General features: G+C 40.9%; 52 protein-coding genes and 1 pseudogene (1 of these 53 only partly in view). 11 read left to right on the plus strand and 42 right to left on the minus strand.

Annotation, left to right across the window (positions count from 1 at the left end):
* The 20 genes from rpsD to A3GE_RS0108990 form a co-directional block, all read right to left on the minus strand.
* Positions 1–135, minus strand: partial view of a 30S ribosomal protein S4 gene (gene rpsD, locus A3GE_RS0108895; protein WP_018356917.1) — the beginning only. 486 nt of this gene lie to the left of the window's left edge; only the first 135 of its 621 coding nucleotides appear in the window; the start codon lies at positions 133–135; the stop codon falls past the left edge of the window.
* A gap of 29 nt (positions 136–164) precedes the next feature.
* Positions 165–554: a 30S ribosomal protein S11 gene (gene rpsK, locus A3GE_RS0108900; protein ID WP_005543603.1), complete on the minus strand. Its 390-nt coding sequence runs from the start codon at positions 552–554 to the stop codon at positions 165–167.
* Positions 555–566: 12 nt separating this feature from the next.
* Positions 567–923: a 30S ribosomal protein S13 gene (gene rpsM / locus A3GE_RS0108905; protein WP_018356918.1), complete on the minus strand. Its 357-nt coding sequence runs from the start codon at positions 921–923 to the stop codon at positions 567–569.
* Between the two features lie 140 nt (positions 924–1063).
* Complete coding sequence (gene rpmJ, locus A3GE_RS0108910) at positions 1064–1177, minus strand: 50S ribosomal protein L36 (RefSeq protein WP_005625868.1); 114 nt, start codon at positions 1175–1177, stop codon at positions 1064–1066.
* 30 nt (positions 1178–1207) lie between these two features.
* Entirely contained in the window at positions 1208–2533 is a 1326-nt protein-coding gene (gene secY, locus A3GE_RS0108915) for a preprotein translocase subunit SecY (RefSeq protein ID WP_018356919.1), read from the minus strand.
* Positions 2534–2540: 7 nt separating this feature from the next.
* A complete protein-coding gene (gene rplO / locus A3GE_RS0108920) occupies positions 2541–2975 on the minus strand; it encodes a 50S ribosomal protein L15 (protein WP_018356920.1) in 435 nt (144 codons plus the stop codon).
* A gap of 3 nt (positions 2976–2978) precedes the next feature.
* Positions 2979–3158: a 50S ribosomal protein L30 gene (gene rpmD / locus A3GE_RS0108925; RefSeq protein WP_026215457.1), complete on the minus strand. Its 180-nt coding sequence runs from the start codon at positions 3156–3158 to the stop codon at positions 2979–2981.
* Positions 3159–3164: 6 nt separating this feature from the next.
* Complete coding sequence (gene rpsE, locus A3GE_RS0108930) at positions 3165–3665, minus strand: 30S ribosomal protein S5 (protein WP_018356922.1); 501 nt, start codon at positions 3663–3665, stop codon at positions 3165–3167.
* A 14-nt stretch (positions 3666–3679) separates the two neighbouring features.
* Positions 3680–4033: a 50S ribosomal protein L18 gene (gene rplR / locus A3GE_RS0108935; RefSeq protein WP_018356923.1), complete on the minus strand. Its 354-nt coding sequence runs from the start codon at positions 4031–4033 to the stop codon at positions 3680–3682.
* A 13-nt stretch (positions 4034–4046) separates the two neighbouring features.
* Positions 4047–4580: a 50S ribosomal protein L6 gene (gene rplF, locus A3GE_RS0108940; RefSeq protein ID WP_018356924.1), complete on the minus strand. Its 534-nt coding sequence runs from the start codon at positions 4578–4580 to the stop codon at positions 4047–4049.
* 15 nt (positions 4581–4595) lie between these two features.
* Positions 4596–4988: a 30S ribosomal protein S8 gene (gene rpsH / locus A3GE_RS0108945; RefSeq protein WP_018356925.1), complete on the minus strand. Its 393-nt coding sequence runs from the start codon at positions 4986–4988 to the stop codon at positions 4596–4598.
* A gap of 36 nt (positions 4989–5024) precedes the next feature.
* A complete protein-coding gene (gene rpsN, locus A3GE_RS0108950; protein WP_005701877.1) occupies positions 5025–5330 on the minus strand; it encodes a 30S ribosomal protein S14 in 306 nt (101 codons plus the stop codon).
* A gap of 11 nt (positions 5331–5341) precedes the next feature.
* Positions 5342–5881, minus strand: coding sequence for a 50S ribosomal protein L5 (rplE, locus tag A3GE_RS0108955; RefSeq protein ID WP_018356926.1), 540 nt, complete (start codon positions 5879–5881; stop codon positions 5342–5344).
* 17 nt (positions 5882–5898) lie between these two features.
* The gene (gene rplX, locus A3GE_RS0108960) at positions 5899–6210 is read right to left on the minus strand and encodes a 50S ribosomal protein L24 (RefSeq protein WP_018356927.1); all 312 of its coding nucleotides are present in this window, start codon (positions 6208–6210) and stop codon (positions 5899–5901) included.
* A gap of 13 nt (positions 6211–6223) precedes the next feature.
* Complete coding sequence (gene rplN / locus A3GE_RS0108965) at positions 6224–6595, minus strand: 50S ribosomal protein L14 (RefSeq protein ID WP_005548786.1); 372 nt, start codon at positions 6593–6595, stop codon at positions 6224–6226.
* A gap of 162 nt (positions 6596–6757) precedes the next feature.
* Positions 6758–7045, minus strand: coding sequence for a DsrH/TusB family sulfur relay protein (locus A3GE_RS0108970; RefSeq protein ID WP_018356928.1), 288 nt, complete (start codon positions 7043–7045; stop codon positions 6758–6760).
* A gap of 9 nt (positions 7046–7054) precedes the next feature.
* Positions 7055–7414 (minus strand): sulfurtransferase complex subunit TusC, encoded by a 360-nt coding sequence (tusC, locus tag A3GE_RS0108975; RefSeq protein ID WP_018356929.1) that lies wholly within the window; start codon positions 7412–7414, stop codon positions 7055–7057.
* Positions 7411–7791, minus strand: a complete 381-nt coding sequence (gene tusD / locus A3GE_RS0108980; protein ID WP_018356930.1) for a sulfurtransferase complex subunit TusD — start codon at positions 7789–7791, stop codon at positions 7411–7413. The genes tusC and tusD overlap by 4 nt, the downstream gene beginning before the upstream one ends.
* Positions 7791–8453 (minus strand): helix-turn-helix transcriptional regulator, encoded by a 663-nt coding sequence (locus A3GE_RS0108985; RefSeq protein WP_026215458.1) that lies wholly within the window; start codon positions 8451–8453, stop codon positions 7791–7793. The genes tusD and A3GE_RS0108985 overlap by 1 nt, the downstream gene beginning before the upstream one ends.
* 96 nt (positions 8454–8549) lie before the next feature.
* Positions 8550–9272 carry an FKBP-type peptidyl-prolyl cis-trans isomerase gene (locus A3GE_RS0108990; RefSeq protein WP_018356932.1) on the minus strand — a complete coding sequence of 241 codons (723 nt, stop codon included), beginning with the start codon at positions 9270–9272 and terminating at the stop codon, positions 8550–8552.
* 91 nt (positions 9273–9363) lie between these two features.
* On the opposite strand from A3GE_RS0108990, the gene A3GE_RS0108995 reads away from it, so the two are divergent.
* On the plus strand, positions 9364–9585 hold the full coding sequence (locus A3GE_RS0108995) for a SlyX family protein (RefSeq protein ID WP_018356933.1): 222 nt from the start codon (positions 9364–9366) through the stop codon (positions 9583–9585).
* 149 nt (positions 9586–9734) lie between these two features.
* On the opposite strand, the gene A3GE_RS0109000 is transcribed toward A3GE_RS0108995, so the two are convergent.
* Both A3GE_RS0109000 and A3GE_RS0109005 read right to left on the minus strand, forming a co-directional pair.
* Positions 9735–11144, minus strand: a complete 1410-nt coding sequence (locus A3GE_RS0109000) for a multicopper oxidase domain-containing protein (protein ID WP_018356934.1) — start codon at positions 11142–11144, stop codon at positions 9735–9737.
* Entirely contained in the window at positions 11137–11883 is a 747-nt protein-coding gene (locus tag A3GE_RS0109005; RefSeq protein WP_018356935.1) for a 1-acylglycerol-3-phosphate O-acyltransferase, read from the minus strand. The genes A3GE_RS0109000 and A3GE_RS0109005 overlap by 8 nt, the downstream gene beginning before the upstream one ends.
* 86 nt (positions 11884–11969) lie before the next feature.
* Here A3GE_RS0109005 and lpxH point away from each other — a divergent pair, with 86 nt between their 5' ends.
* The 3 genes and pseudogenes from lpxH (at position 11970) to A3GE_RS11885 (ending at position 13918) form a co-directional block, all read left to right on the plus strand.
* A complete protein-coding gene (gene lpxH / locus A3GE_RS0109010; RefSeq protein ID WP_018356936.1) occupies positions 11970–12680 on the plus strand; it encodes a UDP-2,3-diacylglucosamine diphosphatase in 711 nt (236 codons plus the stop codon).
* A gap of 140 nt (positions 12681–12820) precedes the next feature.
* Positions 12821–13372, plus strand: a complete 552-nt coding sequence (locus A3GE_RS0109015) for a carboxymuconolactone decarboxylase family protein (RefSeq protein ID WP_018356937.1) — start codon at positions 12821–12823, stop codon at positions 13370–13372.
* 106 nt (positions 13373–13478) lie between these two features.
* Positions 13479–13918, plus strand: a pseudogene (locus A3GE_RS11885) (formate/nitrite transporter family protein).
* Between the two features lie 126 nt (positions 13919–14044).
* Here the strand turns inward: A3GE_RS11885 and A3GE_RS0109030 are convergent.
* Positions 14045–14584 carry a DUF924 family protein gene (locus A3GE_RS0109030; RefSeq protein WP_018356938.1) on the minus strand — a complete coding sequence of 180 codons (540 nt, stop codon included), beginning with the start codon at positions 14582–14584 and terminating at the stop codon, positions 14045–14047.
* Positions 14585–14741: 157 nt separating this feature from the next.
* Here A3GE_RS0109030 and purL point away from each other — a divergent pair, with 157 nt between their 5' ends.
* Positions 14742–18632, plus strand: coding sequence for a phosphoribosylformylglycinamidine synthase (gene purL, locus A3GE_RS0109035; RefSeq protein ID WP_018356939.1), 3891 nt, complete (start codon positions 14742–14744; stop codon positions 18630–18632).
* 102 nt (positions 18633–18734) lie between these two features.
* On the opposite strand, the gene mutS is transcribed toward purL, so the two are convergent.
* The 6 genes from mutS to rimO all read right to left on the minus strand — a co-directional run bounded on the left by mutS (position 18735) and on the right by rimO (position 28446).
* Positions 18735–21320 (minus strand): DNA mismatch repair protein MutS, encoded by a 2586-nt coding sequence (gene mutS / locus A3GE_RS0109040; protein WP_018356940.1) that lies wholly within the window; start codon positions 21318–21320, stop codon positions 18735–18737.
* A gap of 205 nt (positions 21321–21525) precedes the next feature.
* Complete coding sequence (locus A3GE_RS0109045) at positions 21526–22572, minus strand: extracellular solute-binding protein (protein ID WP_018356941.1); 1047 nt, start codon at positions 22570–22572, stop codon at positions 21526–21528.
* Positions 22573–22786: 214 nt separating this feature from the next.
* Positions 22787–23731, minus strand: a complete 945-nt coding sequence (locus A3GE_RS0109050; protein ID WP_018356942.1) for an alpha/beta fold hydrolase — start codon at positions 23729–23731, stop codon at positions 22787–22789.
* Positions 23732–23781: 50 nt separating this feature from the next.
* Positions 23782–24897, minus strand: a complete 1116-nt coding sequence (asd, locus tag A3GE_RS0109055; RefSeq protein ID WP_018356943.1) for an aspartate-semialdehyde dehydrogenase — start codon at positions 24895–24897, stop codon at positions 23782–23784.
* A gap of 163 nt (positions 24898–25060) precedes the next feature.
* The gene (locus tag A3GE_RS0109060; protein ID WP_018356944.1) at positions 25061–27085 is read right to left on the minus strand and encodes a UDP-glucose:protein N-beta-glucosyltransferase; all 2025 of its coding nucleotides are present in this window, start codon (positions 27083–27085) and stop codon (positions 25061–25063) included.
* Between the two features lie 23 nt (positions 27086–27108).
* On the minus strand, positions 27109–28446 hold the full coding sequence (gene rimO / locus A3GE_RS0109065) for a 30S ribosomal protein S12 methylthiotransferase RimO (protein ID WP_018356945.1): 1338 nt from the start codon (positions 28444–28446) through the stop codon (positions 27109–27111).
* A 162-nt stretch (positions 28447–28608) separates the two neighbouring features.
* On the opposite strand from rimO, the gene A3GE_RS0109070 reads away from it, so the two are divergent.
* The 3 genes from A3GE_RS0109070 (at position 28609) to A3GE_RS0109080 (ending at position 34744) form a co-directional block, all read left to right on the plus strand.
* The gene (locus A3GE_RS0109070; protein WP_018356946.1) at positions 28609–29328 is read left to right on the plus strand and encodes an MgtC/SapB family protein; all 720 of its coding nucleotides are present in this window, start codon (positions 28609–28611) and stop codon (positions 29326–29328) included.
* A gap of 219 nt (positions 29329–29547) precedes the next feature.
* Positions 29548–31902 (plus strand): TonB-dependent receptor plug domain-containing protein, encoded by a 2355-nt coding sequence (locus A3GE_RS0109075; protein ID WP_018356947.1) that lies wholly within the window; start codon positions 29548–29550, stop codon positions 31900–31902.
* Positions 31903–31969: 67 nt separating this feature from the next.
* Positions 31970–34744 (plus strand): M16 family metallopeptidase, encoded by a 2775-nt coding sequence (locus tag A3GE_RS0109080; RefSeq protein WP_018356948.1) that lies wholly within the window; start codon positions 31970–31972, stop codon positions 34742–34744.
* Positions 34745–34833: 89 nt separating this feature from the next.
* Here A3GE_RS0109080 and proS read toward each other — a convergent pair whose 3' ends face one another.
* Complete coding sequence (proS, locus tag A3GE_RS0109085) at positions 34834–36546, minus strand: proline--tRNA ligase (RefSeq protein WP_018356949.1); 1713 nt, start codon at positions 36544–36546, stop codon at positions 34834–34836.
* Between the two features lie 176 nt (positions 36547–36722).
* Positions 36723–37775, minus strand: a complete 1053-nt coding sequence (locus A3GE_RS0109090; protein ID WP_018356950.1) for an extracellular solute-binding protein — start codon at positions 37773–37775, stop codon at positions 36723–36725.
* 140 nt (positions 37776–37915) lie between these two features.
* Between A3GE_RS0109090 and A3GE_RS0109095 the strand changes: the two genes are divergently transcribed.
* Complete coding sequence (locus A3GE_RS0109095; protein WP_018356951.1) at positions 37916–39211, plus strand: NAD(P)/FAD-dependent oxidoreductase; 1296 nt, start codon at positions 37916–37918, stop codon at positions 39209–39211.
* A gap of 80 nt (positions 39212–39291) precedes the next feature.
* On the opposite strand, the gene asnC is transcribed toward A3GE_RS0109095, so the two are convergent.
* Complete coding sequence (gene asnC / locus A3GE_RS0109100; RefSeq protein WP_018356952.1) at positions 39292–39744, minus strand: transcriptional regulator AsnC; 453 nt, start codon at positions 39742–39744, stop codon at positions 39292–39294.
* Between the two features lie 153 nt (positions 39745–39897).
* On the opposite strand from asnC, the gene asnA reads away from it, so the two are divergent.
* Positions 39898–40890, plus strand: coding sequence for an aspartate--ammonia ligase (asnA, locus tag A3GE_RS0109105; protein ID WP_018356953.1), 993 nt, complete (start codon positions 39898–39900; stop codon positions 40888–40890).
* Positions 40891–40935: 45 nt separating this feature from the next.
* On the opposite strand, the gene serA is transcribed toward asnA, so the two are convergent.
* The 7 genes from serA to rpe all read right to left on the minus strand — a co-directional run bounded on the left by serA (position 40936) and on the right by rpe (position 49931).
* Positions 40936–42168, minus strand: coding sequence for a phosphoglycerate dehydrogenase (serA, locus tag A3GE_RS0109110; RefSeq protein WP_018356954.1), 1233 nt, complete (start codon positions 42166–42168; stop codon positions 40936–40938).
* 30 nt (positions 42169–42198) lie between these two features.
* On the minus strand, positions 42199–42858 hold the full coding sequence (gene rpiA / locus A3GE_RS0109115; RefSeq protein ID WP_018356955.1) for a ribose-5-phosphate isomerase RpiA: 660 nt from the start codon (positions 42856–42858) through the stop codon (positions 42199–42201).
* 105 nt (positions 42859–42963) lie between these two features.
* Entirely contained in the window at positions 42964–44115 is a 1152-nt protein-coding gene (hemW, locus tag A3GE_RS0109120; protein WP_026215460.1) for a radical SAM family heme chaperone HemW, read from the minus strand.
* Positions 44116–44240: 125 nt separating this feature from the next.
* Positions 44241–45803, minus strand: a complete 1563-nt coding sequence (locus A3GE_RS0109125; RefSeq protein WP_018356957.1) for an AbgT family transporter — start codon at positions 45801–45803, stop codon at positions 44241–44243.
* A 190-nt stretch (positions 45804–45993) separates the two neighbouring features.
* Positions 45994–48408 (minus strand): endopeptidase La, encoded by a 2415-nt coding sequence (gene lon, locus A3GE_RS0109130; protein ID WP_018356958.1) that lies wholly within the window; start codon positions 48406–48408, stop codon positions 45994–45996.
* A 125-nt stretch (positions 48409–48533) separates the two neighbouring features.
* Positions 48534–49208, minus strand: a complete 675-nt coding sequence (locus A3GE_RS0109135; protein ID WP_018356959.1) for a phosphoglycolate phosphatase — start codon at positions 49206–49208, stop codon at positions 48534–48536.
* A gap of 48 nt (positions 49209–49256) precedes the next feature.
* Positions 49257–49931: a ribulose-phosphate 3-epimerase gene (gene rpe, locus A3GE_RS0109140; RefSeq protein WP_018356960.1), complete on the minus strand. Its 675-nt coding sequence runs from the start codon at positions 49929–49931 to the stop codon at positions 49257–49259.
* Positions 49932–50411: 480 nt separating this feature from the next.
* Here rpe and A3GE_RS11630 point away from each other — a divergent pair, with 480 nt between their 5' ends.
* Positions 50412–55040, plus strand: coding sequence for an exo-alpha-sialidase (locus A3GE_RS11630; protein WP_018356961.1), 4629 nt, complete (start codon positions 50412–50414; stop codon positions 55038–55040).
* Between the two features lie 76 nt (positions 55041–55116).
* On the opposite strand, the gene A3GE_RS0109150 is transcribed toward A3GE_RS11630, so the two are convergent.
* The 3 genes from A3GE_RS0109150 to gnd form a co-directional block, all read right to left on the minus strand.
* A complete protein-coding gene (locus A3GE_RS0109150; RefSeq protein WP_018356962.1) occupies positions 55117–55320 on the minus strand; it encodes a glycine zipper 2TM domain-containing protein in 204 nt (67 codons plus the stop codon).
* 117 nt (positions 55321–55437) lie between these two features.
* Positions 55438–55746 carry a DUF4298 domain-containing protein gene (locus tag A3GE_RS0109155; RefSeq protein ID WP_018356963.1) on the minus strand — a complete coding sequence of 103 codons (309 nt, stop codon included), beginning with the start codon at positions 55744–55746 and terminating at the stop codon, positions 55438–55440.
* A gap of 77 nt (positions 55747–55823) precedes the next feature.
* Positions 55824–57278, minus strand: coding sequence for a decarboxylating NADP(+)-dependent phosphogluconate dehydrogenase (gene gnd, locus A3GE_RS0109160; protein ID WP_018356964.1), 1455 nt, complete (start codon positions 57276–57278; stop codon positions 55824–55826).
* Between the last annotated feature and the right edge of the window lie 393 nt (positions 57279–57671).

Below are 57671 nucleotides of genomic sequence, written 5' to 3' on the forward strand. Positions count from 1 at the left end.
TTTACGAGCACCATGTTGACCTGGTGCTGTATCAATTTTACATTTTGAATCAATCGCGCGCACACCTGATTTAAGAAATAAATCAGTACCTTCACGACGGCTGAGCTTGAGTTTAGGGCCCAAATATCTTGCCATTTTCTTTCTCCAACTATCCTATTACGTCACTAAACACGACGTTTTTTCGGTGGACGACAACCGTTATGAGGAATCGGGGTTACATCTGTAATATTCGTGATACGAAAACCCGCCGCATTTAATGCACGGATTGTTGATTCACGACCTGGTCCCGGACCTTTAACCATAACTTCCAAGTTCTTTAATCCGAATTCTTTAACGATTTCAGCACAACGTTCAGCAGCAACTTGTGCAGCAAACGGAGTAGATTTACGAGAACCACGGAAACCTGAACCACCGGCAGTTGCCCAAGCTAAGGCATTACCTTGGCGGTCAGTAATAGTAACGATTGTGTTATTGAAAGATGCGTGAATATGAGCTACGCCATCTACAACTTGTTTTTTTACACGCTTACGTGCACGAACTGGTGTTTTAGCCATTATTTACCCCGACTATTTTTTGATCGGTTTACGAGGACCCTTGCGGGTGCGCGCATTAGTTTTAGTACGTTGACCACGTACTGGTAGACTACGACGATGGCGTAAACCACGGTAACAACCTAAGTCTAGAAGACGTTTGATGTTTAGTGTTACTTCACGACGCAAGTCACCTTCAACGGTAAATTTACCAACTTCGTCACGCAGTTTGTCAATCTGCTCTTCAGACAATTCTCTGATCTTAACATCTTCGGCAATCCCCGTAGCAGCACAAATAGCTTTTGAACGAGTTTTACCAATACCATAAATTGCAGTTAAGGCAATTACAGTGTGTTTATGATCAGGAATGTTAATGCCTGCAATACGGGCCACTATGCACTCCTATATTCTAAATTAATTGGTATTCTGATCTTGAAAAGCCCGTTTTCAGGATACTCAAACAGAATACCAAGGATGTAAATGAGTCGGGCAGTATAACTGCTCAACTGGTTCTTTGCAAGAAAAAATATCAATTAACCTTGACGTTGCTTATGTTTAGGGTCACTACACAATACGCGCACAACCCCTTCACGTTTAACAATTTTACAGTTACGACACATTTTCTTTACGGAAGCACGAACTTTCATTGCTTATCCTTTTTTACGTTAATTGGACAATTATTGCCCTAACCCCTTAAGGTTTGCTTTTTTCAATGCAGATTCATATTGAGATGACATTAAGTGACTCTGAACCTGTACAATGAAATCCATAATTACAACGACAACGATTAATAGTGATGTTCCACCGAAGTAGAATTTAACATCCCAAGCCGATGTCATTATATAAGGGACCAAACACACAAATGTTACATAAAGACCACCAATTAAAGTTAAACGGGTCATTACTTTATCAATGTAACGTGATGTTTGCTCACCTGGTCTAATTCCTGGGATAAATGCACCAGATTTTTTTAAGTTATCTGCCGTATCACGCGGGTTATATTGCATCCCGGTGTAGAAGAAACTGAAGAAAATAATTGCAATAGCATAAACAAGCAAATATAGAGGTTGACCAGGATTCAACAACATTGACAAATTATTTAACCATTCAAATTTATCATTCTGACCAAACCATTGGGTTAATGTAGCTGGGAATAAAATAATGCTAGATGCAAAGATTGCAGGCATTACATTTGCCATATTAACTTTAAATGGTAGATGTGTTGAATGTCCACCTAAGATCTGACGACCCTGCTGACGTTTAGCATACTCAATACGAATTCGACGTTGTCCTCTTTCTACAAAAACAACAAAATAAGTTACCGCAAAAACAATTGCAGCTATCAGTAAAAGAACTAATGGATGCATTTGTCCTTGGCGAGCCTGCTCTATTGTTTCTAGAATAGCTGAAGGTAAACCTGCTACGATCCCCCCGAAAACAAGAATCGAAATACCATTACCAATTCCTCTCTCTGTAATTTGTTCACCTAACCACATTAAAAATATGGTACCGGTTACTAAACTTACTACTGAGGTAAAATAAAAACTGAATCCAACATTTGGAACCAGCCCAGGTAACATATTTGGTAACCCCGTAGAAATTGCAACAGCTTGAATAGTAGCAAAGACTACCGTGGCATAACGAGTATACTTGGTAATTTTTCTTTGACCTGCTGCTCCTTCTTTCTTCAACTCAGCTAAAGCAGGAGAAACCGTCGCTAGCAATTGAATCACGATAGATGCCGAGATATATGGCATAATACCTAGCGCAAGAATTGAAGCTCGGCTTAACGCACCACCAGAGAACATATTAAACATATCAATGATGGTACCTTTTTGTTGTTCAACTAATTGAGCGAGTACGGCTGCATCAATACCAGGAACAGGAATAAATGAACCAATACGATAAACGATAAGTGCACCTAAAACAAAAAGCAATCTACTTCTTAGCTCACTTTTACCACTATTGGTACTTCTAGCTTGATAACCTGGTTGTTTAGCCATTTGCTAATTATTCCTCAATTGAACCGCCAGCAGCTTCAATCGCTGCTTTTGCACCTTTAGTCACACGTAAACCACGGATAACAACTGCAGATTTCAATTCACCAGCTAAAATAACCTTAGCAAACTGAATATCTTTAGTTAGAATATTTGCAGCTTTTAATGCATCTAAAGTTACCACACCGCCTTCTACTTTATCTAAGTCATTCAAACGAACTTCTGCAGTAACTGCAGACTTCATTGAAGTGAAACCAAATTTTGGCAAACGACGGTACAATGGCATTTGACCACCTTCAAAACCGCGACGAACCCCGCCACCGGTACGAGATTTCTGCCCCTTATGACCACGTCCACCGGTCTTACCTAGACCAGAACCAATACCACGACCAAGGCGCTTAGAACTATGTTTTGCCCCCTCAGCCGGAGATAGAGTATTTAAATGCATCTCTTACTCCTCTACTTTAACCATGTATGAAACTTGGTTAATCATTCCACGTACTGCTGGTGTATCAATTAACTCAACTGTGTGGTTCATATGGCGAAGACCAAGACCACGCAAGGTAGCCTTATGCTTTGGTAAACGAGCAATCGAACTACGAACTTGTGTTACTTTAATAGTTTTAGCCATCATCAATTACCCCAAAATTTCATCAACAGTCTTACCGCGTTTCGCAGCAACCATTTCAGGTGATTTCATGCTTGCTAATGCATCAATAGTTGCACGAACAACATTAATTGGGTTGGTAGAACCGTATGCTTTAGAAAGGACATTACGTATACCAGTAACTTCTAGCACTGCGCGCATCGCACCACCAGCAATGATACCTGTACCTTCACTAGCTGGTTGCATAAATACACGAGAACCAGTATGAACACCTTTAACCGGGTGTTGCAACGTACCTTCATTTAAAGCCACATTAATCATATTGCGACGAGCTTTCTCCATCGCTTTTTGGATCGCTGCCGGAACTTCGCGCGCTTTACCATAACCAAAACCTACACGGCCATTTCCATCACCTACCACAGTTAATGCGGTAAAGCTCATAATACGACCACCTTTTACAGTTTTTGATACACGGTTTACTGCGATTAGCTTCTCTTGCAGTTCACCAGCTTGTTTTTCGATGTTTGACATCTCAATTTACCTCATTAGAACTGTAGACCAGCTTCACGAGCAGCGTCCGCTAAAGTTTGGACACGTCCATGATATTTAAAGCCGGAACGATCAAAAGCAACAGCTTTTACGCCTTTTGCTAATGCACGCTCTGCAACAGTTTTACCCACTACTGCAGCTGCGTCTTTGTTACCAGTGTATTTTACTTGCTCACGAATTGCTTTTTCAACAGTTGAAGCAGCGGCAAGCACCTCTGAACCGTTCGGTGCAATAACTTGTGCATAAATATGACGTGGAGTACGGTGAATAACTAAACGAGTTACACCTTGCTCTCTCATCATATAGCGTGCACGAGCTGCACGACGGATACGAGCTGATTTCTTATCCATAGTGTTACCTTAATTATTTCTTCTTAGCCTCTTTGATACGTACCACTTCATCAGAGTAACGTACCCCTTTACCTTTATAAGGCTCAGGACGACGATAAGCACGAATATCTGCTGCAACTTGACCGATTAACTGTTTATCAGCACCTTTCAATACAATCTCTGTTTGGGAAGGGCATTCAGCAGTAATACCTGCCGGCAAAGTGTGCTCTACTGGGTGGGAATAGCCCAAACTCAATGCAACGACATTACCTTTAAGTTGTGCTCTGTAACCAACACCAACCAATACTAATTTTTTAGTGAAGCCTTCATTAACACCGATAACCATTGCATTAACCAAGGCACGAGCCGTACCAGATTGAGCATTCGCTTCAACAAAACCTTCACGTGGAATGAAAGTTAGTTGACCATTATCCTGTTTAACTTCAACTGAATTATGAATTGAGCGAGATAACTCGCCATTTTTACCTTTTACTGTTAATAACTGACCGTTAAGTTTAACCTCAACACCGGCAGGAATATTAACAGGTGCTTTTGCAACACGAGACATTTTCCTACCTCTCTATTAAGCTACATAACAGATGATCTCACCGCCTAAGCCAGCTTGACGAGCGGCGCGGTCAGTCATAACACCTTTAGATGTAGAAACAACAGCAACACCTAATCCACCCATAACTTTTGGTAATTCGTCTTTACGTTTATAAATACGAAGACCAGGGCGGCTTACACGTTGGATACTCTCTACAACCGGTTTTCCTTGGAAATATTTTAAAGTAATTTCCAACTCAGGCTTTACACCTTCTAAAACTTTAACGCTTTCGATATAACCCTCAGCAGCTAATACATTGGCAATTGCCACTTTTAGCTTGGATGAAGGCATACTGATCGCAACTTTGTTCGCAGCTTGACCATTACGAATTCGGGTCAGCATATCTGCGATTGGATCTTGCATACTCATTGTACTTTTTCTCCGATTCCAAAATAAAGTGGTATATTACCAACTTGCTTTTTTAAGGCCTGGAATTTCACCGCGCATAGCAGCTTCACGGACCTTAATACGGCTTAAACCAAACTTACGAAGAACGCCGTGTGGACGTCCTGTTTGGCGGCAACGGTTACGTTGACGAGATGGGCTAGAATCACGTGGTAAAGTTTGTAACTTTAATACCGCATTCCAACGATCTTCGTCAGAGGCATTTACATCTGAAATGATTTTCTTTAATTCCACACGTTTAGCATAGAATTTTTCAGCCAATTTAACGCGTTTAACATCGCGTGCTTTCATTGATTGTTTAGCCATAATAACCTGCCTTATTTACGGAATGGGAAATTAAAGGCAGCAAGTAGTGCTTGACCTTCTTCATCATTCTTAGCAGTAGTTGTGATAGTGATATCTAAACCACGCACACGATCTACTTTATCGTAATCGATTTCAGGGAAGATGATTTGCTCACGCACACCCATACTGTAATTACCACGACCATCAAATGATTTCGCACTCAAACCGCGAAAGTCACGAATACGTGGAACAGCAATTGTAATTAAACGTTCAAAGAACTCCCACATACGCTCACCGCGTAGTGTTACTTTACAACCGATTGGATATCCCTGACGGATTTTAAAGCCTGCAACAGATTTACGAGCTTTAGTTACCAAAGGTTTTTGACCGCTGATTGCTGTTAAATCCGCTACTGCGTTGTCTAGCAATTTTTTGTCGGTCAATGCTTCACCCACACCCATATTCAGGGTAATCTTTTCGATTCGTGGGACTTGCATGACAGATTTGTAGCCGAATTTATTTTTTAATTCGTTTACTACTTGATCTCTGTAGTAATCATGCAGTTTCGCCATCGCATTACTCCAGTTTGTTAGATAATTTCATTGTTAGATTTAAAGAAACGTACTTTTTTACCTTCTTCAAATCTAAAACCTACACGATCAGCTTTATTTGTTTTAGGGTTAAAAATAGCAACGTTTGAAACATCAATCGCCGCTTCTTTTTTCACTAAACCGCCAGCCTTGCCTAATGCAGGAACCGGTTTTTCATGTTTAGTGACAATATTGACACCTTCAACAAACACTTTACCGTTCGGTAACACTTTAGTTACCTTACCACGCTTGCCTTTATCTTTACCGGCAAGCACAATTACTTCATCGTTTTGACGAATTTTTGCAGCCATTTGTCACTTCTCCTTACAGTACTTCTGGTGCCAAAGAAATGATCTTCATGAACTTCTCAGAACGTAGTTCACGCGTCACAGGTCCAAAAATACGAGTACCGATTGGTTGCTCAGTGTTATTATTTAAAATGACACAAGCATTGCCATCGAAGCGAATGACTGATCCATCTGGGCGACGAACACCCTTCTTGGTGCGCACAACAACTGCTTTTAATACATCACCTTTTTTCACTTTACCACGAGGAATAGCTTCTTTCACAGTAATTTTGATGATGTCACCAATTGCAGCATAACGACGGTGCGATCCACCTAGAACCTTGATACACATTACGCTGCGAGCGCCTGAGTTGTCAGCAACATCCAGCATAGTCTGTTCTTGGATCATATTAGTGCTCCGTTAAGTTAAAAAAACACCCTTTCGGGACGAACCTACCTACATAAGCATAAGACAGATGTAAGAGGTTGCGGAATATAGCATAAAGGACTAGGTGAATCAATAAGATTTATAGATAAAATGTGAAAAGAGGCTGAGAAGAAACAGATATTTTTACAATGCTATTTGTGGGGAGTATTGTTCTGTTATATCAACCAAATCCAGCAAAGAAATGAATTTCAGCGTATTTTCTTTAGGTAAAAGTGCGGTCAAATTTCTTGCTAGAATATCAGACTCCAACACAAAGCAATGCCCCTTACAATATTTAAAATAATCAGGGTATTTTGCCACCAATAGCACCGCATCTTGCCAAAGCACAACTGCATCGTTGTCCGTCACCAAAGAAAGATAGCCGATGAATTCTTCTTTATCGTAAGTTGCCTGAGAAAAACAATAGAGCATGAATATCCCTTAAAATGTGAGTAGTTTCTCTGCTTGGTTCAGCTTAGCGAATAACAAAGTGCGGTCAATTTTTTTTGCCGATACTATAAAGTTATCCTCTAGGATACCGAATTTATCAAGAGAATCTCGGCAAATAAAACGCTGTTCAATGCTATATAGATCCAATAATTTAAATGTGCGGATAAAATCCTTTTGTAATAATCGCTCCGGTTGTTGCCCATTTAGTAAATTAAGCACACCATCGTCGATAAAAAACACGCCGATGTCATCCTCATCACAAAATGCTGTCGCCGCTAACAAGGCATCCAAGCCTTCCCGTGCAGAAGATGTACCATGGGGGGCAGAACGAAACAAAAAGGCAATTTTCATAATGTAATAACCCTATCGACATTTAATATCGCAGCCATAAATTCCCCCAAGCCGGTAATTGTAAACTGCTCTGCCAGATTACGGCTATTCCCGTCTTCCGCCGTCATTTCATTCACGACTCCGCGACGTTGTGAAGCCGCAACACATAAACATAGGGGCACACCATATTTAGCCGAAAAAACTTGCCAATATCGCTGTAAATTCACTTCATCACCGGCTGGATAAACAAAGCGGTTACCATTGCTTACCCCTTCTTGGAAAAAGAAAATTTGTTTGACGCTATGTCCTTTTTCAATTAAGGCTTCTGCAAATTGATAAGCAAGATAAGCCCCTTGTGTACCATAAACAGGGCTTTTCACCGCAAGTACGTAGTCCATTATTCTTGCTCTTGTTTAATTTGACGAATGTAGAGATAGACGGTATGGCGGGAAATATCCAAACGTTCTGCAACTAAATTAATGGCATCTTTAATATCAAAAATGCCTTTTTCATATAATGAAATCACAATTTGGCGGTTTTTATTGTTATTTGCTACCGTACGATCCGCATTAACTTCTTCAATCGTTTTTTCAACAGTTTGCGAAACCAAATCTTCCATAGAATTAGCAAAATTAACAGAAGAGGTTTCTCCTGCCTCCATGGCCGGCATAAATGATTGAATAAATTTTGAAACCGGCACATCAAGATTGATATTAATACACAACAATCCTATTATTCTTTGACTTTTATTCCGAATTGCAATAGTGACAGATTTCATCAAAACATTGCTTTTTACTCTTGTGAAATAAGGTTTCGAGACACCCTCGCTTTGCATATTGTGCAAAGAGCGCAATGCTAAATCCGTAATGGGAGAACCCACTTGACGATTGGTATTATGCCCGTTAGCAATGCAAATAGCGGAATGTTCAATATCATCTAAGGAATGCAAAACAATCTCACAATGCTCACCGATAAGTGCGCTCACACCATCCACCACGGCTTTATAAGAATTTAAAATTGTGTGATCTTCATCTGTGAAAATATATTCTTCATGTAACATGGATAAATCCCAAATCGACACTAAAAATGACCGCACTTTATGTGCCACCAATAACAAAGCACAAGCCAACGCTTGTGCTTCCATCAAAATTATTTATTATTTTGCTTTTGGATTCACATCTAATACTTCAACTTCAAAATAAAGTGTGGCATTTGGTGGAATGGAAGCCCCGGCCCCTTGTTTACCATAAGCTAATTCAGGAGGAAGTACCAACTCAATTTTTCCACCTTTTTTCACTAATTGAAGCCCTTCCGTCCAGCCTTTCACTACTTGATCTAAACGAAATTCTGCCGGTTGTCCACGTTCTACCGAACTATCGAAAACTTCACCGTTTGGTAATTTACCCGTGTAATGCACTTTCACCGTATCCGTTGGCTTAATTGCCTCACCTTTTCCTGCTTCAACAATGCGATATAACAAACCGGATTTTGTAGTCTTCACGCCTTCTTTTTTGGCAAACTCGGCACGATATTTATCGCCTTCATCTTGCGCTTTCTGTGCAATTTCTTTCATTTTTGCTTGTTCACGCGCAACGATTTTTTGTTGAAACTGCTCTAACGTTTGCGTTAATTCACCAATTTTTTCTTCGGCAAATTTACCTTTCAATACATCTTCTACTGCTTTACTCACTTGCGTCTCATTTAATTTAATCTCGCCTTGCTCTGCCATTAATTTTGCTTGCGTCATAGAATAGGCAGCTAAAGCGTAAGATACATCATCATTAAATTTCGCATCAGCCTTTCCATCTGCAAAAACTGCGCCTGAAACAACTGCACTTACCATTAATGCTGCAAATGAAATTTTTTGAATTTTTAACATTGTTATTAATCCTTTATAATAGAAAAGTACCGAATAGATTAAATCGGATTTAAGCTATTCTCAACTTTTTTTTAAAATTTAGAGAAAAATCATGCAAATTCAACAAAGGTTAGAAAATCGCATTACCGAACTTGAAACGAAAGTAGCATTTCAAGAACAATTGTTAGAGGAATTAAACCAAGCATTAGTTCAACAACAATTTGATATGGATAAAATGCAGCTGCAATTGCGTTATATTGCGAATAAATTGAAAGATTTCCAGCCCTCAAATATTGCAAGCCAAGCAGAAGAAACCCCACCACCGCATTACTGAAAAAAATGGATAATCAACAATCTGATTATCCATTTTTACTTATGATTATTTCACCACGCTAAACAGTAAATCTTGATAAACTTTTCCCATCTTTTTACCGTTTTCCCTGTAAAACTAATAAAATAAACTAAAAAAATAGACCACACTTTTTATTGCACAATCATTATTCCAAGGCAGCCCATATCGGCAAGCATGAGATTTGAGGCACCAAAAATGAATGGATAGTTATTGGAGGAAGGCTGATCAAAGCGCACCAAAATTTGTGTTTTTCCCCTCACCCAGACGGTATCTTTCCAAGCTAACTCACTGTCTTTCGGCACACCATTCTCATCACGTTCTACTATGAACTTCGCTCCTTGAAGGGTAAACCCAACCGGTAAAGAACTGGTCAAAATCCAACGTTCCACCGAGCCTTGTTTTGCCAGCGCATCCACACGACGCGGATCAAAACGTTGTTGATTAATTAAACCGCTTGCGACATCCAAAACAAATGTCCGCTCTCGTTCAACTTTTGCATTTAGCATAGACACAGCATCCGTCTCAAACTTCACGTCCATTTTTTGAGCAAAAGCTGAAAAATCACCTTGAGGGCGTAACTCTAGCACGGTATTTTCCACCAATTCACCGTCAGAGGAAAACACCTGTTTCACTTTGTCAAAAATACCCCGTTTATGCCCTGAAATAAGAGAAACATTGCCACCTTCACTTAAATTAATTAAGATTTCCGTTCGCTCGCCGGGTGCCAAAATAAAGGATTTCACGACTTTGCCTTGGGGAAGAAAGCCTAAATCTTTTGCAATGACCCTGATATCTTGATCATTATCCAAACGCAGATCATAAGCCCGAGCCAAAGAAGCATTGAGCAAGCGCAATCTCACCCAGCCACGAGGCACATCTAAATAGGGGGCTTCCAAGCCATTGACCAATAAGCGATTCCCCACAAAGTGCGGTTGATTTTGTTTGAATAATTGCCGCCCTTCGCTATTAAATTCCATATCCTGTAAAATCAACGGAATATCATCCACCCCATATTTACGGGGAAGAGCTGATTTAGCACTTTGCTCATCGTCAATCAACCACATTCCTACCAAACCACGATAGGTTTGATAGGCCGAGTTGGCCAATGTCGCAGAGCGATACCAACAAGTTGCAGCCGGTTGATCAATCGGCACAATCGGCGCCCAAGACTCCCCTTTTTTAAGTACTCGTGCAGCCCCGCCAAACAACTCGCCGGAAGTCTGTAAACCTTGGATAGAAAGAGAAACGTGTTGAGGTAAATTATTGTGGTAATTGAGTTTCGCAAAACTGCCCGATTTAATTTTGATTGTCGGCCCTAAATAATTGCCGTTAAAGCCCCACACGCTGACTTGATGTTCGCCGTCCAGCTTATATCCCGTTTCTTCCATCGTCAGAATAATCGGGCGACCACGGCGCACTTCTATCAACGGCGGCACCACTAATTTAGATCGGGTTGCGGCAATTAAAGGTGTCGGCACAGTGATAAGTGCGGTGGAAATTGCCGTTGTTTTTAGCAACTGTCGGCGGGAAAATTTAAGCATTTTGGCTTCCCTTATCCTGATGGATTTGCATAATTTCCGCATCTAATTCTGCAATACGTTTTTCCATCAAATCGTGGCAATATGTGGCTAAATCACGCACGGATTCTTTGCTATAACCGCTGGTATCAATCGGTGCCATCATTTCACAAATCACTTTGCCGTTATCCCAACGATTTAAATTGATTTTGTTATGAGTGGTTGAACATACCACTGGAATAATCGGTACACCTGCGGCAACCGCAGCATAAAACGCACCTGTTTTAAAAGGTAATAACCCACGTCCACGGCTTCGTGTGCCTTCCGGAAACATCCAAATAGAAAGGTTATCTTTATTAATACGTTCCGCAAGCCGGGTCATTGTGCTATGGGCTTTAGAACGATTTTCACGATCCAAAAAAATATTCCCCGTTACCCAATACAAAATACCGAAAAACGGTACCCAAATCAGGCTTTTCTTTCCAACGCTCACCGTACGAGGCAACACCATATAAGAAATCGTCACCATATCGTAGTTATTTTGGTGATTGCCAATATAAATCGCACGCCCGATGTTTTCTTTATTTTCAGGAAAACGATGTTCCACTTGCAAACCGAAAAGCGGATATAAACGCCCAAACCATCGCGCCATTACGCCCACATTACTGGGATTTTTAAAACGGATAAAGGAATAAATCGTGCCAAGCACACAAATTAAAATACAACAGACCACCACAATGATGATTCGAGCCAGTTTTAACATATCAATACCTATAATAAAATTTCGCGGGAGTATAGCAAATTAGAAAGGATTTTGTGCTAATCTAAGCAAAAATTTACGGAAATTTTATGAAAAAGACTTATTTCATTTCAGATCTTCACCTGAGCGAAACGCAACCAAAATTGACCGCACTTTTCTTAGACTTTATGCACAATTTAGCCCCGTCTGCGGAAGCGGTTTATATTCTCGGCGATTTATTTGATTTTTGGATTGGTGATGACGAACAATCGCCATTAATCACTCAAGTGAAAAGGGCAATTAAACATATCACGGAGCAAGGTATTACTTGCTATTTTATCCATGGAAACCGTGATTTTCTCATTGGAAAACGCTTTGCCAAAGATACGGGGATGATCCTATTGCCCGATTATCACGTGATTAATCTTTACGATATGCCTACGCTTCTCTGCCACGGCGATACCCTTTGCATTGATGATGTGAAATACCAACAATTCCGCCAAAAAGTTCACCAAAAATGGCGACAATGGCTCTTTCTCCTTTTACCCTTAAAAGTGCGGTTAAAAATCGCGGAGAAAATTCGGGCAAAAAGCCGAAAAGACAAAGCCCAAAAAGCCAATGAAATTATGGATGTAAACCTCCCTTTCACCTTAGCCAAAATGCAACAATTTAGTACGCCCTGCTTAATTCACGGACACACCCACAGAGAAGCAATTCATCAATACGAGGACAAAAAACGTATTGTGTTGGGCGATTGGCGAACCAATTACGCCTCAATTCTAGTAGCGGGAGAGAATGGGGAAATTACTTTTCTCAAATAACACCGCCCGGTGTGGAAAGGTTCAAATAATCTTTTCACACTTATAACTTTTTCATCTATCAAATACCCTTTATTTCTTTCCAAAACCAAAACACCTCACGTAGTATCAGCCTGCAAGTGATTTTACGATAGGAGTTTTTTATGTCTCAATCTCAATTTACTATCCACAATATCGAAACCGCACCGGAAGCAGCAAAAGAGGCCTTAACTGCGGTCAAAAATGCTAATGGATTTATCCCAAATTTAATCGGCGTATTAGCTAATGCCCCAACTGCCTTAGAAACCTATCGCACCGTGGGTAGCATTAACGGTAGAAATAGCCTTACAACAACAGAACGTGAAGTCGTACAAATTACTGCTGCCGTGGTGAACGGCTGTGGATTCTGTGTGGCAGGACATACAAAAATTGCCTTAAAAGTATTGAAACTCGAAGAAAAGCTAGTTAATCAAATCCGTGCCACTGCACGCATTGAAAGTGATGAAAAACTTGATGCTCTCGCCCGTTTTACTCTTGCGGTTATATTACAAAAAGCAAAACTCACACAGGCTCAACTACAAGCCTTTTTTGATGTGGGCTACACACAAGAAAATGCGATTGATGTAATCCTTGGCGTGAGTCTCGCCACATTATGTAACTATGTCAATAATATTGCAGAAACCCCGATCAACCCTGAATTACAACCCTTCGCATAATTCTTTCTCTCCTTATGGCAAAGTATTATCTTTGCCATTTTTCTAGGGTATGTGGATATTTTGTCACCTTGAATAATCAATAAGTTATTAATAAAAAGGAAATATAATGAACAGTCGTGATCTTTACCCTCATGAAATTTTACAAGATGTCATTGACAAAAGTTATGCTAAATCACAAGGACACCTTAAAACGCTCGCCATTCTCAGTTTTTTAGGTGGAGGTTATGTCAGCTTCGATTATATGGCTTATTTAAAAGTGGTAAGCGGAATCCCCTCCGAATGAAGCGGACTTGCTACTTTATTAGGAGCGGCCGTCTTTCCTGTTTTTGTTTAATATGTATTCTCATTGGCGTCGGTTTACAACATTTTGTCGCCAATATGTTTATCATTCCTGCCGGAATTGCCGGTGCGAAAATCACTTGGGGAGAATTTTTCTTAAATATGATCCCGGTTTTTCTTGGCAATGTAACCGATGGTGCAGCCTTCGTCGGAGCCTCTTATCTCTACGCCTATCGTCACTTATTAAAAGAAAGCTACCAAATTTAAAAACTAAAGTGCGGTCACAAAAAACAACGTTTTTTTGAACGTTGGCTTTTGCCAACGGCTCCGATAGGGGAACAAACGAGTAAGCGGGTCTGTGAATAATTTCGACCGCACTTTTCACTCCATATCTTAAAAACTTGAGCCCGGTTGGGTTAAAAATTCGATTTCTTCTGAACTACTCTCTCGTCCTAACACAGCATTGCGATGAGGATAGCGACCGAAACGATCAATAATCACCTTATGTTTCAATTCAAAATCCACGCTTTCTTCAGGACCAAATTGTTCAAACAAAGGCACAGCTTGTTCATGAATCACCTTGCTTTCACTATGCATTAGCGGCATCAGCATAAAATGACGCTCACGTACGGTCATATTTTTAAATTCGGGTTGTTTAATGGCTTCTTGCGCTAGTGCAATTGCCATATTGTCTTGTGCAAATGCCAAAGGGCTATCACGATGTAAATTACGTGAAAACTGGTCTAACACAATAATTTCAGCCAATCGCCCATGCACCGTTTCACGCCAATGGCTTAATTCCGATTGTGCCGCCTGTAGCCATAAATCATAAAATTGGTCACGGATTTTACGGTCAAATTCCTCACTTTTAGCAAACCAAAATGGTTTTGTTTCCTCACTAAACCAAAAATCAAGTACGCGTTGGTAAGACATTTTCTTTCTCCTCTCAATACAAAACGAGCAATATTTTACAAGAAAACCGCTTGATAAAGAATGCCGTAAAACAACACGCAAACGTTTTCGTTTTACTGCCTTTTCCTTTATAATAGCACGCAATTTTCATTTCTATTCAGACTCAAAGGGAATCCTTATGTTTCAAATTTTCCGTGGCTCACCTGCCCTTTCCGAATTCCGTATTAATGGCTTAATGCAAAAATTCCAACAAAACGGGCTGCCGGTACAATCCGTCTATGCCGAGTATGTCCATTTTGTCGAACTCAATGCAGCGCTTTCCGGCGAACAGGAAAGCAAGCTAAAAGCTTTGCTCCATTACGGCCCAACCTTGGCAGAACACGAAGCAAAAGGTGAAACCTTTATTGTTATCCCACGTGTCGGCACCATTTCTTCTTGGTCATCCAAAGCGACGGATATCGCCCATAATTGCGGCTTAAAAGAAGTGGATCGAATTGAACGCGGTCTTGCCTATTATTTTGAATTTAACCAGCCTTTAAATGAAAAAACACAAGAAAAATTAACCGCACTTTTGCACGACCGTATGATGGAAACTGTCGTTCGTGATGCCAAAGATGCCGAAGTTTTATTCCGCCACCAAGCACCAAAAGCGTTCACCACCGTAGATATTTTAAGCGGTGGTCGCCAAGCCTTAGAAACCGCCAATATTGAACTGGGGCTTGCTTTAGCAGAAGATGAAATTGATTATTTAGTGGAAAATTTCACCGCACTTGGACGTAACCCGAACGATATAGAACTTTATATGTTTGCCCAAGCCAACTCCGAGCATTGTCGCCATAAAATCTTTAATGCGGACTGGGTGATTGACGGTGAAAAACAAGAAAAATCCTTGTTCAAAATGATCAAAAATACCTTCGAGAAAACGCCGGATTTCGTGCTTTCCGCCTATAAAGATAACGCCGCTGTGATGGAAGGTTCTAAAGTAGGACGTTTCTTTGCCGATCAAGACGGGCAATATCGTTACCACAATGAAGATGCACATATTTTGATGAAAGTGGAAACCCACAATCACCCAACAGCGATCTCGCCTTTCCCGGGGGCAGCAACCGGCTCTGGTGGGGAAATTCGTGATGAAGGCGCAACCGGTCGTGGGGCAAAACCGAAGGCAGGTTTAACCGGATTCTCCGTGTCAAACCTTGCGATTCCAAACTTTGAGCAACCTTGGGAAAATCCGCTTTCGAAGCCTAACCGTATTGCTTCCGCCCTCGATATTATGATTGAAGGCCCGTTAGGCGGTGCGGCATTTAACAATGAATTTGGCCGCCCTGCATTGCTCGGCTATTTCCGCACTTATGAAGAAAAAGTGAACAGTTTTAACGGCGAGGAAGTCCGTGGTTATCACAAACCGATTATGCTGGCAGGCGGTATCGGCAATATTCGTGCCGAACATGTGCAAAAAGGCGAAATTCCTGTTGGTGCAAAACTTATCGTATTAGGCGGTCCGGTAATGAATATCGGTTTAGGAGGCGGTGCGGCTTCTTCAATGGATAGTGGTAAATCAAAAGAAGATTTGGATTTCGCTTCCGTTCAACGGGAAAATCCTGAAATGGAACGCCGTTGCCAAGAAGTAATCGACCGTTGCTGGCAACTCGGTGATGATAACCCTATTTTATTTATTCACGATGTGGGGGCAGGCGGTTTATCCAATGCGATACCTGAATTGGTACACGATGGCGATCGTGGCGGAAAATTCGATTTGCGTTCCATTCTTTGTGATGAAAAAGGAATGTCTCCCCTTGAAATTTGGTGTAATGAATCACAAGAACGCTATGTTTTAGCCGTTGCACCGGAAAAATTGGAGTTATTTACCACACTTTGTGAACGTGAACGCGCACCTTTTGCGGTGATTGGCGAAGCTACGGAAGAAAAACATTTAACCTTGCACGACAGCCATTTCAACAATGACCCGATTGATTTGCCAATGAATGTGTTGCTCGGTAAAACGCCAAAAATGACCCGCAATGTGCAATCAAGTGCGGTCGAAAATCCGCCTGTTTTACAAGACAATATCGTGCTGAAAGAAGCCCTACATCGAGTATTACGTTTACCTGTGGTGGCAGAAAAAACCTTCCTCATTACCATTGGCGACCGCTCCGTCACCGGTATGGTGGCACGGGATCAAATGGTCGGCCCATGGCAAATTCCGGTTTCCGATGTGGCAATCACTACCGCAAGCCTTGACAGCTATCACGGTGAAGCTATGGCAATGGGTGAACGAGCACCGGTGGCATTACTTGATTTTGGTGCCTCCGCCCGTTTAGCCGTAGCAGAATCCATCACCAATATCGCCGCCACCAATATTGGCGAGATCAAACGAATTAAACTTTCCGCAAACTGGATGTCGGCCGCCGGTCATGGTGGTGAAGATGCAGGCCTTTATGAAGCGGTGAAAGCCGTGGGGGAAGAACTTTGTCCGGCACTTGGTATCACGATTCCAGTGGGCAAGGACTCTATGTCAATGAAAACCACGTGGGAAGAAAACGGTGAGAAAAAAGCCGTTACCGCCCCACTTTCTTTAGTCATCAGTGCTTTTGCCCGTGTGGAAGATGTACGCAAAACCGTCACACCTCAACTGCGTACCGATAAGGGTGCGTCCCGCCTCTTGCTGATTGATTTGGGCGAAGGTAAAAATCGCCTTGGGGCAACTGCACTAGCACAGGTTTATAAACAGTTAGGCGATAAACCGGCAGATGTGGAAAACGCTAATACATTGAAACAGTTTTTTGATGCGATGCAAGCCTTGGTGGCAGAGCGTAAACTATTGGCTTACCACGACCGTTCTGACGGTGGGTTAATCATCACCTTAGCGGAAATGGCATTTGCAGGAAACTGTGGTATCGAAGTAGATATTTCCGCCTTAGGCGACAATGATCTCGCAGTGTTATTTAACGAAGAACTGGGGGCTGTGATTCAAGTGGCGGAAAGCGAATTAACTGCCGTACGTGAAATTTTAAATACGCACAATTTATTACCGCTCACTCATGAACTCGGTGCGATTACCACGGATGATCGTATTGAAATCGCACGTGGCAATAAAAAATTACTCAGTGAAAAACGTTCCGAATTACGTGGTATTTGGGCGGAATTAACTCATCAAATGCAACGTTTACGTGATAATCCGGAATGCGCAGATCAAGAATTTGAGGCAAAAAAAGATCCGGAAAACAAAGGATTATCTGCATTCTTAACTTATGATCCGAATGAAGATATTGCTGCGCCTTATATTGCGAAAGGTGCAAAACCGAAAGTCGCTGTGCTTCGTGAACAAGGGGTAAACAGCCATGTGGAAATGGCAGCAGCATTCGACCGTGCAGGTTTTGCTGCCATTGATGTCCATATGAGTGATTTGATGGCGGGTCGTTACCATTTAAATGATTTCAATGCGATGGTCGCTTGCGGCGGTTTCTCTTATGGGGATGTGCTTGGTGCAGGCGGTGGCTGGGCAAAATCTATTTTATTTAACCCACAATTGCGTGAGCAATTCAGCCAATTCTTCGCCAATGAAAACACCCTTTCTTTAGGGGTGTGTAACGGTTGTCAGTTTATCTCTAATCTTGCGGAAATCATTCCGGGTGCAGAAAACTGGCCTCGCTTTGTGCGGAATAAATCCGAACGTTTTGAAGCCCGTGTCGGTTTAGTGAAAATCAACGATACCCACTCCCTATGGTTCCAAGGTATGGCTGGTTCTCATATGCCAATCGCCGTTTCTCACGGTGAAGGGCGTGTGGAATTCAAAACACCGGAAGATTTAACCGCACTTCAAGCGCAGAACTTAATTGTGGCACAATATATTGATAATAACTTGAATGTGACGGAAACCTATCCGGCGAATCCAAACGGATCAGTCTCAGGTATCACCGCTATTTCAAATGTGGACGGTCGTATTGCCGCAATGATGCCACACCCTGAACGGGTATTCCGTGCCGTGAGCAACTCGTGGTATCCGGAAGATTGGAGTGAGGACGGGGCTTGGATGCGTTTGTTTAGAAATGCACGAGTGCAGTTTTAACAACAAAAACTATTGGGCTTTAAAGCATTTATTGATGAGATTTATGCTTAAAGTCCAATAATCCAGCAAACGACCGTAAGTGCGGTCGTTTTTCTTTGCGTTTTAATCCACCATTTTCTTCAGTTGGTATAAATACGCCAGTGCCTGTTTAGGGCTTAATTCATCAGGATCAAGTTTTTCAATAGCTGTGCGCAACACATCCGTTTCTTGTTCAAAAGCGAGCTCGCCTTGATATTGATTAGCGTCACGCAAGGCTTGAATTTGCTGATCGGCAGAATGTCCCGATATTTTTTCTAATTGCATTAATTTTTGTTTCGCTAGTTTAATCACCGGTAGCGGTACACCGGCTAAGGCGGCAACGGCTAAACCATAACTTTTGCTTGCCGCCCCTTCTTGTACGCTGTGCATAAAGGCAATGGTGTTATTGTGCTCAAGAGCATCTAAATGCACGTTCACAATTCCAGAAAATTGTTCCGGCAAAGCCGTTAATTCAAAATAATGCGTGGCAAATAAGGTAAGCGAACGGATATTTTTTGCCAACCACTCAGCACATGCCCAAGCAAGGGAAAGTCCGTCATAGGTGGAGGTTCCACGCCCGATTTCATCAATTAATACCAGACTTTGCGCACTCGCTTGATGGAGAATATTCGCCATTTCCGTCATTTCTACCATAAAGGTTGAACGACCGGAAGCAAGATCATCGGAAGCACCGATACGGGTGAAAATGCGATCAATCGGTCCGATTTTTGCCTGATCTGCCGGTACAAAACTCCCCATATAAGCCATTAAAGCAATCAGTGCGGTTTGGCGCATATAGGTGCTTTTTCCTCCCATATTGGGACCGGTAATGATGAGCAAATGACGATCCTTATTGAGTTCAACAGGATTAGCAATGAAAGGCTCTTTTAATACTTGTTCCACCACAGGATGACGGCCGTTTTCAATCTTCATGCTGATTTCGTCACAGAATGTGGGCATCACATAATTTAATCGGTCGGCACGTTCCGCTAAATTCACTAAGACATCTAATTCCGATAAGGCAAAGCTTGCCAATTGCAACGCACCTAAATGTGGGTGCAATAAATCGAATAATTCTTCGTAAAGCTGTTTTTCTAATGCGAGCGCAGCACCTTTTGATTTCAGCACTTTATCTTCGTATTCTTTGAGTTCCGGAATAATGTAGCGTTCCGCATTTTTTAAGGTTTGGCGACGCACATAATGAATCGGCGCTTTGTGGGCTTGCCCTTGGCTAATTTGAATGTAATAACCGTGAACGGCATTAAAGCCGATCTTTAGGGTATCGATCCCCGTACTTTCGCGCTCTCGTTTTTCTAGATTTTCTAAATATTGTGTAGCACCGTCAGAAAGGGTTCGCCATTCGTCCAATTCTGCATTGTATCCTTGAGCAATCACCCCACCATCACGAATCAAAAGCGGGGGTGTTTCAATAATGGCACGTTGTAGCAGGTCACATTGCTCACTAAAATCAGCGATTTGAGTAAAAAGTGCGGTCAAAAATGGCGGTGTTTTTTGTTGGATAATCGAACGTAATTCAGGGATTTGTTCCAATGCGGTACGCAAACGGGTGAGGTCTCGTGGACGAGCCGAACGCAATGCCACACGAGCCAAAATGCGTTCCATATCCCCCACTTGTTTTAAATAAGTCTGCAATTCATCCACCAGATCAAAATTTAAGATTTCTGCTATTGCCTGTTGACGTTGGCTAAGTTTTTGAGTATCCCGAATAGGTTGATGAATCCAACGTTTGAGTAAACGGCTCCCCATTGGCGTAACACATTTATCCAACACGTAGGCAAGGGTATTTTCCGTACCACCGGCAAGATTTTGGGTAAGTTCTAAATTGCGCCTTGTGGCGGCATCCAGCTGAATATAATCTTGATTTTGAATCACACTAATGCTGTTAATATGCGGTAAGGCGGTGCGCTGGGTTTCTTTGGCATATTGCAATAGACAGCCTGCCGCACTCAAGCCAAGAGGCGATTTTTCTACACCGAAAGCACGTAAATCTTTAGTACCAAATTGACGATTCAGCAAGTTTATCGCCGTGCTGAGTTCAAACTCCCAAATGGGACGGCGGCGAAGCCCTTTACAATGTTCGATGATTGCCATTTCACTGAAATCTTCACAATAGAGCAATTCCACTGGTGCAATGCGTTGTAATTCGGCACGCAAGGTTTCTTTATTTTCCGGCTCGCATAGCTGAAAAAGACCGGATGCCATATCCAATGTGGCTAAACCGAATTGATCTTTTTGTTGATAGACGGCGGCAATTAAATTGTCTTGGCGTTCAGGCAACAGAGCTTCATCACTTACCGTGCCGGGTGTCACAATACGCACAATTTGGCGTTCTACCGGCCCTTTGCTCGTTGCCGGATCACCCACTTGCTCACAAATCGCCACCGGTTCACCTAATTGAACCAGCTTCGCCAAATAACCTTCTATGGCGTGATAAGGAACACCTGCCATGGGAATGGGCTGCCCTGCGGATTGCCCCCGTTTGGTGAGGGAAATATCCAACAATGCCGCCGCTTTTTTCGCATCATCATAAAACAGCTCGTAGAAATCCCCCATACGATAAAACAGCAAAATATCCGGATTTTCCGCTTTGAGTTTGAGATATTGTTGCATCATTGGAGTATGCTGAGAAAAATTATCTTCTGAAATCATTGAGTTACCTGTTTTTGATAAGAAAATAGACGGCGATATTGGCCGAAAAATATAAGTTTTATGTAGGTTATTTTAGAGGTTGAGAGAAAAAAAAGCCAATTACAATTTCATCACCGGTGTACGTATTCCACGTAAATACTCCATTGACCTCTACTTTAAAAAAATAAACCGCACTTTTGTGCGGTTTATTTTACCATCGTCAATATTATTGAGCGGCTTTTAATTTTTGATAATAACCTTCGTACAGCTCAACGGCATCATCCACATCCAGTTGCCATTGGCTTCTATCGATCACATCCTGAGCAATAAATGTAGCATGATCATCTGTCAATTCTTTTGGCAAACGCTTTAATGCGTTGAGATTAGAAGTAGGATAACCGATTTGTAGAGTAAGTTTTTCTGCCACATCAGCACTTAACAAATAATTAATCAGCTTATGTGCACCTTCCACATTTTTAGCGGTTTTCGGAATAGCTAAATTATCGATCCAGAGCATCGTGCCTTCTTTTGGATAAACCATATTGATTTTAGCCCCTTCGTTTTTTGCAATACGAATAGAACCGTTCCACAACAAGCCCACTTCGGTTTCACCCGAAATAAATCCACTGGACGGGTTATCTGAATTAAATGCCAAAATATTGTCACGCAATTTAATCAATTCTTGATAAGCCTCTTCCAACACTTTTGGATCTTGCGTGTTCGGGTCTTTGTTCATTTTTAATAGGGCAATATTGAACAATTCTCTTGGATCATCCAACATTTGTAAGCGTCCCTTAAATTCAGGTTTCCACAGGTCACCCCATGATTGAAATTGGGCGGGACTTTGTGTTTCCGTGTTATAAGCAATACCGGTCGCCCCGAATAATTGCGGTAATGAATATTTGTTGCCTTTATCGAAAGGTTTATCCAACATATTCGGATCTAATTCTTTGATGACGGGCAGTTTTTCGTGATTTAATTCTTTCAACATATCTTCCCGTATCATTTTGGATACAAAATAGCTGGTTGGCGCAATCACATCATAACCGCCGTTTTCGCCTTGTGTTTTCAGCTTGGCATACATGGTTTCATTTGATTCCAAACTGGACACAATCACTTTAATACCGGTTTCCTTGGTAAAGTTATCCAGTAACCCCTCCGGCACATATTCGCTCCAAGTATAAAGATAAACCGTATTGTCATTCGCGGTTGCAATACTGTGAGTGCCAAATAAAAATACACTTGAAGTAAAAAGTGCGGTCAATTTTTTCATAATTTTTTATTCTCCTTGTGACAGAAAATAAAACCAGATCTGCCTAAAGCAAGATCGCCACACTCAAAGAGGGAAAAACCTTAGTATTTGAGGCTTAGTGATTGTAGGGTAATAGGTTAGATTTGCAACATTTTTTTAACACTCATCACATATCAGAGTTGGAAATAAAGAGAGGTATGATGAGTTTTTAAACACATAAAAAGCCATCGATCAATTATGGCTTTTCAAGAAATTGCGTGATGTTTTTTATGACATTTTCCCTTAAACCGTCCCGTTCAAATAAAATCTCGTGTTTTGCTTGCTGAACCAACTCACAAAAGGCATTAGGGAAAAGTGCGGTCAGTTTTTCCAAGGTTTTATTGTCCACGATTTTTTCTTTCTCCGATTGCAAAATCAGCACAGGAATTTCAATGCGGGAGAGAATCGTAGGTAGGCGTTTTATGGCATTAAGGCATAAATGCACCCAACGAAAAGTCGGACCGCCAAGGTGAAGGGCAGGATATTTTCGGTTGATTCGGTTCATCCATTTCATTCGGGTTTTACAAAAACTTAATTCATTGCGTTCAAGATGTGCCGGTTTGTAAGCCCCTTTGCCAAACACATAACGCTCACCTTGCCCCAGTAAATTCATTGCGGCGATGATCAGTTCATCTCGAATCGGATGTTTTAACGGCACGCCAAAGAAAGGGGAAGAAAGCACCGCTTTGTTAATGCGATGATCGCAATTTGCCAAATAATAGGCGGCAATCAGCGAACCAAGAGAATGGGAAACCAGATGTTGGGTTTGATAGTCAAAAAGTGCGGTAGTTTTTTCAATCACTTTTTGCATATCTTCCACATAAAAACGAAACTCGTCCAAATGCCCTTTTTCCGGATCGGATAAAAGCCGGTCAGAATAGCCCTGCCCGCGGTGATCAAACAGCAACACATCATAACCTTGATGATAAAAATCATAGGCGAGTTCCGACCATTTCATCATATTTTCCGCTCGTCCGTTCACCAAAATCATCAATTTTCTGACCGCACTTTCCTGGTGAACAAAATGACGATAGGCAATACGAATATTGCCTTTCCCAATAAGATATTGGGTAGGCATGCTTTCAAAAAAAGGCAATAATTCCACTAAGGCAAATTGGCAAAAACGGGGTTCTCGAATCATAGGAATCTATAAAATAAGGGCGTAAATAACGCCCTATTGGTGAGTAACAATTATGCCACCAACTGTTTCAAAATACGACGAACCGGCTCAGCGGCACCCCATAAGAGTTGATCGCCTACGGTGAAAGCGGCGAGATATTCGCCACCCATGGCGAGTTTGCGCAAACGTCCGACAGGCACACTTAATGTGCCGGTAACTTTCGCCGGGGTTAATTCACGTAATGTGGTTTCTTTGTCGTTTGGAATCACTTTCACCCATTCATTGTGTGAGGCTATAATTTGTTCGATTTCCGCTAACGGTAAATCTTTTTTCAGTTTAATGGTGAAGGCTTGGCTGTGGCAACGCAAAGCACCGATACGTACGCACAAACCATCAACCGGAATAGGGTTGTTGCTTAAACCAAGAATTTTGTTGGTTTCGGCGTAACCTTTCCATTCTTCTTTGGTTTGCCCTGTTTCCGGTAACAATTTGTCGATCCAAGGGATAAGGCTGCCACCAAGTGCCGCACCAAAATTTTCTGTTGGGAAATCAGCAGAACGCATTTCTGCGGTAACTTTGCGTTCAATGTCTAAAATAGAAGACGCGGGATTGGCTAATTCCTCTTTCACGGCATCACGCAATAAGCCCATTTGGGAAAGCAATTCACGCATATTTTTTGCGCCTGCTCCTGATGCAGCTTGATAGGTTGCCACAGAGACCCATTCCACCAAATCACGCTCGAATAAACCGCCGATTGCCATCAGCATAAGGCTCACTGTACAGTTGCCGCCCACAAAGGTTTTAATGCCGTTTTTCAAGCCTTCATCAATCACATTTTGGTTTACCGGATCGAGTACGATAATGGCATCTTTTTCCATACGTAACGCTGAAGCCGCATCAACCCAGTAGCCGTTCCAACCTGCTGATTTTAATTTTGGATAGATTTCGTTGGTGTACTCGCCGCCCTGACAGGTGACGATAATGTCTAATTTTTTGAGTTCATCAATATCAAAAGCACTTTTGAGTTCACCAGTATCTTTGTCGGCGAATACAGGGGCTTTTTGCCCTGCTTGTGAAGTAGTGAAGAAAATAGGATTGATGTTCGCAAAATCATTTTCTTGAACCATTCGATCCATTAATACGGAACCGACCATTCCGCGCCATCCGATAAAACCGACGTTTTTCATAGTTTTTCCTTTGTTAATGTTGTGTTTGAATGGGTTTATTAATTACAAGATAGTGTGAGCAAAATCAAGTTTTTTATGATGAATAAACATAAATTTATCTATCCGTTAATGCTTATACAAGAAAAAATCCCCTTTCGGGGATTTTCAGTTATTTTAAGCCGTCTTAATTAGTTTTAGTCGATTTTTTCGCTGCGGTTGTTTTTGCCGTAGATTTCGCTTCAGATTTGACCGCACTTTTCTTAGCCACTGTTTTTGAAGCACTTGTTTGCGCTGTCGCTTTTTTAGTTGCCGGTTTTCTTGCCGTTGTTTTTCTCTTCGGTTTTTCACCTAAATTAGCAAGTTTCCACTCATTAAATTTTTCCAATAAGACTTTACCCATCGGACTTGGATCGCCGGTAAAGAGTGTTTGTAAACCGTTATTTTCAATAATATGGTGACGTAAAGCCAGACGTTCCTCATGATTTTCTGCTAAACGAATGGCTCTCTCCACATATTCATCTACGGTATTGGCAATGAGCCATTCAGGTAAACCTAGGCGTTTGAATAAGCCTTCATCAATATGTTCATGCACTTCTGAACCTGTTTTACAGATTCCCACCAAACCAAGGGTGATCATATCAATAATGCCGTTTGTATTACCAAATGGGAATGGGTTTACCATCATATCGCAATTGTGCAAAATCCGGAGATATTGGTGATAAGGTGAATGTGGATGTGCCGTGGCATCATCACCTAAATAAGATTTAATAAAACGCTCGACATAAGGGTGGGTAATACCGCTGGATTGACCCAATGCAAAGTGGAAGTGTACTTTGACGTTGGCTCGATCACGAATGGCTTTTAATGCTTCCAAGAAATAAGGATTTAATTTCATTGTGGTGGAGGCAATACCAATATTCACAACTTCCGGATTTGTACGTAAGCGATATTCTACATTCTGTGGTGCTAAGGCCGATGGTACATAAGGAAGCGCATCTTTCGGCAAACGTAATAAGGTTTCACTAAAACATTCTTCTGAGCCTACATAATCGTCTTCTACAATCACATATTCAATAAAATCAGAATGAGTGGTGGCTGGGTGTCCTAGTGCAATGGCTTGAATTGGCGCAAGGCGAGTATTGCTGGCAAAAATTGTCGTAAGATCCATACCAATACTTGGCATATAAAGCATAGCTGCGCCGTTTTCATCACAAATCGCTTTTAAGAACGTCAGTTTATCAAGGATATTATTACCTTTGATTAAATGGAACTCGTCAAATACGTCTCTGCCCGCATCATCTACAGCCTTACCACCGATACCAATTAAATAGAAATGTTCACGTGCGGCAATCATTGATGTTGAATGCGTGCGATAGATTGAGTGTGCGGAATGAAAATGTTCTAAAAGTACAACCATCACCGGCTTACCATTACGCTCACCTAATTTTGTTACATCACGATCAGTCCAGCCCTGCCCAAGAAGAAAGCGACGTATAACCTGGTTTAATCCCCGTTTTACATTATGTTTATTCTGTGCAACATCATAACTACAATGCATATATACATCATGAGAAATACCACTAGGAAGATTGTTTAGACTTTCAATCTGCGCTAATTTTTCAGGGAACCATTGTAAGAGGGCTGCACGTTTACCAAATGATTGTTCCGTACCAATAAAACGAGGTGACTGTAATGCAAAACACAGAGAGGCACAAAGTTCCGGATTAATATTCCATAACGCATCTAAATTAAGGTTAACATTTGATTCCGGCAAATATAAAATGCAGAACTTAATCAATGCAGATTCTGACGTATCCAAATGAATATCTAACGGGTTCTCAGGATTTGGCTTCCGATTATAGGTTTGTAAAATGTGATCTGCATTTACAAAAGGTGATGAAGCAAAAATCATATTCAGCCAACGTTGTAAAGTTAAGAAACGTTGTGCGCCGGAAGTAGAAACTTCTAATTTAGGATCAGTGAATAATTCTGTAATTGCCACTGCCATACGAGTAGCAAAATAGATATGTTTATCCTGGGCTAGATTTTCAAGCTGTTTGGGAAAATCAATTTCAATATCCTTAATTTCGCCAAAGTTTGAATCAATTTTACCAAGGATATCAAGCAGCTCTACACAAGCATCTTCATAATTTTTTGCTGCAACTTTTTTTTCAAAACGTACAACACTTGGTTGTTTCACTTCAGACATTTTATTTTCCTTTTTATTTTAATTTAACAAGTTCCCCACAGATCATATTCATCTGATTGGGTAATGGAGACTTTAATTACATCGCCGACTTTTACATCAGCGCCGCTTATATTATCAATATAAACCAAACCATCCACTTCCGGCGCATCCGCTTTGGAACGTCCAATGATACCTTCGTCATCAATTTCATCCACCAGCACTTCTAAGGTTTTACCTACTTTTTGTTTCAAACGGTTAGCTGAAATTTCTTGTTGTAATTGCATAAAACGATGGTAGCGTTCTTCTTTGATTTCTTCCGGTACTTGCTCTGCCATCTCCGTTGCCGGGGCACCTTCCACAGGACTAAATTTAAAGCAGCCGACACGGTCAAGCTGCGCTTCTTTTAAGAAATTGAGTAATAATTCAAAATCCTCTTCCGTTTCGCCCGGAAATCCCACAATAAAGGTTGAACGCAAGGTTAAATCCGGGCAAATTTCACGCCATTTTTTGATGCGCTCTAAAGTGCGGTCAATACTGCCCGGTCTTTTCATCGCTTTAAGAATTTTCGGACTGGCGTGTTGCAAAGGAATATCCAAATAAGGCAGTAACGTGCCCTCTGCCATCAATGGAATTAAATCATCGACGTGCGGATACGGATAAACATAATGCAAACGCACCCAAATACCGAGTTTTCCCAGTTGCTTACAGAGGGTCATTAAATCATTTTTAATCGGCATTCCATTCCAAAATGACGTTTTCACGCCTCCTTCTTGGCGTTTTAAATCCATAGAATAAGCTGAAGTATCTTGCGATACTACGAGCAATTCTTTCACGCCTGCTTCGGCTAAACGTTTAGCTTCATCCAGCACCTGAGTGATAGATCGGCTTTCCAAATCGCCACGCATTGAAGGAATAATACAAAAAGTACAACGGTGATCACAACCTTCAGAAATTTTTAAATAAGCATAATGTTTTGGCGTAAGTTTCACCCCTTGTTTTGGCACAAGGCTAAGATACGGATTATGTCTCGGCTTCGGTACATATTTATGCACCTGTTCCATCACCGCCTCATAGCTGTGAGGGCCGGTAACCTCTAATACTTTCGGATGAACCTCACGAATGCGATCTTCTTTTGCGCCTAAGCAACCGGTTACAATCACACGACCATTTTCTTCTAATGCCTCACCGATAGCCTCTAAAGATTCTTGCACGGCACTATCAATAAAGCCGCAAGTATTGACGATCACTAAATCAACATTTTCATAACTCGGTACAATATTATAACCATCACTGCGTAATTCTGTCAGAATGCGTTCGGAATCCACCAAGTTTTTAGGACAACCCAAACTCACAAAGCCAATATTCGGAGTTGAATTTTGCATAAATTTATCTCTATTTCATTCTCGTAAAATAGTGCTAATTCTACTGAATTTCTGTGTGAAAGGCGACCAAATAAAAGTAAAAGATCGTAAAATTAACTATATTTTTATTTTTCAAATCGTTAGAATCTCTAACTTTATGATTAAAAAAATAGCAATATAGAAATGGAAAATTCATCCCTTATTTTGACCGCACTTTTAAGCACTCATCAATTAACTATTCTCGGCAAAATGTTTTTGGCCTTGTTTTTAGGAAGTATTATCGGTTTAGAGCGCGAGTTAAAGCACAAACCTGTTGGCATTAAAACTTGCGCAATTATTGCAATTACCACTTGTGTATTAACTATGGTTTCCATTCAAGCCGCTGAACATTATGCACAGGTATCCGAAAACATCCGCACCGACCCGATGCGTCTTGCCGCCCAAGTGATTAGCGGAATTGGTTTTCTCGGGGCGGGAGTCATTTTGCATAAAAAGAATGACGCTATTTCAGGATTAACTACCGCAGCGATTATTTGGGCTGCGGCGGCTATCGGTATTGCGACCGGCGCAGGCTTTATTTTTGATGCCTTAATCGCTACGGCAATGATTTTAATCGCTATTCGTTTTAGCCCAATGATACAGCGTTTAGTCCGGAATAGAGGACGAAAAAAGAAAACCAAAATTATCATTCACCTCAGCTCATCCGCTTCTATTGCCGTCATCACAAATTTACTGATTCAAAATGATTACAGCATTGAAAATCTTTATGTCAAAGATTTGGCTAATGGCGAGGTCAGAGTTCAAATCCGATGTTTTGCTATCGGCAGCGCCATGATTAAAGACATTTACACATTATTAAAAACGGAAGATGGTGTATTGAGTGTAGAATTGTTTGAAAACTAAATAAAAGGGGAATTGTTATTCCTCTTTTATTATCCTTAAATATCGTAAAAACCATTTATCGCTCCGCCTCTATAATAATAGATTTACACTCTCCCACCTCTCTCTTCCCCCTTTAAGCACAATAAAAAATCAAACGTTCGTTCATTGACAAAAATTCCTTTACATTGAAAAAAGGATCTATATGATAATTGTTTTCATTTGTTTAACCTAAGGAATACCATGTATAAAAATAAAATCGCGCTTTTTATTTGCGCCACTTTGTGTGCCTCCCGTGCATTTTCCGAAGCAAACACTACAAATCGCGCTAATATGCTGTCAGAAATTGTAGTATATGGTGACAATAATAAATCCCTTTCCTCAACTCAAACGCTCACTTCCACAGAAATAGAAAAAACGCCCACAAGCAATAATAACATTACCGATTATTTGCGTTCTAACCCACATATTCGTTATGAAGATAGCGATCAAGACGGTTTTCAACGTGGGGAAATTAAACCACAAAATATTTCAATTAATGGGGCTGATACAAATCAAACCGCTTATTTTATGGACAATGTCAATGTAAACAATGACTTAACAGTGGATAGTGAGGTTTTTAGCGGTGCAATGCAAGTCGTGCCGGGAATTAGCCATACACAGGCTTATTTCTTTGATGCCTCTACGTTGTCAAAAGTTGAAGTGCATGACAGCAATATTTCCGCCAGTTTAGGCGGCTTTATGGGCGGTGCAGTGGTTGCCAAAACGAAACAATATAATGGTAAAGATAGCGTATCACTCAAATATCGCACGACGAATTCCGGATGGGCAAAAATGAATGCCGATAATTCGGCACAAAATTTATTGGATAAAATCAGACCTGATGCCGACGGTGTCGCCGCATTTCAGCCTAAATATCGTAAGCAGACATTCAACATTGTTTTGGAAAAAGGCTTAACGGATAATTTAGGTATGGTGTTAGGCTACAGTAAACGTCATTCCCGCATCCAACAAAATCGCTTAATCGGCTACGATACCGAGGCGAAATTAAATAAACAAAATCACTTGCGAAATTCCGATAATTTATTGCTAAATTTCAATTTAGCGGCAAGTGAAAAAGATCGTGTCGAGCTGGGATTCCGTTATTCCAATTACAAAGAACAAAAATATTTTGCCACCAATATTGATAGCGATGTCAGCGATTATCACCAAGCATTCGGTGCGACATTGGCATGGGTGCATTCCTTTGATTCGGGTGTTTGGACAAATACCCTTGCTTATGATCATTTCAAAGATAAACGAAAATCCTCCTCTGCCAGTGTCGAGACGGTTTCCGTTCTTGATGAAAATTTTGACCAAATTTATGATTATGAAAAAGGCGGTTATGGTAACAGCTCCCTGACACAAGATAATCTTCACTTCTCAACGGAGTTTGCCATTGACCCCTTTGATTGGGGGGCAACCAACCATTCTATTTCTGTTGGTGGGATCTATCAGGCGACACACTATAAATTCCACCGACCTCAGGATGTACATCAAAAAATTATTGTTAAATCTCCGTTTTATTCGACGGAAAACCCCAGTATCACTTATAAAGGCAGTGCGAAAACCCGTTATCAAAATTTCGTCTTTTATGCGGAAGATTTAATTACATGGAAAAAATTGGAATTCCGCCCTGGCGTACGTATTGAACGGGATGATTATTTACAAAACAATAATATCGCCCCACGTTTTGTGGCACGTTATAAACCTTGGGAAGAAACCGGTTTGACATTAGGATTGAACCGTTACTATGGTCGTTCTTTCGCCTCATTAAAACTGACTAATGAAATTTTAAAAATCAATCGTGATACCAGCCGAGAATATCAAGAATTCAATTCACTAAAAACGCCTTATGCCGATGAACTCAGCTTGGGCATAGAACAAGAATTCGGAAATTTAGCATTTAAACTGAATTATATTCACCGCCAAAATAAAAATCGTATCCTATTAAAACGTGGTGCTAACAGAGTAAACGCCTACTATAACGGCAGTGATTTCAGCGTTGATGTTTACACATTCCAAGTCAATAACATTGAACCTTGGAAATTAGGTAAAACTTATTGGACAAGCACGTTAGGATTCGACTGGTTGAAAACAAAACGCGCAGATATGGGGCGAGATCTTAATCCTAATGAACAGGTATATCTCGACAGCAAATTAATGACACGTCGTCAGATGCTAAATAAGATCAATGCTTCCACTGAAGATTGGATTGCACGATTAGGCGTGGATATGGCGATTCCGGATTACCATATCACTTGGTCAAATAAAGTCTATATGAAAGCCCCTATTCGCAGCCATGAAGCATTAGATGGCGATTTTGGCGACAATATTTCCCGTTATCGCTCCTATCATTACGGTCGTCATACCCAGTGGGACTCAAGTATCCGTTGGCAACCGACAATAGCCGGCAACCACAGCGTTTATTTACAAGTGGATATCCTCAACGTATTAAATCAAACCCGCAAATCTCATAAACCGGTTTCAAGTAGTGATGAATACGGCATTTATACGCCAGGTCGTGAATTTTGGCTGGAAGTCGGCTATAAATTTTAAATAGATGTTTATTCCTTCTACGCTAATGTGAATTAGCGTAGATTTTTTTTACATTGAATGAAAAACGATGAAAAAACTAACCGCACTTTTTTTAGTATTTTGCACTTTTGGCTTGTTTATCGCCTGCCAAAGTGGGAGAAATTCCGACACATTACCTTTTGATCCCGATATCAAACAGGGTAAATTGGCTAACGGATTACAATACTATATTTTAAAGAACAACGACCCGAAAGAACGGGTATATATTCGTTTGGTGGTGAATGCCGGTTCAATGCACGAAGATGACGATCAAAAAGGCATCGCCCATCTCGTGGAGCATATGGCATTTAACGGCTCGAAAAAATATCCCGAAAATACCATCATTACCGCACTGGAAAAATTAGGGATGAAATTTGCCCGCGATATTAATGCCTTCACCGATTTTGAAAATACCGTTTACACGCTGAATTTAGATGGTAACAGCCCGCAAAAACTGAGTCTCGCCTTTGATGTAATCAATGAATGGATGAATCATCTCACCATTTTACCTAAAGATCTTGATGGTGAACGAGGTGTAGTCGAAGAAGAATGGCGTCGCAGATTAAGCCCGATGTTACGTCTCGGCGATAAGAAAAGCGCCATTGAAATGGTCGGTTCACGCTATGTACTACGCGATCCCATTGGAGATATGAATATTGTTCGCCATATTTCTCGTGATCGGGTGGCGGATTTTTATCATAAATGGTACAGACCGGATAATATGTCAGTGATCGTGGTGGGCGATATTAATCCGAATGAAGTCAAAACGTTGCTGACAAACACATTGGAACAAACTGATCCGAGATTGCAAACACCTCTTGATAAAATTGATTTTTCCATCCCACTAACAAACCGTTGGCGGGTAGCAAGTGTCGCCGAGCAAGGCACGAATATCCCAGCATTGGAACTCAGTTTTTTTGAAGACGATAAACAGCAGGAAACCCTTGCGGATTACAAGCAAGATCTCATTCAACAAATCGTTACCCGTTTAGTCAATTTACGTTTGCAAAAATGGGAAGAACGCCAAGGCGAATGGCTGGATTCAGCCAATTTTTACCGTTCTCATCTCGGTAAACAAACATTACAAACCGTCTTTTCATTGCAATTATTCAATACCGATTATTTAAAAAATATCAGCGCGCTTTTTTCTTTTATCGCTGAAATTAAACAATATGGTTTTACTGATGATGAGCTTAATGAGGAAATTGCAAGGCTTCGTCAACTTAATGAAAAGCAGCAAAGCATCCGTTCCGGTAGTCTAAAAATTGCCGATGACTTGGTTTCCATTGCGGCAAACCATCAAATCACCTTAAACACAAAAGATCGTTACAAACTCAATCGCCGTTTCTTAAATGAAATCAACATCAAAGATATCAATGAAACCTTTAATAATATGTTGGTGCTAAAGGCCAAATTATTATTGGTTACCCAACCGCTACCGGAAAAGCCGCTGCCTTTTGATGCGACGTATATTGAACAACGTTGGAATCAAGCAATGAGAGCGGTTCAACATCCATGGCAAAAGGAAAAACACAAGGTAAAACGACCGCACTTTTCCTCTGAAGGCGGTACATTGGTATTAGAAAAACATTGGGATAAAGGCAATATTGATGAATATCGCCTGAGTAACGGGGCAAAATTGGTTTATCATTACAGCGATAAAACACCTAATCAAGTGCATTTTCGGGCGGTAACAAGTGGTGGATTACGCTCTGTTCCGAATCAAGATTATCATCTATTACGTACCTCAGCCATTTTGGTGGACGATACCGGTGTGGGCGAACTCGCCACAGCAGATGTGGATCAGCTCTTTGGGCAAAATCCACTTGTGTTGGCAACGGTGATTGATGATGACAAACAAGGTTTCACCGGCGTAGCAAAATCACAGGATCTTGCCAATTTACTCACACTGTTTCGTTTAAAATTGCAATCTGCGCCAATTTCCGATAATGCACTACAAAAATATCGTCGGGAAACGCAGGATTATTTCAAACAAATTGATGTGGAAACAAAATTTATGCAAGCGGTTTCCCGTTTACGTCAACCTAATACCGCCACGGCTTATACCCAAAATCAAGCGGAATTATTGGGTTTTACCGCCGCACAATTAAGCCAAATTTATCAACAAAAGATTTTAGATAAAACGGATTTCACTTATTTCATTATTGGTGATATTTCCCGAAATGATGTTGAAAAATTAGCAAAACAATATTTAGCAACGGTGGAAGTGAAAACGCAATCCCGGGTTTATCAACCTATCCGTATTCATACACCGAAAAAAACATTCACCATGAACGGATTAAGTGAACCGAGAGCGGATGTGGAAATTTATCTTACTGCGGAAAACCAATGGCAAGCGGAACAAAAATATGCCTTGGACATTCTTGGTGATATTGTGCAGGAAAAACTTCGCCTTGTTTTACGGGAAAAAGTATCGGGGATTTATTCTGTCAATAGTTGGTTTAGCCAAGAACCGAACTTGCCGCAAATTGAAGGAAAAATTGAATTTAGCTGTGCGCCAGAACGGGCTGATGAACTCATTAAATTAACCTATCAAGTTTTAGATGACATCATTAAGAATGGGATAGATGAAACCTTATTGCGCAAAAAACAGGCAGAGCAACTACAACAAATTAAACGCCAATTTGATTCCTTGGTTTCCGTGGCAAGCCTAATTGAGGAGAGCTATTGGCAACAGGGTAATCCGCAATCAATTTATCTCTATCAACGTTTGGAACAAATTGCCGATAAAGCGAAGATTGAGGAGATCGCTAAAAAAGTGCTGGTTAAACCTGCCCGTTTTGAGGCGGTTTTACGGCAATAAAATATAACCGCACTTTAAACATTCGGTTGCTCATAAAACAATCAGCCCCTCAAAATAAACTATCTGAGGGGCTGATTGCATTTTGTAAATTAAGCCAGTTTAGCTTTCAAGAAATCAAATAATTGCTCTTTTGCAATCATTTCTTTTTCACCACTACGGCGGTTTTTATATTCTATTTCACCATTCGCAAGATTTTTCTCACCGATCACGATCATATGCGGGACACCAATCAATTCCATATCCGCAAACATTACGCCCGGGCGTTCTTTGCGATCATCAAAAATCACCTCTACGCCTTGTGCCTGTAAAGTGCGGTAGAGTTCTTCGGCATATTCACGAACACTTTCGGATTTATACATATTCATAGGGACAATCGCTACGGTGAAAGGGGCAATTTCATCAGTCGGCCAAATAATACCTCGCTCGTCATGATGTTGTTCGATAGCAGCCGCAACCACACGGGTTACTCCGATACCATAACAACCCATAGTAACAGCCATTGGGCGACCATCTTCACCTTGCACGGTGGCATTCATAGCTTCGGAATATTTTTTGCCCAGTTGGAAAATATGCCCTACTTCTATACCACGTTTAATGAGTAACGTTCCTTTGCCATCCGGACTCGGATCGCCTTCCACCACATTACGAATGTCCGCCACTTTCGGTAATATCACATCACGTTCCCAGTTGATATTGAAGTAGTGTTTGCCGTCAATATTTGCGCCTGCGCTAAAATCTGACATCAGTGCTACCGAACGATCAATAATCACAGGAATATTAAGATTGACCGGTCCCAATGATCCCACTCCAGCACCAATTTTGGCTTTGATTTCCCCTTCATCAGCAAATTCAAAAGGTGATGCCACTTCCGCTAATTTTTCCGCTTTGATTTCATTCAGTTCGTGATCACCACGAATGATTAATGCCACCAGTGGTTGCTCCTCGCTCACCCCCTTGACGATCAAGGTTTTCACGGTTTTTTCAATAGGCTGATTAAATTGTGCAACCAATTCTGCAATGGTTTTGGCATTCGGTGTATCAACCAATTCCATCGCTTTTGTTGGGGCAGCTCGTTCGCCTATCGCCACAGCTTCCGCTAATTCAATATTAGCGGCATAATCAGATTCAGTGGAGAAAATCACATCATCTTCGCCACTGTTTGCCAATACTTGGAATTCGTGTGAAGCACTACCGCCAATAGAACCTGTATCGGCTTGTACAGCACGGAAATCTAACCCTAAGCGATTGAAAATATTGCTATAAGTTTGATACATCACATCATAGGTTTGTTGCAAACTTTCTTTATCGGTATGGAAAGAATAGGCATCTTTCATAATAAATTCACGACTACGCATCACCCCAAAACGAGGGCGTACTTCGTCACGGAATTTAGTTTGAATGTGATAAAGATTCATTGGTAGCTGGCGATAAGAGGTAATTTCACGACGCATTAAATCCGTAATGGCTTCTTCGTTTGTCGGACCAATAACAAAGCCACGCTCACCACGGTCGGTAAAACGCAATAATTCAGGGCCATACTGTTCCCAACGGCCCGATTCTTGCCAAAGTTCCGCAGGTTGTACTACCGGCATTTTAATTTCGAGTGCACCGCTTTTATCCATTTCTTCACGGATCACCTTTTCCACTTTACGTAATACCCGCCACCCTGTTGGCATCCAGTTATAAAGCCCGGCTGCAAGAGGGCGAATCATCCCTGCCCGTAACATCAGTTGATGGCTGACAATCGCCGCTTCCGCCGGCGTTTCTTTTAATGTGGAAAATAAATATTGACTTGTGCGCATTGGCTTAACCTTTAAATTCGTTAAATTGAGAAAAAATTGGTGGGAGTATAACAAAAAGTGCGGTCACAAAAAACGACGTTTTTTGAACGTTGGCTTTGCCAACGGCTCCAAAGGAGTGAATAAATCACTTTAGTGATTTATGAATATTTTTAACCGCACTTTTTTGAAAGAAGAAATTAATTGGTTTTTAATTTATTCCAATATTTTTCGTAGATATCCACGGCATCACCCACATCGCCTTGCATAATGCCTTTTTCCACTTCTTCTGAAGGAGGGAATAAAGTCGGGTCATTCACCAGTTCAGGGCTAAGCAAGGCTTTCACGCCTTCATTCGGCATTGAAAAGCCCATGCGCTCAATCACCACTTTGGCATTTTCAGGACGAAGTAGGAAATCGATAAATTTGTGTGCCCCTTCCACATTTTTTGCCGTTTTAGGGATTGCATAGTTATCCATCCAGAAAATCGCCCCTTCTTTCGGGTAGATAAATTGTAGGCTTGGGTTTTCTTTATGGGCGAGATAGGCAGAGCCGTTCCAAATCATTCCGAGCGCTACTTCTCCTTGCACATAAGGTACTTCCGGTGAGTCGGAATTGAAGGTAATCACATTAGGCAATAAGGTCACCAAGCGCTCATAAGCCGCTTTGATTTCTTCTTCGTTGGTCGTGTTAGGGGATTTTCCATTTAATAATAGAGCAATATGGAAAACCTCACGGGCATCGCTGGTCATCAGCACTTTGTGTTTAAATTCAGGTTTCCATAAATCCGCCCAACTGGTGATAGTTTTTGGATCAATCTCATCAGAATTGACTTCGATGCCGGTTAAACCGTAAACATAAGGTAGGGAGAATTTGTTTTCAGAGTCAAATTCTTTGTTCAGCAAGTGTTTTGGAATTTGTTTTAAATTCTCTAATTTACTGTGATCAAGGGGTTGGAGCATATTTTCCTTGATCATTTTATTGACATAATAACTTGATGGGAACACTACGTCATAGCCGGAGCCGGTGTTTTCCGTCAATTTTAATTTAGCATACATTTCTTCGTTGCTTTCAAAGGTGGAATAAATCACCTCTACGCCGGTTTCTTTGGTGAATTGCGTAACGAGTTCAGGCGGCACATAATCCGTCCAGTTATAAACATAAAGTTTGTTGTTAGCAAAAGCAGATGCCGCAAAAAGTGCGGTCGCAGAAAGAAAAAGATTTTTGACAGAACGAGCAACAGATTTTTTCAATTTATTGGTCTCCTAGGAATAAACGATTAATCAAAATGCATAAATTTTATGCGCCGGACAGTATAACATTTTTTGCAAAGGGTTTGACATATTTCCCCATCGGCGTAAGATTTCGCCAGTTTTTATCAACGAGAGGTTTTATGCTAACTTTTGCTCATCGAGAACACGTTTCCTCCTATTATTTTGATTCACGTAATCAAGATTTCCAACTTCCTCCTTTAACACAAATCAAACACGCCGATGTCTGTGTGATCGGCGCAGGCTTTTTTGGTCTATCCGCTGCATTAGAGCTAGCCGAGAAAGGTAAAAAAGTGATTGTATTGGAAGGGGCTAGAGTGGGATTTGGGGCGTCCGGTCGCAGTGGAGGGCAAGCCATAAACGGCTTTGAAGAAGGCATTGATGAGTATATTAAACAGCTTGGCTTTGATAAAGCACGTCAACTTTGGGAAATGTCGCTGGAAGCCATTGATATTATTGATGAACGCATCACAAAATATGGTATTCAATGCGACTGGAAAAAAGGCTATGCGACCCTTGCATTGAACTATCGCCGTATGGATGACCTGATTGAAATGGAAAAAGCCAGCCATAAAAATTTTGGCTATCAAAATATGCAGCTTTGGGACAAAGCGAAACTAAAACAGCATTTAGGTAGCGATATCTATGTAGGTGGTTTATACGATAGCAATTCCGGTCATTTGCATCCTTTCAATTATTGCCTAGGATTGGCAAAAGCCTGTTTAGATCTCGGTGTGCAGATTTTTGAACAATCACCTGTGGTAGATCTTATCGAAAAAAGCGGTTGTATTGAGGTGAAAACCGACCAAAGTGCGGTCATTTCTCAAGATGTTATTTTAGCCACTAACGCTTATATTGATGCACTCCCTAAATCTATCCACCGTGGCATTAACCGAAAAATTATGCCGGTAGAAAGTTTTATTATTGCTACCGAACCCTTAAGCCAGACCGTGGCAGACTCTGTGATTAATAACGGAATGTCCGTATGCGATAACAATTTGTTGCTCGATTATTATCGTTTGAGTGCAGACAATCGCCTGCTTTTCGGCAGTGATTCCAGTTCGGAAAAAGATATGGTCGCTGTAATGCGACAAAATATGTTGCACGTTTTCCCCCAATTAGAGAATGTAAAAATCGACTACGGTTGGGCTGGACCGATTGATATGACAATGAACTCTAGCCCGCATTTCGGGCGAATTTCCCCACATATCTATTTTGCGCAAGGTTATTCAGGCCATGGTGTAGCATTAACGGGATTGGCTGGGCGTATTGTTGCGGAAGCAATTTTAGGCAATGACGAGCGTCTGCAAATTTTTGAAGGATTAAAAGTGCCTTCCGTTTACGGTGGAAAATGGGTGAAAAATTTAGCTACGAAGATCGGGGTGAAATACTATCGGTTTCTAGATAAATACCGTTAAAAATGAATTTGAAATTGACCGCACTTTGCTCAGTGTCATTTTGTTTTTATGAGTAAAGTGCGGTGTTTTTTTAAGATATTTTAAGGCTTAATATCCCTCAAAATAGGATTTTGCATTGAAATCAGCGTTTCAGTAGATTGGATCTCATCAATTAACTGAATTTTTGTCGCCAGAACGGAATGCAATTCGGCAATGGTGTGGGTCATCACCTTGATGAAAATCGAGTAATTTCCCGTTGTGTAGTAGGCTTCGACCACTTCATCAAAGGTTTCCAATTTTTTAATTACTTTCTCGTAATCCTTCGCACTTTTCAAAATAATCCCGATAAAGCAACATACGTCATAGCCGAGTTTACGTTCGTCAATAATCACTTTTGTACCTTCAATAATGCCGGATTGACGCATTTTTTCCACACGAACGTGAATTGTTCCGGGGCTGACGCCAAAATTTTTTGCCATTTCAGCATAGGGCGTGCGTGCATCTTTGGTGAGTACGCGAAGAATTTGTTGATCGAGATTATCAATATTGTGCATAAAATAGCCTCCATTAGAATTATTCTAATAAATTATCATTTAATTAGATAATATTTAAAATTATTTTAAATGTAAACAAAATACTTGAACAATAACTACGATTTACTGAATAATACGCAAAACTCAACTTATTATTAGAAATAGGCGGAAAATATGAAGAAAACATTTATTTTACAACAACAAGAAATTAGTTTTGTTAAAAACACCTTTACTCAAAACCTGATCGAGCAATTGGGCATTATTGAGGTGCAAGGCCCAATTCTTAGCCAAGTGGGTAACGGTATGCAAGATAATTTATCCGGTATTGAAAAAGCGGTTCAAGTCCACGTGAAATGTATTCCAAATGCCGTATATGAAGTGGTTCACTCTTTGGCAAAATGGAAGCGTCATACTCTTTCACGTTTTCATTTTAAAGAGGGGGAAGGTCTTTTTGTTCATATGAAAGCCTTACGTCCCGATGAGGATTCTTTAGATCCGACCCACTCCATTTATGTGGATCAATGGGATTGGGAAAAAGTGATTCCGGAAGGTCGCCGTAACCTTGCTTACTTAAAAGAAACCGTTAATTCTATTTATCGTGCTATTCGCTTAACGGAACTTGCGGTAGAGGCCCGTTTTGATATCCCTTCCATTTTGCCAAAACAAATTACCTTTGTTCATAGTGAAGATTTGGTAAAACGCTACCCTGATCTTTCCAGTAAAGAGCGGGAAAATGCCATTTGTAAAGAATATGGTGCGGTATTTTTGATTGGTATTGGCGGTAAATTATCCGATGGTAAACCACATGATGGACGTGCACCGGATTATGATGACTGGACAACGGAATCTGAAAACGGCTACAAAGGTTTAAATGGCGATATTCTTGTGTGGAACGACCAACTTAACACAGCATTCGAGCTATCCTCTATGGGGATCCGTGTGGATGAATCTGCGCTTCGTTTGCAAGTCGCTTTAACCGGTAAAGAAGATTGCTTAAAAATGGCTTGGCATCAAGAATTGTTAGACGGAAAATTACCTCTCTCAATCGGTGGCGGAATTGGTCAGTCACGTTTAGCCATGTTCTTGTTGCGTAAGAAACATATTGGCGAAGTGCAATCAAGCGTATGGCCGAAAGAAATGTTAGAACAATATCAACACATTCTTTAACGTTCCTAAAAAAGTGCGGTTGATTTCAACCGCACTTTTTTATTATTAATATAATATTCGTGCTCGTATTGTGCCGTCAATTTCTCGCAGTTTAACTAATAAAGGTTCGGCATTCTCTGTTTCCACATCCACCACAACATAACCGATTTTCGGGTCGGTTTGTAAATATTGTGCGGCGATATTGATATTGGCTTCTACAAAAATTTGATTGAGCTTGTTCAATATACCCGGACGATTTTCGTGAATATGCAACAAACGTTTAGTGCCTCCGTGTTCCGGTAAAGAAACTTCCGGAAAATTCACAGAGGATAACGTAGAACCATTGTCGGAATATTTCACAAATTTACCGGCCACTTCAAAACCAATATTCTCTTGCGCTTCTGCTGTGGAACCGCCAATATGCGGCGTTAAAATCACATTATCAAATTCACGCAATGGCGAGATAAATTCTTCATTGATTGAAGCCGGTTCAACAGGGAATACATCAATTGCTGCGCCGTGAATTTTGCCTTCTTTTAAGGCTTTGGCAAGAGCATCAATATCCACCACCGAACCGCGCGCCGCATTGATTAAAATAGAACCTTGTTTTAGCTGTGCAATACGCTCCGCGCTCATTAAATTACGGGTTGAAGGTAACTCCGGTACATGCAAAGAAATCACATCGCAAGATCCAAGCAGTTCTTTCAGACTACGCACTTGCTTAGCATTACCCAACGGTAATTTATTTTCAATATCATAGAAATACACGTCCATACCTAAAGATTCCGCAATAATGCTTAATTGAGAACCGATATGACCATAACCTACGATACCTAATTTTTTACCGCGCACTTCGTGTGAACCGGTGGCGGATTTATTCCATACACCACGATGCACTTCTGCATTGGCTTGCGGCACATTGCGCATCAAAAGCAAAATTTCACCTAACACTAATTCTGCAACGGAACGCGTATTTGAGAACGGTGCGTTAAATACCGGAATTCCCCGTGCTTTTGCCGCATTAAGATCAACCTGATTGGTGCCAATACAAAAACAGCCTACCGCAATAAGTTTTGGTGCGGCATCAATCATTTCCTCAGTTAAATGCGTACGTGAACGCAACCCGATAAAATGCGCATCTTTAATCGCTGCCTTCAGCTCATCGCCATCAAGGGCTTTTTTGTAATAATCAATATTAGTATAGCCTGCGGAATGCAAGGTATCCAATGCACTTTGATGCACCCCCTCCAACAATACAAATTTGATTTTTGATTTGTCGAGTGACACTTTATTTGCCATGTTTGCCTTCCTTATATTTATTTATATAAATTATTCGATAATTTTTGCACCTTCAGGTGTGCCGACAATCACGATATCCGCACCACGTAAAGCAAAAATACCATTTGTTACCACGCCGGCAACATTATTGAGTTCTTTTTCCATTTCCACCGGATTTAGAATAGCAAAATTATGCACATCTAAAATCACATTACCGTTATCCGTCACCACACCTTCCCGATATTCCGGCGCACCGCCAAGTGCGGCTAATTTTCTGCCCACTTGTGAGCGGGCCATTGGAATTACTTCCACTGGCAATGGGAAGGTTGAACCCAACACATCCACTTGTTTGCTGGAGTCCACAATACAAATAAATTTTTTCGCTAGAGCAGCCACGATTTTTTCTCGCGTCAATGCGGCTCCGCCGCCTTTAATCATCATTTTTTGCGGATTGATTTCATCTGCGCCGTCCACATAAATATCTAATCCCGACACCTCATTTGCACTAAATACTTCAATGCCTTGTTTACGCAACAATTCTTCAGAGGTCTTTGATGCAGCCACTGCACCTTTAATTTGATGTTTCATCGCCCCTAAGGCTTCAATGAAGCAATTTACGGTAGAACCGCTGCCCACGCCCACAATGGTATCTGCTTTCACATATTGCAATGCCGCTTGAGCCGCCAATTTTTTCATTTCTAATTGATCCATTTCTTTTTCTCTTTTTAAGAAGTAAACGATTGCGTTACTTTAATACGCTAAAATTAAATAAACAAGTGCAAATTTTGATAGCTCATCATGAAAAAATGACATGGCTTAATCTTCTGTTAAAAACAATGCTAATAGTTCATTTAAAAATAATTTCCCATGTTCGGTAATCTGCCAAGCGGTTTCCGTTTCCACGATATAATTTCTTTGCAGTGCAATTTCAATCTGATTTTTGACCGCACTTTGTGCCAACCCTGTATAAGCCTCAAATTCCTCTTTCGGTACTGCTTCCAATAAACGAAAACGATTCATAAAAAATTCAAAAGGGCGGTCAATTTCAGGGACGTTTTTTTCTTCATAAAGATAGTCTCCTCTCAAGTAGCCTTTCGGGTGCTTTGTTTTTGAAAAACGCAGAATCTCCCCATCGGGAAAAGTGAGTTTTCCGTGCGCCCCACAGCCAATCGCTAAATAATCGCCAAAACGCCAATAATTCAAATTGTGTCGGCATTGAAACCCCGGTTTAGCATAAGCGGAAGTTTCATACTGTTGATATCCTGCGGCGGTGAGTAATTGATGCCCTTGCTCAAAAATATCCCAAAGTGCGTCTTCATCGGGCAAGGTTGGAGGACGATAGGCAAACATTGTATTAGGCTCAATGGTGAGTTGATACCAAGAAAGATGAGGAGGTGAAAGCGCAATGGCTTGCCGTAAATCATCCAAGGCTTCAACAAGAGTTTGGTTGGGTAGCCCGTGCATCAAATCCAAATTGAAACTTTGCAAACCGGAAACTTTCGCCAAATTGACCGCACTTTTTGCCTCTGCCCCATTATGGATTCGTCCGAGACGCTGAAGTTTTTCATCGTTAAAACTTTGAATCCCCATCGAAATTCTCGTCACACCTGCCATCACATAGCCCTTAAAGCGTTCTGCTTCTACTGTACCGGGGTTAGCTTCCAAGGTGATTTCAATTTCCTGTTCAAAGGGAATATGTTTTTTTACTTCATTCAACAAATACGCAATACTTTCCGCAGAAAATAGGCTCGGCGTTCCTCCTCCAATAAAAATAGAATGTAATTTACGCCCTTGAATCGATGAATTAAAACGTGCCAGATCAATTTGTAAATCTTGCAACAAGTGATGAATATAATCTTTTTCGGGAATCTTACCTTTCTGAGCATGAGAGTTAAAATCACAATAGGGACATTTCTGCACACACCAAGGGATATGGATATAGAGAGAAAGTGGGGGAAGTCTAAGCATAATAATTCACAGACTGAAAAAAACTTGTGCTATTTTATGCGATTATGAAACACAACGGAAAAAATTTAAAATAGGCTCTGCATTGAGAGCCTTATTATCTACAAAATGGTCAAACAACCCCTTCGTTATGGCGTTGAAAAATAAGTAAATGAGCCTGGTCCAACTGGTAAACCAAACACAAAAACCCATAGATAGAAAAGAGTCATCCAGCCGATGATAAAAGTAAATGAATAAGGGATCATCATCGCCATTAGCGTCCCCACACCGGTATCTTTTTTGTAACGAACCGCCACCGCCATAATCAAGCCGAAATAACTCATCATCGGCGTGATAATATTCGTTGTTGAATCACCAATACGATATGCCGCCTGAATCACTTCCGGAGCATAACCAACCAACATCAGCATCGGTACAAAAATAGGTGCGGTTAATGCCCATTGCGCTGAAGCGGAGGAAATCATTAAATTAATAAATGCACAAACCAATATGAACCCAACAAAAAGCACGGGGCCTGTTAAGCCAAGATCAATAAGTAAATTAGCCCCTTTTACAGCAACAATTGAGCCTAGGTTCGTCCACTTAAAAAATGCCACAAACTGTGCCGCGAAAAATACCAATACAACGTACATTCCCATTGAAGCCATACCTTGCGACATAGATTTTACAATGTCTTGAGAAGATCTCATTGAACCGGTGACTCGCCCATAGATATAACCGGGAATAGCAAAAAAGATAAAAATGAAGACCACAATACCATGTAAGAAAGGCGAGCCCGCCACAAGCCCTGTTTTGGTATTACGCAAGATGCCATCTTCGGGAACAATTGTCCATGCAAGTAGTGAGGAAAAAATTAACATTGCAATTCCGGCCCACATCAATCCCTTTTTCTCATTAGGTGTTAATTTTTCCACTTTATTTTTAAGAATAGAAGGATCATCCGCATTCTGGGAATCATACTTTCCTAATTGTGGTTCAACGATTTTTTCTGTGACCAAATAGCCTAAAATGCTCACTAAAAATGTACTAACAAACATAAAATACCAGTTTGCTTCAGGTCCGACGACATAATTCGGGTCAATTAAACGGGCCGCTTCTTGAGTAATTCCCGATAAAAGAGGATCTACCGTACCTAATAGTAAATTAGCACTATATCCGCCTGAAACACCGGCAAATGCAGCGGCAAGTCCGGCAAGAGGATGACGACCAAGCGCATGAAAAATCATTGCGGCAAGAGGGATTAATACCACATAACCCAGTTCTGCCGCCGTATTTGACATAACACCAGCCAATACAATAGTGAAGGTCACTAATTTTTTCGGTGCGCCAACAACTAACCCTCTCAACGCCGCAGAAATCATACCTGAAGATTCAGCAATAGATACCCCAAGCATTGCCACTAAAACTGTACCAAGTGGCGCAAAACCGGTGAAATTTTTTACCAAACTGCTGACCATATAAGCAAGCCCTTCTTGGCTAAGCAGGCTTTTCACGATAATATCGCCTGAATGATTAGGGCGGGGATCCAAAACGCTCACATCAAAATAATGCAAAATCGCTGAAAGTACGATCAAAATACCACACATCAACATAAATAAAATGATAGGGTGAGGCAGTAAATTTCCAAGCCATTCCACCCCTTTTAAAAAATGCTGAATTCTGCTGTTTTTTTGAGGAACTGTTGATGACATATGCGCGTCCTTTTGTTTTGGTTAAAAAATAGTCTTCATATTCGCATATTTTTTACCAAACACAAAAATAAAGTTTCACTTCTATAACAATAACATTACATTTTATTCAACTCTTCACTTGAACCGTCAAAAAATCAAAGTTTAGAGATACAAAAAGGGCTTGTTTTCACAAGCCCTAAAAAGTATTCAACTAATTGACCGCTCTTGTTGTTTTCGTGGCGGCTTTACGACGAGGCGCTTTGGGTTTGGCTTCCACTTTGACAAACTCCACACCTTCCGGTGGATTTTCAAGTGCCAAGCCTAACACTTCATCAATGGTTTCTACCGAATGAATAACAAGACTTTGTTTCACATTATCCGGAATTTCTTCCAAATCTTTTACATTATCTTTTGGAATCAATACGGTTTTAATACCGCCACGGTGTGCCGCTAAGAGTTTTTCTTTTAAGCCGCCAATTGGCAATACTTTACCACGTAAACTGATTTCCCCTGTCATCGCCACATCCGCACGCACCGGATTGCCCGTTAAACAAGACACAAGCGCCGTACACATTGCGATACCCGCACTTGGACCGTCTTTTGGCGTTGCGCCGTCCGGTACGTGAATATGAATATCACGTTTTTCATGGAACTCAGGGTTAATACCAAGTTTATCGGCACGTGAACGAACCACCGTCATTGCCGCTTGGATGGATTCTTTCATCACATCACCAAGAGAGCCGGTAAAGGTTAGTTTACCTTTACCCACCACAGAGGCGGTTTCAATGGTAAGCAAATCACCGCCCACTTCTGTCCACGCCAGACCTGTTACTTCGCCTAGACGATTTTGCGTGTCCGCTTTACCAAACTCAAAACGTTTCACACCAAGATAATCATGAAGATTGTCAGCATTAACCGTGATAGATTTTAGCTTAGGATTCACTAATAAATTTTTCACCGCTTTACGACAGATTTTGGAAATTTCCCTTTCCAAATTACGCACGCCAGCCTCTCGGGTGTAATAGCGGATAATGTCTAAAATAGCACTTTCCTCCACCACTAATTCACCTTTCTTCAAACCGTTACGCTCAATTTGTTTTTGTAACAGATGACGCATCGCGATATTCAGTTTTTCATCTTCCGTGTAACCGGAAAGGCGAATCACTTCCATACGATCAAGTAACGGCCCCGGAATATTCATAGAATTTGAGGTCGCCACAAACATCACATCGGAAAGATCATAATCCACTTCTAAATAATGATCGTTAAAGGAGGTATTTTGTTCAGGATCAAGCACTTCTAATAGGGCAGAAGCAGGATCACCACGCATATCCGATGCCATTTTATCGATCTCATCAAGCAAGAATAATGGGTTTTTCACTCCCACTTTTGCCATTTTTTGAATGAGCTTGCCCGGTAATGCACCAATGTAGGTTTTACGGTGACCACGAATTTCCGCTTCATCACGCACGCCACCAAGTGCCATTCGCACATATTTACGCCCTGTTGCATTGGCAATGGATTGACCGAGTGAGGTTTTACCCACCCCCGGTGGTCCAACTAAACAAAGAATTGGTCCCTTAATTTTATTGAGACGCGCTTGCACCGCAAGATATTCTAAAATGCGTTCTTTCACACGCTCCAATCCATAATGATCGGCATCTAACACTTGCTGTGCTTTGGCAATATCTTTTTTTACTTTCGTGCGTTTATGCCATGGCACTTGGATCATCCATTCGATATAGCTACGGACCACGGTGGCTTCTGCTGACATTGCTGACATCATTTTGAGTTTTTGCAGTTCGCTTTCCACTTTATCACGCACTTCTGCCGGCATACCTGCCGCTTCCACTTTTTGACGAAGTTGCTCCACTTCATCAATGGTGTCTTCATTTTCGCCATCGTCCATTTCTTTGCGAATAGCTTTAATTTGCTCGCTCAAATAATAGTTACGTTGGCTTTTTTCCATTTGTTTTTTTACGCGACCTCGAATGCGTTTTTCCACTTGTAGAATATCCGCTTCCGACTCCATCATACCAAGCAAATATTCCAAACGTGCTTGCACATCAGCTAATTCCAACACACTTTGTTTATGGCGAACACTCACCGGCAAATGGGCAGCCATGGTGTCTGCAAGGCGATCCGCATCATCAATACGTTGTAGAGCGCCTAACACATCAGCCGGCACTTTTTTATTCAAGGTCAGATAATTTTCAAACTCGGACAATACCGCATTTTTTACAATATCTAATTCTTTTTCATTACCTTGGACGGTATCAATTGGGGTGATTTCTGCTGAAAAAAATTGTTCCCCTTCTTCCAGATGATTGATTTTTGCACGTTGTTGCCCTTCCACAAGCACTTTTACTGTGCCATCAGGCAATTTTAAAAGCTGGATAATATTAGCAATGGTGCCCACATCAAACACATCATCAGTCGTCGGCTCTTCTAAATCCGCTTGTTTTTGTGAAACCAAGAGAAGCTGTTTATTTTCGTTCATCGCTTCTTCAAGGGCATTAATGGATTTTGCACGCCCCACAAAAAGCGGCATCACCATATAAGGGAAAACCACGACATCACGTAACGGTAGTACGGGCATCGTGCGTTGTATTCTTTTGGCGTTCATATCTTCTCTCTAATTCTATTTCGACAATTTGGAATAATATGGGGGTGGGTTTGGTGAATTCAAGGTAATCGGGTTAATTAGGACATTAAAGTGCGGTCGTTTTTCACCGCACTTTTTGGGAAAAATTAAAGAATCTTTAATAATTGACCAAAATCATCAAATACCCAATCCGGATTGGATTCGCTAATTGGAATATTGTAATTATAACCATAGGTTAATCCTACAACGGCACAACCGGCAGCATGTGCTGCGAGAATGTCATTTTTAGAATCCCCCACAAATAATACTTGTCGAGGTTCAACCCCAAATTTACCACACAAATAATAAAGCGGTCCCGGATGCGGTTTGATTGCAGGCAAAGATTGTCCGCCCAACATTTCGCTAAATAAATGATCAATGCCAAATGCCGCCAACACAGGTTGAACGTGTTTAGTCGGTTTATTAGTAACCACCGCTAACGTATAACCTTTCGCTTTTAATGCTTCCAAGGTTTCTTTTACATTCGGATATAATCGGCTCACATTGCAAAGATTTTCGCCATAATAATAACTAAAGCGATCTTTCACTTTTTCTACATCCGCTTCACTTAATGTTTTGCCGGTTTGTTCTTTTGCCCAATCCAATGCTCGAGCAATCAATACCGGCGCACCGTTACCAATCCAAGTTAAAACAAGGGCTTCCGGTGCTTGTGGCAAACCAAATTCTGCCAATGCCGAATTTACGGATAAGGCTAAATCCGGCAAGCTGTTGACTAACGTGCCGTCTAAATCAAAACCAATGAGTTTAAACTGTGTTTTCATTAACGCTCTCTTCTCCATACTACAAAATGAGGAAATCCAAGATAAATCCTATCCTTGGATAGTCGCGAGTTGATGTCTCATTTGATCAATCACTTGTTTATAATCCGGTTGATCAAAAATCGCCGAGCCCGCCACAAACATATCCGCACCGGCAGCAGCAATTTCCGCAATATTATTCACTTTTACACCGCCATCCACTTCTAAACGAATATCAAAACCGCTGTCATCAATCATTTTTCGTGCCTGTTGTAGCTTTTTCAATGTGGCAGGAATGAAGGATTGTCCACCGAATCCCGGATTCACGGACATAAGTAAAATCACGTCCACTTTATCCATCACATAATCCAAATAACTCAATGGCGTTGCAGGATTAAACACTAAACCGGATTTACAACCATGATCACGAATCAACTGCAAAGAACGGTCAATATGCTCGGAACTTTCCGGATGGAAAGTAATATAATTCGCCCCCGCTTTGGCAAAGTCAGGGATAATCCGATCCACCGGCTTAACCATCAAATGCACATCAATCGGTGCGGTAATACCATAATCACGTAAAGCCTGACAAATAACCGGACCGAAAGTCAAATTTGGCACATAATGATTATCCATCACATCAAAATGAATCAGATCTGCACCGGCATTAAGCACATTTTGAACATCATCTCCAAGGCGAGCAAGGTCGGCTGAAAGAATGGAAGGGGCAATAAGGTAAGGTTTCATCGTCATCTCCTAGGGGTAATCACCGCTCTAGTTTACTACGTTAAAACAGAAATTGCCTTGATTATTTATAGGAAAATTTCAATATTATGTAGCAGTTGCACAAAGTTGTTTTTTTGTTCTCTTGTAGGGACACACTGCGTGTGTCCGAATTTTAACCTATTGAAATAATTTGATTTTTATAACGGACACACGCAGTGTGTCCCTACGTTTTATTAAAATTTCTGTTTTTGTGTATTTGCTACATAATACCGGAAAATTTTGAAAAAATGACCGCACTTTAACTATTCCATGAATTGAGAAGTACAAATTAATAGACCGATCAACGTTCATAGAACTTTATTATTTTAATGCTGTTTTAATTTTGTGATAAAGCTCTCAAAATTAAAACTTCATTATTGTTTTATTTTTGGAGTATCACTACACTCAAAAGAATACAGCGCATCGCTGTGATTTCCACCATCCAATAATCGGGGTATTCCAATGAAAAAATCTCATTTCCTCAAAAAAACTGCAGTATCCTTGTTTGTTTCTTCCGTTTTTCTCTCAGGTTTTAGTTTCTCTGCCTCTCCCTCTTCAACGGCAATTTTAGATTTCTCTAGCTTAGAAAATTTCAGCCAACCTATTGATGTCAGCGAACAGTTTAATGAGAAAGGCGTATTTGGACTGGGTTCCGGCACACTAACTTTTCGAGTAAAGCCAAGTGGCGGTTTCAGCACTTTACTGGGCGTAAGCGATCCGAACTCCAATGTGCGTTACATTGCCTTTTATGTCAATTCCAGAAATGGTAATGAACAATATGGTGTCGAACTCAGAACCGATAATCACACACGCTTAATTCCCAATTCCGAATTAGTGACGCCCCCTATTCCCTCTTCTGATGAATTTAAAACCATTACCTATGCTTTCGATAAAGCCAATCAAACAATTAAAATTTATGTGAATGGCGAGCTGAAAAAAGCGACAAATCAATCAAAATTTTTTGAGGATATTGATGGGTTAACGAGCGCAACAGTGGGATCATTGAAACGCGCTAATTATCCGTCAAATAATTTTGTGGGTTCAATTTACCATGCCCGCGCAACAGATGATGTGTTATCAAACGAGGCTATCGCAGCCTTACACAGAGATATTGTGGAAAAACAAAAAGCCGATATTGCCAAAAATGCCGAAAAAATCGCATTTTTTGCCGAAAAGCGTTCTGCCATGGGCGCAATGATGAGCGAAAAATATGAAATTTTTAAGCCAGGGCAAGGCGGAGCGAAAAGCTATCGTATCCCAGGGTTATTTACAACCAAAGACGGCGTGGTGATTGCCGCAATCGACAAGCGTAATCAACATTTTTATGACTGGGGAAATATTGATTTGGCGATTCGTCGCAGTTTAGACGGAGGGTTTACTTGGCAGGATGATCAAGTTGTGGTTGATTTGGCGGAACAACCTTATCCAGATCTTGGTGCGGCAGAATCGGCATTAGTGATTGATGCAGTAATGACACAGGATAAAAATACCGGAAGAATAATAATGGTTTTTGATATGTTCCCCGAATCACAAGCTCTTTTTGGTATGTTTAACAATTCACAGGCAAGTTTTGAGTCAGAGGGAAACGGGCATATTAATGTCAACGGAAAATGGTATCGCCTAATTACCGATGAAAGTGGCGCGAGATACACAGTTCGCGAGGGGGGCATTATCTATAATCGTGATGGTGTTGCTCAAGATTATAAAGTAATCACAGAGGGCGATCCTGCTCAGGCATTTCAAAATCTTGGCGATATTATCAAGATCAGTACGGATGAACGGGTCGGCAATATTTTTCTCCGCTCAAAACGTGCCGGGCATGATAGCGGCCCCTTTAACGCACACTATACCAGTTATTTATGGATGACTTATAGCGATGACAACGGCAAAACATGGGCAAATCCTACGGATATTACCACGCAAGTCAAAGCAGATTGGATGCGATTTTTAGGTACAGGTCCAGGAACCGGCATTCAATTAAAAAACGGCAATATTATGATTCCGGTTTATTTTACCAATCGGGACAATAAACAATCTGCTGCTGTGATTATCAGTTCGGACGGTGGAAAAACTTGGACTCGGGGCGCTTCGCCAAATGATGCCTACTTAGATGAAATCGGTGGAGCACGTTATTTAAACACGCAAGATTACGAAATCACCGAATCCCAAGTTATCGAAATGAATAACGGTGACATTAAAATGTTTTCCCGTAACCGTAGCGGTGCTGTTATTATTTCAACCAGTCACGATGGTGGAATGACTTGGGACAAAGGAGCAAGATTAAGAGAATCCGCCTTATTAGATCCTTATTCACAAATGTCCGTAATTCATTATTCCAAACTGATCGATGGCAAGGAATATATCGTTTTCGCCAATCCTCACGCCAGTTCCCGACGCAACGGTAAAGCTTGGTTGGGAGAAGTACAGACTGACGGTTCAATTTTATGGAAATATAATACCACGATTGATGAAGGCTCTTATTCCTATAACAGTTTAACGGAATTACCAAACGGTGATATTGGTTTACTTTACGAGCAAGTACAAGGCTCGAATGTGCAGTATGTCCGCTTCAATTTGCAAGAACTGTTATGGAAAGATAATTTTATCTATCGTGACAAACGAAACCCTGAAAATCAGGCGGTATCCCTCAATAGTATCGAACAAGAAACCTATTATAAGATTGGTGACGGTGAGATGATCAAAGTTGGGGAGGGCATCAATCCGGCACATTTAGAAGTGAGAGAAGGGATTGCCACCCTCGCCCAACAAGCCAATGCTGCAGGAGAAAAACAGGCTTATGCTGCCGTTGTAGTGAAAGAAAAGGGCACACTTCGTTTAATGGATAACGAGCAACTCAACCTCAGTAACATTAGATTGGAGAAGGGGACATTTGATCTCAACGGACGTAATTTTACCCTTGCTGCTAAAGTCGACACGGAGAATCAGGGATTACGCGCCGCAACGTTAAACGGCAATATCATCAATAATAGCCCGACACCAGCAACCTTGACCTATCAGCTCAATCAGCAACGGGCAATTATCGGAACGGTAGGTGATCAGCAAGGCACACTCAACCTCATCTATTCCCCAACAGAGTCTGAAAGCCAATTATCGTTTCAAGGGAATACCAATTTGGATAATGTTTATGTCAAAGCAGGTACATTGAGTTACACAGGAAACAGACATCAGGCAAACAGGCTTGATCTATCTCCGCATAGTCAAGTTGAAATTAAAAATGATGCCTCATTCACCTCCCACCACATCCACTTGGCGGAAAATGCAAACCTCATCTTGAATACGGATACAGCCATTGAATTTAGCTCAAAAGTTGAAGGCACAGGAAATTTATTCAAAACCGGAGCAGGCTATGCGAGAGTAAACGGAGAGCTTAATCACGAAGGAATAACGGATATTCAAAGCGGTATCTTTGAAGTAAATGGCAATATCAACAAAAGTGCGGTCAATATTCGGCAAAATTCAATATTGGCAGGAGGAGGGGAAATCAAAAACGAGACAACGCTATTTGAAGAAGCTGTAATTTCACCAAGTTTATTTATTACCAATCCACAAACATTTCGTGGCAACACGTTGTCATTTAACCAACTAAACAACCAAGGCGGAAAATTTATTCTCACTGTAAATAATAATGCCGAAAATATAAAAGATTGGAAGCACGATCAAGTTTTAATTAACGACTTAAACTCGGAAATGGATATTCCAATAGATATTCATTTACTCGGTACTCAACAAGGTCATTCCGATGAAAATAAAAACGGACGTTATGATGCAGACGAGGGAATTTCATTAATTCAAACTAAAAACGCAAATGCCTTGCAACGGCTGAAAATCGGGCAAGTATTAAGTGCCGAACGTAGCGGCTATTTATATCCGCTGACATTGGTGAGTGTAGAGAGCGGTATAGCGAATGCCGATGACAATCGTATTAGCGAGAACGGAGACAGCCATTTTACCGATTTTCGCTTGCAAAATATTATGATCGATGGAAACGGAAAGCAACTTGAACCTGTTATCCGTGCAGTAAAACAGGAAGAACCGAAAGTTGAAGAAGCTACGCTCCCAATAGTTCCGACTACACCGAAAGAAGAAACTCCTGTAACACCGAAAAATCCAACGCTACCAAAAGTAGAAACACCAACAATGCCGACACAACCAGCCTCCCGTGCACAAATTGATGCACGAGTGCCATCCTATTTAGTGTCAAATACAGCGCTTTACTATCAGGGTGAACAGACAAAAAATATTTTCTGGGACAATGTGCATTCAGAAAACACCAAAGGGCTATATGCCATACAATCCTATACTCATAGCCATTACAACACCGACCTTAATTTTGTGGACTATGGTTATCACTATCATACCAAACAACATACTTCCTTGTTGGGCGGTTATGTTGCTATTAATAACAACACAACATTACACAGTGCGATCGCCTACGGAAAACAAACCGTTGAACCAAAAGCCGTTGATGGATACAGCCAAGCCAAATATAAAACCGTTTCCGGTTTACTAGCACTCCGTCATCAAAGGGAACGGATTCGCTTTAGCTTAGGTACAGGGTATCATTGGCACAGAGGCGATATTTCAGCATTCGGCACAAAAGATATTGCAAAACTCAAAGCCCATCAATTTCAACTCTTTACCAATTTGGGCTATGTAATTCCGGTGGGACAATTAAGCCTCATTCCGACTATGGGTTTAAGCTACCAGCATTTATCAACCAGCATTAATGATCAAATGAATTGGCGTGTCGATAGCAAGAAATATCATATTTTCACAAAGCAAATCGGTTCTTATTTAAGCTGGCAAGGCGAGACATTAAGGTTGAAAGCAGGCGTATTCTATGAACATAATCATACCAATACACCGCAAATTCTGATTTCACCGACAGGAAATCAAGGCGAATGGTTCAATACGGGACAATTAGGAAATGGGATGTTATACAAAGCATCAGTAGAAGTAGCGATGACTCCAAACCTTTCTTTTGGGTTGCAGTTGAACCATCGCCACGCATTGTCCAAGGCAAAACTCAAACAAACAAATATCTCAGCTAAACTTGAGTATAAATTCTAACAGAAACGCAATGTCCCTATAAAAATGACCGCACTTTGCTTGAATAATTGAGCGAAGTGCGGTCGATAATCTCTCTTTATTTGCCCACTTGACTACCGATTAAACCGCCTAATGCGGCTCCACCCAATGTCGTTGCGGTATTACCTTTAATCATATAACCGGCAGCACCGCCCAATGCAGCACCGACAGCCGTATTTTTTTGAGTGCGGTTCATATTACTGCAAGCAGTTAATGCAATAAGCGTCATACCAATAACCAATGATTTTGTTATTAATTTCATAAAATCTCTCCGTATAAAATTAAAAACTATCCATCGTGATAGCACCTTATAAGACTAATATCACTGAATAAAAGTTCATTTTAAGAAAAGAATCTTACATCATAGCTAACGATTTCTTTACTCTAAAATTTTAGTGATCACTTTTAAATATTCGATAGCAAGGCCTCGTTGCTCTGCACTGGCATTATAGACAAGATCTTCTGAAAGCACACCACAAGGCTGGGTTTTCGGGATCTCGCCTTGTTCATAAGCTTCAAAATCTTCTCGCCAATCACCTTCAAAATAATAATTCTCCAAACGTTTCATCTTAGGTAAAAAGGCTTGCCATTTTTCAAGAAGAGTCTCGACCTCTCCTAAAAATTCATTGGCTTCATTCAGAATACTTTCCATTTCGGCTAATTTCGCTAAACGTGATTGAGATAACATTTTCCCTCCAAAATCATGTAAAAAGTGACCGCACTTTCTTAAAGCGCGGTGTCTAATAGTATCCCGTATTTTACAAATTACACATCATAGGTTGTAGAGGCTGTGTTACCGCCGCGTCCTGTCCAATTGGTGTGGAAAAACTCACCACGTGGTTTGTCAGTGCGTTCGTAAGTATGCGCACCAAAATAATCCCGTTGAGCTTGTAATAAATTAGCCGGCAAACGGGCTGAGGTGTAACCGTCTAAGAAGGTGATCGCCGATGCCATACATGGCATTGGAATCCCCACCTCAATAGATTTTGCCACCACTTTGCGCCAGTCGCTCATTGCGTTTTCTAAAATGCCTTTGAAATAAGCGTCTGAACCTAAGAAAATCAAATCAGGATTGGCTTCATAAGCATCACGGATATTGCCCAAGAAACGGCTGCGGATAATACAACCTTCACGCCATAACAAAGCAGTGTTGCCGTAATTAATATTCCAATTAAAGTTTTCTGAGGCTTCTCGAATTAACATAAAACCTTGTGCGTAAGAAATTATTTTGGATGCCAATAATGCTTTGCGCACCGCTTCAATCCAAACTTTTTTATCGCCCTCTACTTTTTCGATGGTTTTGTTGAACAGTTTACTTGCCGCCACACGTTGATCTTTAAAGGCGGAGACACAACGGGCAAAAACAGATTCTGTAATTAAAGTTAATGGAATACCGAAATCAAGGGCATTGATTCCTGTCCATTTCCCTGTCCCTTTTTGCCCTGCGGTATCTAAAATTTTATCCACTAAACGCGTACCGTCAGTATCTTTATAGCCTAAAATATCCGCGGTGATGTCAATTAAATAACTATCTAATTCGGTCTTACGCCAATCATTGAAGGTGGCTTCCAATTCATCATCGGATAATCCCACACCTTCTTTTAAAAATTGATAGGCTTCACAAATCAGTTGCATATCGCCGTATTCAATGCCGTTATGCACCATTTTGACAAAATGACCCGCGCCATCTTTCCCCACCCAATCACAGCAAGGTTCACCTTGTTCTGTTTTAGCCGCAATACCTTGTAAAATCGGTTGCACGAATTGCCATGCTTCTTCGTTACCACCCGGCATAATGGAAGGTCCGTGACGTGCACCCTCTTCGCCGCCCGACACACCCGTACCAATGAAACGGATCCCTTTTTCACGCAAGGCTTCTACACGACGATTTGTATCCGGATAGTTGGAGTTGCCCCCATCAATAATAATATCGCCTTCTTCCAAGTGTGGTAATAATGCATCAATAAATTGATCCACCACCTCGCCCGCACGAACCATTAACATCACCTTGCGCGGTTTTTCCAATTTAGAGGCTAAATCTTCTAAGGAATACGCACCGATAATGCTTGTACCTTTCGCCGCCCCTTGTAAAAACTCATCCACTTTTGAAGTAGTGCGGTTATACGCCACCACTTTAAACCCGTGGTCATTCATATTTAAAATGAGGTTCTGCCCCATTACGGCGAGTCCAATAACGCCGATATCGCCTTTTTGTGACATTTTTTTCTCCTGTTGGTGGAGTGCAATTTTTGCACTAAGTTTTGAATACTTTGGTAGAATGTATGAATTGAGATAATTTACACATAGAGGTAAAACTTATCGTGCTTGAAATAAGTTTCACACACTCTATGAACTATTCAACTTGAATCACCTCTACAGACTCTCTAGTTTCTAAGTTAATAATTTGATTACCATCACCTGTTATAATTACCTCATCAAATTCATTCCATAGAGATGATATTAAATCATCATATACTTTATATATTGAGCCATCATCAAGTATTAAATATTCACCATTTACATTTTTCTCAATATAATATTTATCTATATCCTTTCTAAAGGAACATAGATTTTTTCTACAAAACTCTATTAGTTATTTATTTGATTCTTTTA

The sequence above is a fragment of the Rodentibacter pneumotropicus DSM 21403 genome (assembly GCF_000379905.1).
Classification (GTDB): domain Bacteria; phylum Pseudomonadota; class Gammaproteobacteria; order Enterobacterales; family Pasteurellaceae; genus Rodentibacter; species Rodentibacter pneumotropicus.

Coding starts and splice junctions, on each gene's coding strand:
- asnC (WP_018356952.1), bottom strand. CDS start 39,744: ATGCACAATATTGATAATCTCGATCAACAAATTCTTCGCGTACTCACC.
- A3GE_RS0109150 (WP_018356962.1), bottom strand. CDS start 55,320: ATGAAATTAATAACAAAATCATTGGTTATTGGTATGACGCTTATTGCA.
- A3GE_RS0109080 (WP_018356948.1), top strand. CDS start 31,970: ATGAAAAAACTAACCGCACTTTTTTTAGTATTTTGCACTTTTGGCTTG.
- A3GE_RS0109125 (WP_018356957.1), bottom strand. CDS start 45,803: ATGTCATCAACAGTTCCTCAAAAAAACAGCAGAATTCAGCATTTTTTA.
- rpiA (WP_018356955.1), bottom strand. CDS start 42,858: ATGGATCAATTAGAAATGAAAAAATTGGCGGCTCAAGCGGCATTGCAA.
- A3GE_RS0109030 (WP_018356938.1), bottom strand. CDS start 14,584: ATGTCTTACCAACGCGTACTTGATTTTTGGTTTAGTGAGGAAACAAAA.
- A3GE_RS0108970 (WP_018356928.1), bottom strand. CDS start 7,045: ATGCTCTATTGTTTTTCTCAGGCAACTTACGATAAAGAAGAATTCATC.
- hemW (WP_026215460.1), bottom strand. CDS start 44,115: ATGCTTAGACTTCCCCCACTTTCTCTCTATATCCATATCCCTTGGTGT.
- lon (WP_018356958.1), bottom strand. CDS start 48,408: ATGAACGCCAAAAGAATACAACGCACGATGCCCGTACTACCGTTACGT.
- asd (WP_018356943.1), bottom strand. CDS start 24,897: ATGAAAAACGTCGGTTTTATCGGATGGCGCGGAATGGTCGGTTCCGTA.
- rplF (WP_018356924.1), bottom strand. CDS start 4,580: ATGTCTCGTGTTGCAAAAGCACCTGTTAATATTCCTGCCGGTGTTGAG.
- rpsK (WP_005543603.1), bottom strand. CDS start 554: ATGGCTAAAACACCAGTTCGTGCACGTAAGCGTGTAAAAAAACAAGTT.
- rplR (WP_018356923.1), bottom strand. CDS start 4,033: ATGGATAAGAAATCAGCTCGTATCCGTCGTGCAGCTCGTGCACGCTAT.
- tusC (WP_018356929.1), bottom strand. CDS start 7,414: ATGAAAATTGCCTTTTTGTTTCGTTCTGCCCCCCATGGTACATCTTCT.
- rpsH (WP_018356925.1), bottom strand. CDS start 4,988: ATGAGTATGCAAGATCCAATCGCAGATATGCTGACCCGAATTCGTAAT.
- purL (WP_018356939.1), top strand. CDS start 14,742: ATGTTTCAAATTTTCCGTGGCTCACCTGCCCTTTCCGAATTCCGTATT.
- rpe (WP_018356960.1), bottom strand. CDS start 49,931: ATGAAACCTTACCTTATTGCCCCTTCCATTCTTTCAGCCGACCTTGCT.
- rplX (WP_018356927.1), bottom strand. CDS start 6,210: ATGGCTGCAAAAATTCGTCAAAACGATGAAGTAATTGTGCTTGCCGGT.
- A3GE_RS0108995 (WP_018356933.1), top strand. CDS start 9,364: ATGCAAATTCAACAAAGGTTAGAAAATCGCATTACCGAACTTGAAACG.
- A3GE_RS0109095 (WP_018356951.1), top strand. CDS start 37,916: ATGCTAACTTTTGCTCATCGAGAACACGTTTCCTCCTATTATTTTGAT.
- proS (WP_018356949.1), bottom strand. CDS start 36,546: ATGCGCACAAGTCAATATTTATTTTCCACATTAAAAGAAACGCCGGCG.
- A3GE_RS0109135 (WP_018356959.1), bottom strand. CDS start 49,208: ATGAAAACACAGTTTAAACTCATTGGTTTTGATTTAGACGGCACGTTA.
- tusD (WP_018356930.1), bottom strand. CDS start 7,791: ATGGACTACGTACTTGCGGTGAAAAGCCCTGTTTATGGTACACAAGGG.
- A3GE_RS0109015 (WP_018356937.1), top strand. CDS start 12,821: ATGTCTCAATCTCAATTTACTATCCACAATATCGAAACCGCACCGGAA.
- A3GE_RS0109075 (WP_018356947.1), top strand. CDS start 29,548: ATGTATAAAAATAAAATCGCGCTTTTTATTTGCGCCACTTTGTGTGCC.
- rpsE (WP_018356922.1), bottom strand. CDS start 3,665: ATGTCAAACATCGAAAAACAAGCTGGTGAACTGCAAGAGAAGCTAATC.
- A3GE_RS0108985 (WP_026215458.1), bottom strand. CDS start 8,453: ATGTTACATGAAGAATATATTTTCACAGATGAAGATCACACAATTTTA.
- secY (WP_018356919.1), bottom strand. CDS start 2,533: ATGGCTAAACAACCAGGTTATCAAGCTAGAAGTACCAATAGTGGTAAA.
- A3GE_RS0109060 (WP_018356944.1), bottom strand. CDS start 27,085: ATGTCTGAAGTGAAACAACCAAGTGTTGTACGTTTTGAAAAAAAAGTT.
- rpmJ (WP_005625868.1), bottom strand. CDS start 1,177: ATGAAAGTTCGTGCTTCCGTAAAGAAAATGTGTCGTAACTGTAAAATT.
- serA (WP_018356954.1), bottom strand. CDS start 42,168: ATGGCAAATAAAGTGTCACTCGACAAATCAAAAATCAAATTTGTATTG.
- rplN (WP_005548786.1), bottom strand. CDS start 6,595: ATGATCCAAGAACAGACTATGCTGGATGTTGCTGACAACTCAGGCGCT.
- A3GE_RS0109000 (WP_018356934.1), bottom strand. CDS start 11,144: ATGCTTAAATTTTCCCGCCGACAGTTGCTAAAAACAACGGCAATTTCC.
- rpsN (WP_005701877.1), bottom strand. CDS start 5,330: ATGGCTAAACAATCAATGAAAGCACGCGATGTTAAACGCGTTAAATTG.
- gnd (WP_018356964.1), bottom strand. CDS start 57,278: ATGTCACAAAAAGGCGATATCGGCGTTATTGGACTCGCCGTAATGGGG.
- lpxH (WP_018356936.1), top strand. CDS start 11,970: ATGAAAAAGACTTATTTCATTTCAGATCTTCACCTGAGCGAAACGCAA.
- A3GE_RS0109050 (WP_018356942.1), bottom strand. CDS start 23,731: ATGATTCGAGAACCCCGTTTTTGCCAATTTGCCTTAGTGGAATTATTG.
- A3GE_RS0109005 (WP_018356935.1), bottom strand. CDS start 11,883: ATGTTAAAACTGGCTCGAATCATCATTGTGGTGGTCTGTTGTATTTTA.
- A3GE_RS0109070 (WP_018356946.1), top strand. CDS start 28,609: ATGGAAAATTCATCCCTTATTTTGACCGCACTTTTAAGCACTCATCAA.
- asnA (WP_018356953.1), top strand. CDS start 39,898: ATGAAGAAAACATTTATTTTACAACAACAAGAAATTAGTTTTGTTAAA.
- rimO (WP_018356945.1), bottom strand. CDS start 28,446: ATGCAAAATTCAACTCCGAATATTGGCTTTGTGAGTTTGGGTTGTCCT.
- A3GE_RS0109045 (WP_018356941.1), bottom strand. CDS start 22,572: ATGAAAAAATTGACCGCACTTTTTACTTCAAGTGTATTTTTATTTGGC.
- rplO (WP_018356920.1), bottom strand. CDS start 2,975: ATGCATTTAAATACTCTATCTCCGGCTGAGGGGGCAAAACATAGTTCT.
- rpmD (WP_026215457.1), bottom strand. CDS start 3,158: ATGGCTAAAACTATTAAAGTAACACAAGTTCGTAGTTCGATTGCTCGT.
- rplE (WP_018356926.1), bottom strand. CDS start 5,881: ATGGCGAAACTGCATGATTACTACAGAGATCAAGTAGTAAACGAATTA.
- mutS (WP_018356940.1), bottom strand. CDS start 21,320: ATGATTTCAGAAGATAATTTTTCTCAGCATACTCCAATGATGCAACAA.
- A3GE_RS0108990 (WP_018356932.1), bottom strand. CDS start 9,272: ATGTTAAAAATTCAAAAAATTTCATTTGCAGCATTAATGGTAAGTGCA.
- A3GE_RS0109155 (WP_018356963.1), bottom strand. CDS start 55,746: ATGTTATCTCAATCACGTTTAGCGAAATTAGCCGAAATGGAAAGTATT.
- A3GE_RS11630 (WP_018356961.1), top strand. CDS start 50,412: ATGAAAAAATCTCATTTCCTCAAAAAAACTGCAGTATCCTTGTTTGTT.